This window comes from Streptomyces sp. CNT372 (genome assembly GCF_000377145.1).
In genome coordinates this window covers 57103-113391 of record NZ_KB897787.1, presented here as the reverse complement: position 1 = coordinate 113391, position 56289 = coordinate 57103, and the positions used below count along the sequence as shown (strand labels likewise).

Sequence of the window (56289 nt, the reverse complement as noted above, 5' to 3'; positions counted from 1 at the left end):
GTGGATTCCCGACCCGACGAGGACCCGGTCACCCGCCACCCCCGGCCGGACTTCCCCGCACAGGAGCAGTCCCCGCCCGGCCGGACCGAGGCGATGGACCCCCGGCCGGACCACGGCGAGGACAGCTACACCGGCCACGGTCTGCTGGCCGACCGGGTGGCGGTGATCACCGGTGGCGATTCCGGCATCGGCCGCGCGGTCGCGCTCGCCTACGCCCGCGAGGGCGCCGACGTCGTCTTCACCCATCTGCCCGAGGAGGCTCAGGACGCGGCCGGGACCGCCCTCCTGGTGAAGGAGGCGGGGCGGCAGGCGGTGCCCGTGGAGTGCGACGTGCGCACGGAGGACGCCTGCCGGGCCCTCGTCCGTATCGCCGTGGACCGGTTCGGCCGGATCGACGTCCTGGTCAACAACGCCGCTTACCAGATGTCCCAGCCGGACGGTATCGAGGCGATCAGCACGGAGCAGTTCGACCGGGTGGTGCGCACCAATCTGTACGGCATGTTCTGGCTGTGCAAGGAGGCGCTGCCCCACATCCCGCGGGGCGGCAGCATCATCAACACGACCTCGGTGCAGGCGTACAAGCCCAGTCCGCACCTGCTGGACTACGCGATGACCAAGGGTGGGATCGTCACCTTCACCCAGGGACTGGCGCAGATGGTGGCCGAGCGGGGCGTCCGTGTGAACGCCGTCGCGCCGGGGCCGGTGTGGACGCCGCTGATCCCGGCGACGATGCCGGACACCACGGAGTTCGGCAAGCAGTCGCCGCTGGGGCGGGCCGCACAGCCGGCCGAACTGGCGCCCGCGTACGTGTTCCTGGCATCGGAGCAGGCGAGTTACGTCACCGCCGAGGTCGTCAACGTCACCGGCGGCACCCCCCTGCCCTGAGCCCGGGGCGAGGTGCCTCAGGCCGGACCGTCGCCGCCCGCCGGGGGGCGGATGGTGACGGAGGCAGGGGTCTCGGTGCCGTTGTGGTAGACCGCCCAGTTCTCCAGGGAGACGCGGCAGGCGTGGTCGAGGTGGCGCAGGCCGGTGAGGTCGAGTTCGACGGGGTGGTCCTGGGAGAGGCCCTCCAGGCGCTCCATGATGGAGGGGATGCGCAGGAAGGTCGCGTTGCCGCTGATGGTCACCACCAGTCTGCCGCCGGTGAGTTCGCGGACGTCGATGGAGATGTGGGAGGTCTCCCAGGCGGTCTTCACCACCGCCAGCAGGATGCCGATGATCACTCCCTCGAAGAGGTTGGTGACGACGACGGCGACGGCGGTGACGACGAGGATCGCGGCCTCGCCGCGCTGCTGGCGCCAGAGCGGGAGCAGTTCCCGCACCGGGACGAGCTTGCCGCCGGCGTGGACCAGGACGGCGGCGAGGGCGGCCAGCGGGACGATGCCGATGACCTGGGGCAGCAGCGCGGCGAAGAGCAGCAGCCACACGCCGTGGAGGACCCGGGAGAGCGAAGTGCGGGCGCCCGCCTGGACGTTGGCGGCGCTGCGGACGATGACGGCGGTCATGGGCAGCGCGCCGAGCGCCCCGCAGACCACGTTGCCGGTGCCCTGGGCGACCAGTTCCTTGTTGTAGTCGGTACGCGGCCCGTCGTGCATACGGTCCACCGCGGCGGCGCTGAACAGGCTCTCGGCGGAGGCGATCAGGGTGAAGGCGAGGATCGTGCCGATGAGGGCGACGTCGGCGAGGCGCGCCGCGTCCGGCAGTCCGGGCGGGTCGATCGCGTCCAGCAGGCCCTGCACCTCGACCCGGGCCAGGGGGAGGTCGAGCGCGACGGTGACGAGGGTGGCGGCGGCGACGGCCGCGAGCGGGCCGGGGACCACGCGCACCCGGGCGGGGAGCCGGGGCCAGAGGACGAGCAGGGCGATGGTGCCCGCGCCCACCAGGAAAGCGGTCGCGTTGGCCGGTTCCGTGAGGATCGTGTGGGCCAGTTCCGGCAGGCCGGTGAGCTTCGCGATGCCGCCGGAGGGCTGGCCGGTGTCGGCGAGGGCGTACAACTGGCCGAGGACCAGGACGAGTCCGATGCCCGCGAGCATGCCCTGGACCACGGCGACCGAGATGGCCCGGAACCAGCGCCCCAGTCCGAAGCCGCCGAGCAGGATCTGGAGGGCGCCGGAGACGAGGACGATCACACCGAGCGCGCCCAGGCCGAAATCGGTGACCGCGTCGTAGACGAGGACGGTGAGCCCGGCCGCCGGACCGCTGACCTGGAAGGTGCTGCCGGGCATCAGGCCGACGACGATACCGCCCACGATCCCGGTGACGAGGCCGAGTTCGGCGGGGACGCCGGAGGCGACGGCGATGCCGACGCACAGCGGGACGGCGACGAGGAAGACGACGAGGGAGGCCAGGAAGTCTCGTCCGAGATCCTGGCGGTTCTTCAGGAAAGCTGGCATCGGGCGGTGTTCTCCTCACCCTGCATTACCAGGCCGAACTGCCGGGAAAAAACGGGGAATCGGGGTGAACGCATGAATAGCGAACCCTGCGCATTTGACCCTAGCATTACCGTCTCTTTGGCGAATCGAAATACGCCCCCGATTCAGTGAACGGGCGCCGGGAATTGGGTTCCCGGGCCGAATGCGAACGCGGGCGTTCACCCGTTTCGCCCAGCGGTCCTCAGTCCACGGTGACGACCACCGAATGCCGGCCGCCGGCCCCGTCCGGGACCGTGCGGGTGCGCGTCGCGGTCTGGGTCTCCCCCGTGCCGTCGGTCGCCCGGACGGTGAGGGTATGGGTGCCGGGCACGGCCCGCCACGGGTAGGACCACTGCCGCCAGGTGTCGGCGGTGTGCTCGGCGGCCAGGTCGGCGGGCTGCCAGGGCCCGTCGTCGACGCGGACCTCCACCTTCCGGATGCCCCGGTGCTGGGCCCAGGCCACCCCGGCGACCATGACCGTGCCCGCGGCGGGCCGGGCGAAGGGCTTGGGCGTGTCGATCCGGGACTGCGTCTTGACGGGCGCGCGCCGGGCCCACTTGCGCTTCACCCAGTAGGGGTCGTAGGCGTCGAAGGTGGTGAGTTCGAGGTCCTCGATCCACTTGCAGGCGGAGACGTAGCCGTAGAGGCCGGGCACGACCATGCGGACGGGGAAGCCGTGGTCGAACGGCAGCGGTTCGCCGTTCATGCCGACGGCGAGCAGCGCGTCGCGTCCGTCCATGACGTCCTCGACGGGGGTGCCCAGGGTCATCCCGTCCACGGACCGGGCCACGAGCTGGTCCGCCGGGCCGCCCCGGGACGGCGGGCGCACCCCGGCCCGCTCCAGCAGCTCCGCCAGCCGGACGCCGATCCAGCGGGCGTTGCCGGCGTAGGGGCCGCCGACCTCGTTGGAGACGCAGGTGAGGGTGATGTCCCGTTCGATCAGCTCGCTGTCGAGGAGGTCCCGGTAGGTGAGGGTGAGCGGGGCGCGCACGCCCCGGCCGTGGATGCGCAGCCGCCAGCGGGTGGCGTCCACCTTGGGCACCACGAGGGCGGTGTCGACGCGGTAGAAGTCCTTGTTCGGGGTGACGAACGGGGTGAGGTCCCGGATCCGCAGGGCCGCTCCGGCGGGCACGGGGGCGGCGGGTGACGCGGGCCGGGGCAGGACGACGGCGGAACGGGAGGCGACGGCGTCCTGTCCCCGGGCGGAGGACACCACCCGGCCGAGGGCGCCCGCCCCGGCGGACGCGGCGGCGACGGCCCCCGCGGCGACGAGGAAGCCGCGGCGGTCCCAGCCGATCGGGCCGGGCGCGGGGGCGGGGTCCGCAGCGGGAACGGCGGGATCGGGGGCGGGGTCCGCGGCGGGAACGGCGGGGGCGGGGGCGGCGGCGTCCGCAGCGGGAACGGCGGGGGCGGCACCCGTGCCGGGAACGTCGTGGGTGGCGCCGGTGCGGGGTGCGTCGCCGCCGGGCACGTCCCCGTCGGCCGGCCCGGCCGGAGCGGCGGTCCGGTGCGCGGTGAGCCGGCCCGCGAGGACGTACAGCACGCCCGCCCCGGCCAGGGCCCCGGCGAGGGACGGCAGGGCGTCCGCCGCCCCCGTCGCGTCCGGCCGGCTCACCGCCGCGGCGGCTCCCACGATCCCGAACACCAGCACCCCGGCGACGGCGGTGCGGGGACGGCGGAGCGCCAGGACGCCCAGCGCCACGGCGAACAGGGCGAGCACGGCCACGATCCCCAGCCGGAGGACGAGCTTGTCGTCCTCGCCGAAGGTGCGGATCGCCCAGTCCTTCACCGGGGCCGGTGTCCGGTCGATCGCGCTCCCGCCGACGGCGGTCAGGGGCCCGGCCCCGGGCCGCAGGGCGGCCGCGGCCAGTTCGGCGAAGGCCAGCGCCGCGAACGCGGCGAGAAGCCCGCCGAGGGCGGCGAGGGCGGTACGGGCTGCGGTGGCTCGGTCGGTCGTCACACCCGGCATTCGGATCCGCCGCGCGTCCGGATTGGTTCCCTCCGGTCCCGGACCGGATCGCCCGCACCGCCCCGGGGGACAAGGCCCCCGACCCCGTCGCCCGCCCTCCGGGGGACAAGGCCCCGGACCCCGTCGCCCGCCCCCGGACGGCCGCCCGGCGCGCGCGGTCGGGGCGGGGCTCGGGGAGGATCGGCGGGTGACCGCCGTGTACCGGCGGTCGGGCCCGACACGGCGAGGGGACCGCATGACGCTTCCGCAGCCGGCCGACATCGCCTCCGTGAAGGCGCTCATCCAGCGCGAGACGCGGGCTCTGCGCGCGGAGGTGACGGCGCGGGGTGCCCCGTCCGCCCCGCCCGCCCCCGCCGTACGGGCACCCGAGGACACCGCCGTCTGCGGCTGCGGGCTGGGCCTCGGCCCGGCGCACGACTGTGCCGGGGCGGGCGGGGACCACGACCCGTGGGCCTGCCTGTGCGCGACCCTGCCCGCGGTGCCGGTGTCCGCGGCCCTGCTCGCCCCGGTCCGCGACGCGGAGGGCCGCGTCACCGACTTCGTGATCCGGGCCGGCAACCATGTGCGCTGCGCCGACTGGCTCCCCTCACCCGACGAACAGGTCGGGCAGCGGCTCGGCGAGGCGCGCCCGGGGCTGGCGGCGGGCGGCCTGCTCGACGCGCTGCGCGGGGTGCTGGAGACCGGACGGGTGGTGAAGGGCCTGGTGGTGGACTGCACGGAGACCTGGGACGGCCGGCTGCGGCGCGTCCAGCTCGTCCACTACGCGGCGTCCTGCGGCGATCAGGTCCTGACGACCTGGCACACCGCGCGCGGCCAGACGGAACTGCTGACCATCGACGCCCAGCACCTGGCCTCGATGGGGTGGGCCCGCTGGGACCTGCTGTCGGGCGGGGTCGCCTGGTCGGAGGGCATGCACCGGATCTTCCGGGCCGAGCCGGAGCTGCCGTGGACGCTGCCGGAGCTGTGCGACGCGCTGGTGCCCGCGGACGCCGGGCCGTTCGGCGAGTTCCTGGTCTCGGTCCTCGCCGGTGAGGAGCCGGCCTGGACCCGGGTGCGGTTCACCGTCCACGGGGAGGTGCGCACGGTGGACCTGCTGGGGCGGCCGGTCACCGGTACGGACGGCCGCTCGTGGGCGGTGCAGATGGTGGCCCACGACCTCACGCCGCAGATCCGCGGCCGGCGGCGTCTCGCCGACAAGCAGAGCGAGGCGGACCGGCTGCGCCGGCAGGCGGCGGCCGAGCAGCGCGTGGCCTCGGTGCTGCGGGAGGCCCTGCTGCCGACGTACTCGGAGGGGCTGGCCGGTCTCGGGATCACGGCGGCGGCCGCGTACCTGCCGGCCGAGCCGGAGGCGGCCGTGGGCGGCGACTGGTTCAAGTGCCGTCCCCTGGCGGACGACCGGGCGCTGATCGCGATGGGCGACGCGACCGGGCACGGCCTGGACGCGGTGGCGCGGATGGCGCAGCAGCGGTACGCGGTCGCGGGCCTGGCGCAGACCGGGGCGGACGCGGGCGCGGTCACGACCTGGCTGAACGAGCTGGTCGGCGGCGAGGCAGGCGCGCCGTCGAGCGGCACGGTGGCGATCGCGTTCGTCGGGCGGGACCGGGTCCTGCACTGGGCGAGCGCGGGGCATCCGGCGCCGCTGGTGCTGCGGGACGGCACCCCGTTCCCGCTGCCGACGGACCACCGCGGGCCGATGCTGGGGGCGCTGCCGGGGCACCCGTACGCGACCGCCGAGTTCCCGATGCTGCCCGGCGACGTGCTGCTGCTCTACACGGACGGTGTGGTGGAGCGGCGCGGGCAGGACATCGAGGACGGGATCGCCACGCTGGCGCGGTCGCTCGCCGCGTGCCGGGAGCTCACGCCCCGGGGCATCGTCGACCGGCTGGCGGAGGAGTACGTGCGGGGGACGCACGACGACGACGCGTGCCTGCTGGCCGTGCGGTTCGACTGAGCCGCACGCGCGGCCGGGGCCGTTTCCGGTCCGCCGCGGCGTGCGTGCGGGCGTGCGGGCGGATCAGACGGGACGGGCGGGGCGGCGTCAGACGGGACGGGGCGGCGGGGTCTCGCCCGGCCCGTCCGAGCGCGCGGGACCGGGGCCGGGCGAGTCGTCCGCCGACGGTCCGTCCCGGCGGATCGGCCACAGGTGCGCCGTCTCCCCCGGGGCCAGCTGGTCGACGACGTCGGCGAGCGCGGCGCAGGCGTCCTCGATACGCCGGCGCACCTCGATCTGCTCGGTGACCAGGGCGGCGAGCAGCAGCGCGGTGAGGGCCGCCGCCCCGTTGAGCGCTTGGAGGACGACCATGACCTCCAGCAGGGAGCGCCCGGCGAACGGTCCCGCTCCCGAGGTCGCGGCGGTGATCGCGAGCACCGAGACGACCAGGGTGCACGGCGCCGCCCCGCGCAGCTGGAACCGCAGGGCGGACCAGACCAGCACCGGGAAGACCAGGAACAGCAGGGACGACTCGGTGCGGGTCACCACCCAGCCGACGGCGACGGTGGTGACCGCGAGCAGGCCCGCCTCCGTCCACCAGAACCGCCGCATGTCGACGGGCGGCCGCACCCGGCGCAGCGCCAGCAGCAGGAGCGGCGTCACCACGACCACGCCCATCGCGTCGCCCGCCCACCAGGCAGACCACACGGGCCAGAACTCCCCCGCCGGCAGCGATCCGGCGAGCACGAGGGTGACGGCCCCGACCGTGGCGCTGATCAGCATGCCCCCCAGGGCGCCGAGGAAGACGAGCGCGACACCGTCCCGGAGGCGGTCGAGTTCCGGCCGGAACCCGGCCCGCCGGAGCATCAGGCAGGCAGCCAGCGGGGCGAGGGTGTTTCCGGCGAGGATGCCGATGCCGGGAAGGCTGAACGAGGTGATCGTCACGAGGGTGACGAGGGCCCCCAGCACGATCCCCGGCCAGATCCGCAGGCCCATCCAGAGCAGGCAGCTCAGCGCCACACCGGTCGGTGGCCACAGGGGGGTGACCCTCGCGCCCTCCACGACCACCTGCTGGAGGAGGCCGATCCGGGCGCCGAGCCAGTAGGCGGCGGCGACGGCGAGAATCCGCAGCACCGCTGCGGCCGGTCGTCTCAGTTGCTCGCTGCGGATCACGCCAGTCATCACACAACGCGTACGGCTCCCCGCGTCCGAGACACGCGCAGGGGCGTGCCCGGTGCGTCAGCCCGGCACCGGGCGGCCGCACGGCGGGCCGCCGGGGGAACCGCCGCCGTGCGGGTCGTGCAGGACGACGAGGACGGCGGCGTCGTCCGTGTGGTCGGTGAGCCCGGCGACGCCCATCACCCGCGCGGCCAGCTCCCCCGCGGGCAGGTCCGCGCGCACGGCGTCCCGCACGAGCCGGGCCACGGCTTCGAGCCCCGCGTCGATGTCGAACGAGGGCCCCTCCACCACGCCGTCGGTGACGAGGACGAACGCACCGCCCGCGTCCAGCCTTCGCCGGGCCACGGGGTAGACCTCACCGGCCATGATCCCCAACGGCACCCCGGTCTCGTCCTCGACCACCTCGTACGCGCCGTCCGCGCCGGCCCAGACGGCGGGCACATGCCCGGCCCGGGCGCTCTCCAGCACCCCGGTCGCGGGGTCGTAGCGCAGGAAGCTGCAGGTCGCGAAGAGACCCTGGTCGACGGAGAGGAGCAGGTCGTTGGCGCGGCGCAGGATCTCGCCGGGGTCGACGGTGGCGGTGGCGACGGCGCGCAGCCCGAGCCGGATCTGCCCCATGAACGCGGCCGCCTCGACGTCGTGACCCTGGACGTCGCCGATGGACAGGCCGAGCGAGCCGTCGGGAAGGACGAAGCCGTCGTACCAGTCGCCGCCGATGTCCAGGCCGTTGCGGGCGGGCGTGTAGCGGGCGGCGACCCGCAGACCGGGGACGGCCGGAAGGCGGCTGGGAAGCATGGAGCGCTGGAGGGCCTCGGCGAGTTCGACGCGGGCCTTCTGGCTCTCGGCGGTCTTGCGCGCCCGGTCGGTGAGCAGTCCGAGAGCGGTGAGCAGATCGTCCGCGGTCGCCGACCGCGGGGGGCGACGCCGGGTCATGACCCTCTCCGCGGCACCTTTGACTCCTCCTGTGCCCAGCCCTTCCGCGCCGCGCGTCGGAACCGGCCCGGCTGGGCCCGCACGGCCCGCGAACAGTATATTTCGGGCGGCCTGATCCTGCCCGGGAGCGGGAACGGGCGGATCGCGCGGGTCACCGGAGCCCTCCGTCCGCCGGGGCGGCGCCCGGACCGGTGCCCGCTGTGGCGGCCGGGCGGCGGGTGCGGCGGCCCAGCGGCGCCAGAGCCACCGCGCAGCGGTCCGCGACCGGCCGGACGCGCCCGGCCGCCTCCCGCAGGGTGGCGGCGGAGCGCACCACGGGGGCCCGTCCCAGCACGGCGTGCCGGCGGCAGCCGGGCAGCCGCGGGGTGCGCACGGCGGCCCGCTGCGCGCCGCCCGTCAGGAAGGCGTTGACCGGCGTCATCGGGTCCGCGCCGACGCTCCGGGCGAGCAGCACCCCCGCGGCGAGCGGCAGCAGCACCCCGGCCAGGGCGGTGCCGGTGGCGGCGACGTGGCGGACGCGGAGCCGGCGGTCGCCGGTGGAGTCGGAGGTCATGAACCGATTCCAGCAGCGGCGGCGGGTCGGGAGATCGGCCGGCGTACTCAGATCCCCGGGCCCGGGTACTCAGGCGCCCGGAGCGAGGCAGGGCCGCCGGTCCCGCCCGGCGCGTGCCGGTGCGCACCGCCGTACGGGACCGGACCGGGTGTTCGACCGATGCGGCGCGGACCGCGGCGAAAAGGTGCGGTCCCGCGCTGCGCGAAGGTGCGGTCCCGCCCTGCGCGGCGGGGATACTGGTCGGTCCGGGATCAACTCACCAGTTCCGAGGGGCTGATGCATGGTGGACGAGGTACGGGGACGCGGCGTGGCCGGGGGCGCGGCCGGGCGGCACGCGGTCGTCGTCGGGGGGAGTCTGGCGGGTCTGCTGGCGGCCCATGTGCTCGCCGGACACGCGGACCGGGTCACGGTGGTGGAGCGGGACCGGTATCCGGACGGGCCCGGGTCGCGGGCCGGTGTCCCCCAGGGCCGGCACGCCCATGTCCTGCTGGAGGGCGGCCAGATCGCCCTCGACACGCTGCTGCCCGGTTTCACCGCCGAGTTGAGGGCGGCGGGCGCGCCCCGGCTCGCCGTGCCGACGGACATGGTGCAGTGGCAGAGCGGGCGCTGGTTCCGGCGCACCGCGGCCACCTCGCACTTCTTCAGCGGTTCCCGCGCCCAGTTGGAGCACCTGGTGCGCACCCGGGTGCTGGCGAACCCGGTCGTGGAGTCGGTGACCGGCACGGAGGCGGTCGGTCTGCTCGGCGACGCGCGGCGGGTACGGGGCGTCCTTCTGCGCGAACGCGGCGGTGACGGCGGCGAACCGCGCGCCCTCGCCGCGGACCTGGTGGTCGACGCGACGGGCCGCGGCTCCCGGGCCCCGCAGTGGCTGACGGCCCTCGGGGCGGAGCCGCCGGAGGAGGAGACCATCGACACCGGTCTCGCGTACGCCTCGAGGATCTACCGGAACAAGAGCGACCACCTGGGCACCCACGCGCACGGCTACTACGTGTTCCCGAGCCCGGAGCAGGTCTACGCGGGCGGGGTGCTGCCCCTGGAGGACGGCCGCCATCTGGTGATCCTCTCGGGGCTGCGGGGCGACGAACCTCCCACGGAGGAGGAGGCGTTCACCGCGTACGCGCTGCGCTTCCCGCACCCGTTCATCCACGACTGGATGCGCGAGGCGGTGCCGGAGACCCCGCCGTACGGCTTCCGGCGGACGTCGAACGTGCGGCGGCGCTACGACCGGGCGGGCCGCCGTCCGGCCGGGTTCCTGGCCACCGGTGACGCGCTGTGCGCGTTCAACCCGATCTACGGGCAGGGGATGGCGGTCGCGGCGCTGAGCGCGGTCGCGCTGCGCGAGGCGCTGACGGACCCGCGCCGGAAGCCGACCACCCTGCGGGTGCAGCGGGCGCTGTGCGCGGCGTCCAAGCAGGCGTGGGACATCTCCGCGGGCGCGGACCGGAGGATGCCGGGGGCCACGGGCAGCGCGGTGTCCGCCCGTCCTCTGGACCGCGCGGCGAGCTGGTACGTGGACCGGGTGCAGCAGCGCTACCACGGCGACCCGGTGGTGGGCCGGGCGTTCCGGTCGGTGCTGACCCTCACCGCGCCGGTGGGGGCGCTGTTCGCGCCGGAGGTGGCGCGGGCGGTGCTCTTCGGGCCGGTCCGGCCCACGCCGGACGGGCCGCCGATGTCGAGCGAGGTGCCCGCGGGCTGACCGTGCCCCGCCGGGTCCCGGGCCCGGGTCCAGGCGGGGCACGGACGCGGTCAGGAGGAGGCCGGGGTGTCCGGGGGCGGGGTGTCAGGGGCCGGGGTGTCCGGGGCCGGGGACGAGGGCGCGGCGGAGGGGCCGGAGCAGACGAGGGAGACCGTGATCACCGTCTCCTCGGCCGGACCCGGCGCCGGGCCCTCAAGGGAGGTCATGGCGACCCAGTTGCCGCGCTTCGCGCTGAGCACACCCTCCCCCTGGTCGGGCCCGGTCCCCCACCCGTGGTCGGCGCGCACCCGATCGAAGGCGGCCCGCAGCGCCCGGTCGGCCGTCCGCGCCGCGTGCCGGCCCGTGAGCCGCTCGTAGCAGCCGGGCAGCCCGTCGCGCGGCGCCCGCTCGACGGGGACGCCCTCGGCCGCCGGCGCGGCGGTCAGTTCCGTCACCACGGTGTCCGCGGGGACGGCCGCGGGCCTCGGCGGGAGCGGGCCCTTGTCGTCGAGGAGCAGCGCCCCGCAGCCGGTGGCGGTCAGCAACACCGCCAGCACCACCGCCGGTGCCACCGCCGGCGTCAGAGCCGTGAGCAGTGTCCTGCCGCCCGTACGTCCCCCGCCTCGTATCAGCATGCTCTTCCCGCTCCCCGCCCGCCCGTTCACGACGGACGAGTCTCGCACGCGGCCGGGACGGTCTGCCCGTGGGGGCGCAGGGCGGATATCGTGTGCGGTCCGTCCCTGCCCGGCCCGACCCCGCCCCTCGGAACCGCCCCGGGAGGCGACGGGAGACCCGCCCGTGAACCACCAGGACCAGCCGTCCTCCCCCGAACTCCTGTCCTTTCCGCCCGGCACGAGCTTCGCCGACGGGCTCCAGCAGGCCGTCCGGCGGAGTGGGCTGTCCCTGGACCGGGTGCGCCACCGGCTCGCCGTCCACGGCGTCCGGGTCAGCCTGACGACCCTCAGCTACTGGCAGCGCGGCCGCAGCGAACCGGAACGCGCCCGCTCGCTGCGGGCCGTGGAGGTGCTGGAGACGGTCCTCGCCGTGCGGCCCGGGGCACTGCGCTCGCTGATCGGCCCCTACCGGCCGCGCGGCCGGACCGCCCCGCCCGCCCACGACGTCAGCGCCTCGCACCGGGTCTTCGGTGAGGACTCCCTGGTGGAGCGGGTGCTCGGGCCCCGGTTCGCCGCGCTGAACGAGTCCGTGAGCACGCTGAGCATCCGCGAGACGGTGACCCTGGACGAGCGCCGGCGGCTCGTCTCCCTCGCCATCCAGCAGGTGATGCGCGCCTCCCGGGCCGGGGCCGACCACTTCACCACGGTCCACACCTTCGACGGCGCCGGGGCGCGCGGGGTGCGGGTCGCCGTCCGCTGCGGGCTCCTCGCGGAGCTGGAGTTCCGGCCCGAGATGGACTCGGTCGCCATCGAGATCGGCTTCGGCCGGCGGCTCGCGCGCAACGAGACCGTCGTCATCGACTACACCGTCCAGGTCGAGGCGGGGGACGGCACCGACGACCACTACGAGCGCCGGACCCGGGTGCCGCTGCGGGACTACCTCCTCCAGGTCTACTTCGACCCGAGGGCCCTGCCCGTGGTGGGCCACCGCTACTACCTGGAGCGGCACGGCGCGCCGGCCGCGTACCGGCACCGCATCGCGCTGGACGCCTCGCACACCGTGCACTCGGCGCCCGGGCGCGCCCCCGCCGGCATCCACGGGATCTCCTGGGAGTGGCCGGAGCCGGGTTTCCCGCCCCCGGACGTCCGGCCGGGGGCCGGGGCGGCCGGACCGGGCTCCGGGCCGGGGTTTCCACAGTGAACGGCAACTCTGTGGAAATCCGGGCCCTCCGAATTCCTTGATCGGATGGGGTGTTTGAGCCACAGTTCCCCACACGGCGGCCACGGACACCGGCCGCCGCCGGGCACACGGCCGTCCGGGAACGGCCCGCACCAGGTCGCTCCCGCAACCCCCCACGTACGGCCGTGTGCCCCTTGGGCTCCCGGAGCGCGCGCCGTCCGCGGGGGCGTGCCGACCGTGGACGGCCGGGTTCCGCGTGGAGTGCGCGGATTCAGGGGCCCGGACGCCGGTGGCCGCCCGCCGGGGCGCGCGGCTCCGGGGCCCGCGGCCGCGCTGCGGCGTCCTCGCGGATCATGGCGGCGGTCCGCTGCGGCAGCAGGAGCGGGGCCATGTGGTACGCGCCGGTCAGCAGGCGGAAGCCGCCGTGCGGCAGGGCCTCGGCGATCAGGCGCATCGCGTCGGGGGTGGCGACGCGGTCGTGCTCGGCGGCGACGGCGGTGGCCGGTACCGGCAGGGCGCGCAGTCCGTCGAGGGCGTCGAAGTCCGCGATCATGCGCAGCGTGGCGGCCCACACCGCCGGGTCGGCGTCCCGGACGCACGCGGTGGCGTAGCGGACGGGCGGGAGGTCCGCTGCCACGGCCTCCGGCGGGAACCAGCGGGCCACCGCGGAGACCCGGACCGCCGGGCCGGAGTCCGCCAGGAGGCGGGCCGCCTCGCGGAAGGCGGGGTAGGGCGTGGCGCGGGTGCAGAGCAGGGTGAGCCGGCGCACCCGCCCGGGGAACGCCAGGGCGAACCGCTGCGCCACCTCACCGCCGAAGGAATGGCCGACGACGTGGGCGCGGTCCACGCCGAGGCGGTCCAGGAGGGCGGCGAGGTCGTCGGCGTAGTCCGCGACGGAGACCGCGGGCGGTGCGCCCGCGGCGGTGCCGTGGCCCCGGAGGTCGTAGGCGATCACCCGGGCGCCCCCGGCCAGGTACGGGATCAGGGCGTCCCGGGAGTGGCGGTCGAGCGGGGAGCCGTGCAGCAGGACGCACGGCGGGCCCGTCCCCTCGTCCCGTACGGTCGTCAGGTGGCCGTCGCCAAGACGGATCCGGTGCACGTCCATGGCATCCACTCCGCTGGTCGGCCGGCATCCCGAGGTGGTCCGGGAGCCGTGTCCCTCCTCATCATCCGCCCGGGACGGGGCGGCGCGCATGCTCCGGGCGGGGCCGGGGGCCGCTCGCCCCGGGGGCCGGGGGCATCGACTTCCCGTCGTCCCTCCGTGTCCCGAAAGCGACGTCCGGTGCCGGGATCGTGCGACCCGGGTCGCCTCGCGGGTACCTGCCCGCCCCACGGCTCGCGCCCGTCCCGGCGGGCTCCCGCGACACGCCGCGCGCTTCGGACACCGCGGTGGCGGGACGGGCGGCTCGATCACGCCCGTCGGCGGGAGCGGGGGGTGACCCGCGGCCGGGTCCCGGCGTTGGGCAGACCGGCCGTGGCAGCGGCCGGCCGCAGGGCCGGGCGGGCGCGGCCGGTTCCTCGCAAGGAGGTCCGTGTGAGCACCGACGACCCCCTCTCCCCCGCAGACACCGGCGCGGGCACCGGTGACCCCGCCGTCGCCCCCGAACCCGTCGTCCCCCGTCCGGCGGCCGCGGCCGCCACCCCGGCCGAACCCGTCTTCACCGCCGACTTCACCTCGCCCGCCCAGTGGGTCGCGGGCCGGTCCTGGGCCTATCCCCAGGGCGGTCCCCGCAACCGGGGCGACAACAAACTGGACCATCTCACCGACGACCCCGCCTACACCCGCCGAGGTTCCTTCCGTGCCGTCCGCCGCCCGGACGGCTACTGGAACGCGGGCCTGCTGACCACCGAGGGCAGCCAGGAGGGCTTCATGGTCCGCGCCGGGGACGTGCTGGAGACCCGGGTCCGGCTCCCCGGGGCGATGGGCGCCTGGCCCGCCGTCTGGACCTGGCTCGACGGCGGCAACGAGATCGACGTCTTCGAGTACCACCCGGACAACCCCGATCTGCTGGAGCTGACCAACCATGTGCGCCGCACCCAGCGGTATGTGCGGCGGCCGGACGTCGCGCACGGCGCGTGGGTGGATCTGCGCTGCGAGTTCGGCGCCTCCTCGGTGGTCTGGTCGGTCAACGGCGACCGGGTGTTCGCGGACCGGCGCGGGGTCGGCCGCCGCTGGCGGGCGTATCTGATCGTCAACCTGTCGGTGTGCGCGGGCCGTTACCACCCCGCGCCGGACCCGGACGTCAGCGAGATGGAGTATGCGGTGGAGTACCTGCGGGTGCTGCGCCGCTGACGGCCGCGCCGCCCGGTGCGGCTGCCGTGGCGGGCCGGACGGCCGGGCCCGCCACGGCACGGTCCCCGGCGCGGCGCGCACCGCGCAGGGCGGAGGGGCTGGTGCCGAACCAGCGGGCCACGGCCCGCCGCAGGGTGCGCGCGTCGCTGAAGCCGAGCAGGCCGGCGATCCGCTGGAGCGGCAGGTCGCTGGTGGTGATCAGCTCCTCGGCACGGACCAGGCGCACCGAGTCGACCAGCGCCTCGTAGCTGGTGCCGTGCCCGGCGAGGCGGCGGCGCAGGGTGCGTTCGCTCATGCCCCGGGCGAGGGCCTGGTGGGCGAGCGGGGGCACCCGGGGCAGGCTCCGGGCGACCGACACCTCCAGTCCCTCGACCAGGTCCTGGTGCTCCCGGCCCCGGTCCCCGGCCGCGTCCAGGAGCTGGACGGTCTGGGCGAGGGCGTAGGGGTCGGCGGTGGGCACCGGGCGGGCGAGCCAGGCGTCCGCGAACTCCATCCGGTCGTCGGGCGCGCCGAAGAGGACCGGGCAGCGGAACCACTCCTCGTACGCGGACCCGTGCGCGGGGCGCGGATGCCGTACGGCGACGGCGCGCGGCGCGAACTGCGCGTCCAGGGCGTCCCGTACGAGGGCGACGATGCTGCCGAAGGCCTCCTCCAGGAGGAAGGCGTGGAGGACGGAGTCGGTGTAGCGGGCGGCGGCCAGGATCGCGGTGCCGCCCCGGACGGACTCGATGCGGTAGTCCAGCATGGAGCCGGAGACGCCGTGGTGGCGCACCCCGAGGGCGAGGGCGTCGCCGAGGGTCGGGCTGGCGAGCAGGCCGAAGCCGACGAGCCCCCAGGCGGTGACCCGCTGGCGGCGGCCCACGGCGAGGCCGAGTGCCGGGTCGCCGACGAGTCCGACGGCCTCCCGGATGACGGAGCTGCCCTGCCGGTAGGAGACCCGGCCGCCCACCGAGCTGAGCACGGCCGGGCTGAGCCCGGCGCGCCGCAGGGCGGGCCCGAGGTCGTGGCCGCGTTCGGCCGCGACCAGGGTGAGGTAGCGCAGGAGGTGCGGGGTGAGGGTGGCCGAGCCGTACCGGGGGTCGGCGAGGCGGGGTGCCTCGGGGGTCGGGCGGGCCATGGGTGTCACCTCCGGGGCGCCACTGTAGGGGGGCCGGCGGCCCCCGGGACAGGCCCGGGTGGCCGGTGACGTCCCGTTACTGGCCGGTCGGGTCCTCCTCCGGGGGCCGGTCCCGCGCCTACCGTCGGTGGCACCCGTTGCTCCACTGCGTCCCGAGGGAGATGGCATGCGGTCCCCCACCCCACGCGCGCGAGCGCTCTGCCTGGTCCTCGCCGGCACGCTCGGCGCCGTGACCCTGGCCGCCGTCCCCGCGGCCCGCCCCGCCGAGGCGTCCCCGGCGCCCGCCGCCGTGTCCGACCGGTCCGCCGACGGCACCGAGTACCTGGTCGGCCGCGGTATCGCCGATGTGACCGGTGAGGCCGCCGAGGTCGGCATGATGGGCTACTCCAGCTTCGACCAGAAGGCGACCGGCATCCACCAGCGGCAGCGCTCCCGGGCGTTCGTGGTCGCCGACCGGGCGTCCGGCGAACGCGTCGCCTACGTCAACGCCGATCTGGGCATGGTGTTCCAGTCCGTCCAGCAGGGTGTGCTCGCCGAGCTGAGGAAGCGTTACGGCTCCCTCTACACCGAGCGGAACGTGCTGCTCGCGGCGACGCACACCCATGCCGGTTCCGGCGGCCACTCGCACCACCTCGCCTACAACCTGGCCTCCCTCGGCTTCCAGAAGGACACCTACCGCGCGGTCGTGGACGGCATCGTGGAGTCGGTGGCCGAGGCCCACGAGGACCTTCGGCCGGGCACGATCACGCTGGGCCGGGGCGAGTTGACGAACGCCGGCGTCAACCGCTCCCGGACCGCCTTCGACCGCAACCCGGCCGCCGACCGGGCGGCCTTCCCCGGCGGGATCGACCCGTCGATGACCGTGCTGCGCTTCCGGCAGGGCGGCGAGGACGTGGGCGCGATCAGCTGGTTCGCCACCCACAACACCTCGCTGACCAACGGGAACACGTTGCTCAGCCCGGACAACAAGGGCTACGCCTCCTACGAGTGGGAGCACGGCCACGAGGGCGTGCGCCATCTCGACGGGGCCAAGGGCTTCGTCGCGGCCTTCGCCAACACCAACGCCGGTGACATCTCGCCCAATCTGAACCTCAGGCCGGGTTCGGGCCCGACCGAGGACGAGTTCGAGAACACCCGGATCATCGGTGACCGGCAGTTCCGACGGGCGAAGGAGATCTACGACCGGGCCGCGGAGCCGGTGAGCGGGAGCGTCGGTTCCCGGATGCGCTTCGTCGACATGGAGAACGTCACGGTCGCCGGGACCTACACCACCGACGGCAGGGAGCAGCGGACCTGCCCGGCCATGGTCGGCGCCGCCACCCTCGCGGGCAGTGTGGAGGACGGTCCGGCGCTGCCCGGGTTCACGGAGGGCATGAACAGCCCGGTGGCGAAGCTGCTGGAGCCGTTCGGCGTCGAGCCGCCCGCCTGGCTGGTGGGCTGCCAGTACCCGAAGGCGAACCTGGTGCCGACTGGTCTGGTGAACGCGGCGGTGCCCGCGACCCCCCGGATCCTGCCGCTCCAGATCGTGCGGATCGGCCAGCTCCATCTGGTGGCCGGGCCGGCGGAGTACACGGTCGTCGCCGGTCTGCGGATCCGCCGCACGGTCGCCCGGGAGCTGGGCGTGCCGCTGGAGAACGTGGTGATGCAGGGGTACGCCAACGCCTACAGCCAGTACGTGACCACGCCCGAGGAGTACGACCTCCAGCAGTACGAGGGCGGATCGACCCTGTACGGCCGCAACACGCTCCCCGCGCAGCAGCAGGAGTTCGCCGCGCTGGCGAAGTCGCTGCGGACGGGCACCCAGGTGGCACGCGGGCCGCTCCCGCCGGACCACTCGGGGCGGCAGCTCTCCCTCCAGACGGGTGTGGTGATGGACAACCCGCCCGCGGGGAAGCGCTTCGGGGACGTGCTGCGCGCGCCGTCGGCCTCCTACGCACCGGGGGCGACGGTGACGGCGGAGTTCGCCACCGGGCACCCGAAGAACAACCTGCGCCGGGGCGGCACCTTCCTGGAGGTCCAGCGGCAGGTGGACGGGAGGTGGGTCCGGGAGCTGGACGACGGCGACTGGGACACCACCTACCGGTGGGTGCGGCTGAACGGTCTGACGGGAACCTCGAAGGCGGTCGTCACCTGGCGGGTCGCGCCGGGCACCCCGGCCGGGACGTACCGGATCGTCCATCACGGGGACGCGAGGAGCCTCTTCGGCGGGGTGTCCGCGTTCAGCGGGGCGACGGCCGCGTTCACGGTCGGCTGACGCGCGCCCGACCGGCCCCGGGTGCGCCGCCCTGGCGGCGGTGCGGACGGGGCCGGGCGGGCCCTGGGCAGGGCCGGACGGGCCGATTAGGCTGGAGGCATGACCGAACGCAAACCCCCGGGCGTCAGCTTCGAGTCGTTCGTGGACAAGCAGATCCGCGAGGCGTCCGAACGCGGCGAGTTCCGGGACCTGCCGGGGTTCGGGAAACCGCTGCCGGACGCTGACGCGCCGTACGACGAGCTGTGGTGGGTCAAGGGCAAGATGCACCGCGAGGGCCTGGCCGTGCTGCCGCCCTCGCTGGCCCTGCGCAAGGAGGCGGAGGACGCGCTGGAGGCGGCCTCGCGGGCGCCCTCGGAGGCGGCGGTGCGGCGGATCGTCGGCGAGATCAACGACCGGATCGCCGCGGCCCTGCTGCGCCCGCCGCCCGGTCCCCCGCTGGGGCTGCGCCCGTACGACGCGGACGCGGTGGTGGCGGACTGGCGGCGCGGGCGGGAGGGGGACGCCGGGCGCTGAGCCGCCCGAGGCGCGCTGCCCGGATGCTCAGCCGGGCTCCGTGGCGAGCCACTGGGCGACGGCACGGGAGATGGGCTGCCCGGTCTCCAGTTCCACGAAGCCGAACTGCCCGCCCTGGTTGCACTCCAGGAACCACCAGGTGCCGGTGGTCTCCTCCTCCGCGAAGTCGAAGGCCCCGTAGGCGAGTCGGGCACGGCGCAGATAGCGCTGAACGGCGCGGGCGACGGGGGCGGGCGTCTCGACCGGCTTCCACTGGTGCCCGGTGTCGCCGAAGCGCCCGTCGACCTGGCCCGCCTCGGCGACCTTGCGCGCGGCGAAGTAGGTGTCCCCGACGGCCGTGAGCCGGATGTCGGCCCGCTTGGCGATGTACCGCTGGAGGAGGGTGGGGGCGGCGGCCACCCCGGAGAAGTCGGCGTCCGGGGGGACGAGGGAGGTCGGCAGGGCCATGGGCGGGTCGCCGGGCGACTTCCCGGAGACGGACTTCACCACGACGTGCCGGTACTGCTCGGCGAAGCGCCGGGCCATCGCCGGATAGGTGGTGACCAGGGTGGCGGGCACGGGGAAGCCGCTGCCGTGGGCAATGCGCATCTGCCACGGCTTGCGGCGGGCCCGGGCCGCGGCGCTGGGGTGGTTCATCCAGCGGGCGTCGGTGGAGTCGAGCATGCCGTAGAGGGCGTGGGCGCTCTCCTCGGCGAGCCAGGCGGAGGGCTCGGCGGCGTGCGCGGCGGCCTCGCCGGGCCTGCGGACCCAGACGGAGCGGACGGCGTCGACGCTGGCCACCCGGCCGCCGGTGGAGAGGTAGCCGCGGAACTCGCCGCGGACGTACTCGGCGGAGAGCGAGACGTCACCGGGCAGGTCGGCGGGGTCGAACCGGACCAGGGGGGCGCCCAGTTCGTGCAGTTCCGCCACCACGAGGTCCGCGGTGACGTCCTCCGCGCTCGTCAGGACGAGGACGGTCACCGCGCCGGGTCCGTCCGGTCGCGGCGCGGTGCGGGCGCACGGCGGAGGGCGGAGGACGGGGGCGCGGTGCGGTGCGGGCCCGGCCGGACAGAGCCGGGCGGGCATGCCGTGCGGTGCGGGCGCACGGAGAGCGCCGGGCCGTTCGGGCCGCCCGTGCGAGGGGGCGCCGGTCGGCCCGGTCGGGCGGTCGCGGGGGTGGCGAGGGTCATGGGGGCGTGCCGTGCGGGTTCAGTCGTCGAAGTGGGTCGCGGAGCCCGCCTTGGACGTCGTCGTGCCGGCGGCGGCCATCAGCGCGCGGTCCGAGATGGCGGGCCGGCCGTCGGACAGGACGTTCAGCTGGAGCGTCGCGTCGTAGGAGTAGGAGACCAGGGCCGGGGCCGGGTCCGCGGGCTGTGCGTAGTTCCAGGCGAACGGTTTCATCTGCTGCTTCCTCCCCTGCCCGCGCACCAGCCCGGGCTCCTCATGTGACAGTTCGTGGCGAAAGTGCCACTTCCTCAACACATAGAGTGACACTGTGGAGGTCTTTCACCGAAAGACCTCCGGATCCGAACATCTGCACCGGCGGCGACACGCCCCGCCGGTGGCATCCAGACAGACGCATCAGGAGTCTCAGGAGTTTCAAGTTTTGGCCAAGACGTGACGCAGGCGACACGACAGAAGCCTCAAGGAGCGGCAAAAGCCCCGCCGCCCGGAGTTCCGCCCTGCACCACTCCATGAACGGCGGGACCCTGAGGGGGTGTCAACCCGCTTGCTCCGAACCGCCGTTCGATGGCGCGAAAGCGACGTGCTCGACCGATACCCGTGCGGCGCGGTGGCCCGCCGGTGGTCCGGCGCGGTGGTCCGGCGCGGTGGTCCGCACGCACCTTCGCGGCCGCTCCGGGGTCTCCTGGGGCGCGCCCCGGGGGGAAGCGTTCGCGCCTCGTGTGACATCGCGCGCCGGAGCGCGAGGGCGGGCACGATCGGGAGTGGCGCGGGGGCACCACCGGGGGACGAGGGAGCGGAGGAGCTCGATGGACACCACCGCACTGCTGGCTGACGCCTTCGAGCGGGTGCGCGAGGCCGTGCACGAGGCGGTCGAAGGGCTGTCGGAGGCGGAGCTCGCGGCCCGCCCGGAGGAGGGCGCGAACACCGTCGCCTGGCTGGTCTGGCACCTGGCCCGCGTCCAGGACGACCACCTCGCGGACGCGGCCGGCCGGGAGCAGGTGTGGACCTCCGAGGGCTGGGCCGGCCGGTTCGGGCTGCCCTTCCCGGACACGGCGACCGGCTACGGCCACTCCGCCGGGGACGTGGCGGCGGTGCGCGCCCCGGCGTCCGCACTCCTCGGCTACGCGGACGCCGTCCACGCCCGCACCCTCGACCACGTCCGGACCCTGGACGCCGGGGACCTGGACCGGGTCGTGGACCAGGGCTGGGACCCGCCGGTCACCCTCGGCGTGCGGCTGGTCAGCGTTCTCGCGGACGACCTCCAGCACGCCGGCCAGGCCGCCTACGTCCGGGGGCTGCTCGAACGGCGGGGGTGACCGGGAGGGACCGGCCGGCGCCGCTCGGGTGACCGGGAGGGACCGGTCGGCACCGCTCGGGTGACTGCCCGGACACGTCCGGTCAGCGCCCGGGGAGCCGGGGCCGCTCTCGCTGGTCGCCGCCGCCGGTCGGTGGCACGCTGAGAGCTGAGAGCTGGCTGTCCGCCGCCCGACGACTCCGGGAGGGCCGATGGGACGGGACGTCCCGGCGCTGGTGTTCACCCGTGACGACCGCCGCCGCTACCGAGACAAGATGCAGTCCTGCCTGGACACCTTCGCGCAGATGCTGCGCGGGGCCCGGTTCGAGTTCGAACGGCCGCAGGTCGGGCTGGAGATCGAGCTGAACCTCGTCGACGAGAACGCCCAGCCGGCGATGCGGAGCACCGAGGCGCTGGACGCCATCGCCGACCCCGCCTGGGACACCGAGCTGGGCCGGTTCAACCTGGAGGTCAACATCCTGCCCCGGCGGCTCACCGCGGGCGGCCCGGACGCCTGGGAGCAGGAGATCCGCGCCGCCCTCAACCACGCCGAGGACCGGGCCTCCGCTATCGGGGCGCACCTCGCCATGGTCGGGATCCTGCCGACCCTGCGCCGTGACCACGTGAGCGCCGAGGCGCTGTCGGAGAACCCCCGCTACCGGCTGCTCAACGAGCAGGTCTTCGCGGCGCGCGGCGAGGACCTGCGGATCGAGCTGGACGGCGTCGAGCGGCTGCGCACCTACGCGGACACCATCACCCCGGAGGCGGCCTGCACCAGTACGCAGTTCCATCTCCAGGTCGCGCCGGAGCAGTTCGCGGCGTACTGGAACGCGGCGCAGGCGATCGCCGGGGTGCAGGTGGCGCTCGCGGCGAACTCACCGTTCCTGTTCGGCAAGGAGCTGTGGCGCGAGACCCGTATCCCGCTCTTCGAGCAGGCCACGGACACCCGCCCGGAGGAGATCAAGGTGCAGGGCGTGCGGCCCCGGGTGTGGTTCGGGGAGCGCTGGATCAACAGCGTCTTCGACCTGTTCGAGGAGAACGTGCGCTACTTCCCTGCGCTGCTGCCGCTCTGCGACGAGGAGGACCCCAAGGAGACCCTGGACGGCGGGGACGTGCCCGCCCTTGGTGAACTGACCCTGCACAACGGCACGATCTACCGCTGGAACCGGCCGGTCTACGCGGTCGACCACGGCAAGCCGCATCTGCGGATCGAGAACCGCGTGCTGCCGGCGGGCCCGACGGTGGCCGACATCCTGGCCAACGGGGCGTTCTACTACGGTCTGACGCGGGCCCTGGTCGACGAGGAGCGGCCGGTGTGGTCCCGGATGTCGTTCCAGGCCGCCGAGGACAATCTGCACTCGGCGGCCCGGCACGGCATCGACGCGAAGCTGTACTGGCCGGGGATGGGCGAGGTGCCGGTCGCCGAGCTGGTGCTGCGGCGGCTGCTGCCGCTGGCGCACCGGGGGCTTGAGGCCACGGGCATGGACACGGCGTGGCGGGAGCCGCTGCTCGGGGTGATCGAGCAGCGCTGTGTGACGGGGCGGAACGGGGCGGTGTGGCAGGCGGAGATGTTCCACCGCATCGACCGGGGCAACCGGGTCGACCACCACGAGGCGCTGCGGCAGATGACCGGGCAGTACCTGGAGTACATGCACCTCAACGCGCCGGTGCACACCTGGCCGGTGGACTGACGCGGGCGCGGTCGGGCGGACGCGGGCCGGGCCGCCGCCGTGGTGTACGGCGGCGGCCCGGTGCGGTGCCGGCGGGCGTCACATCCGGACGTCCTTGCAGTACTTCACATAGCCGGTGGCGGCGACGTAGCGGGCCGGGACCCACACCTTGCGGCTGTCGCGCGCCAGGTACCAGAGGTCGTTCCCCGCGATGTCCTGGGCGCGGACCTTGCACACCAGGCCGACCTGGGCGTTGTAGCGCAGGCTGCCCTTCACGGAGGAGTCGGTGCTCGGGTAGGCGCGCAGGTTCAGCCCGCTGCGCGCGGTCACCGTGCCGTACGGCTTCGCCGGGGCGGCGGCCGCTGCGGTGGACGGCGCGGCCGCGGCCGGGGCGGCGGCCTGGGCGGGCGCGGCCGCCGTCAGGGCGGCGACGGCGAACGCGGCGGCGGCCACGCGCACGGCGGCGCCGCGGGCGGGACGGCGGGTACGGATGGCGGTCATGGGCATCGGCTGACTCCACTCGCTGGACACGGCCCCCCCTGGTCGGGCCCGACCCTAGGGCCCGGCGGGCCCGTGATCGCGCAGAAATGCCCGCGTCCGCGGCGCGTTCGCCCCGAGGGGCCAATGCGGCGGGGGTGGTGCGGGAGCACGGACACCGGCCCCGCGGCCCGGGGAGCGCGGGGCTCCCCGGGCCGCGGGGCCGGTCGTCCTGCCGGGGCCGTGGCGGTGGCGGCACGCCGGTCAGGGGCTGGGGTGGATGTCCCCGGCGCCCATCGCGGACTCCTGGTCGGACTGCGCCCGGAGCCGCTCGGCCTTGTCCTTGAGGCGCTTCTTCTCCTTGGGGTCGCTGCTGCGGTCGGCGGCCTCGCCGAGTTCCTTGGCCTTCTCGCGCATCTGCCGCACCCGGCCGCGGGATTCCTCGTATCCGTCCACGTTCTCTCCTCCACTCTCCGCTGTCCGCTGTCCGCTGTCCGCTCTCCGTTTTCCGCTCTCCGCGTCCTCGGGCGTGTCGAGAGCACTCCGCCCAGCGAAACAGGGCCGGTGCGCGGTCGCATCTCGAAGCGGGACGGCCGCCTGGAGCGCGCCCGGTCCGCGCGGGGCCTTGCCGGGCCGTCCCGGGGCGCGCTTCACTCGGTCGATCAACCGGCCTCGACCACCCGGCCCGCGTCCCGTGTCCGCCTCGTCCTCGTCACCGAACCGAACCGAAGGGTCGCCCATGACTCCTCCGCCGCCGTCCGCCCGCCCGCACCGGCCCCGGACGGTTCTGGCGATGTCCCCGGAGGCCGCGTCCGCCGTGCTGGGGCCGGGCGCGCTCGCCGCGCTCGGCGAGGTGTGCGACCTCGCGCCCTCGCCGGTGCTGGACGACTTCGCCACCGACCGGGCGCGCGAGCTGCTCGGCGGCGCCGAACTCCTGGTGACCGGCTGGGGCTGCCCCCTGCTCGACGCGGCGGCGCTGGCGGCGGCGCCCCTGCTGCGGGCCGTGGTGCACACGGCCGGCTCCGTGCGGGGGCATGTCACCGAGGCGTGCTGGGAACGCGGCATCGAGGTGTCGTCGGCGGCCTCGGCGAACGCGCTGCCGGTGGCCGAGTACACGGTGGGCATGATCCTGCTGACCGGGAAGCGGGTCCTGGAGCAGGCGCGGGGGTACCGGGCGGGCGGCTCCCGGGCAAACCGGCTGCGGGTCCCGGCGCACGTCGGCAACTACCGCCGCACGGTGGGCATCCTGTCGGCGTCGACGACCGGCCGGCGGGTGATCGAGCTGCTGCGCCCGTACGACCTGACGGTCCTGCTGCACGACCCGTTCGTGACACAGGCGGAGGCGCGGGCGCTGGGGGTGGAGGCGGTCGGTCTCGGGGAGCTGTTCGCGCGCAGCGACACGGTGAGCGTGCACACCCCGCTGCTGCCGGAGACGCGGGGTCTGGTGAGCCGGGAGCTGCTGGGGTCGATGCGGCAGGACGCGGTCCTGGTGAACACGGCCCGTGGCGCGGTCGTGGACCAGGACGCCCTGGTCGAGGCGCTCGGGGAGGGCCGCGTCCGGGCGGTCCTCGACGTCACCGAGCCGGACGTCCTGCCGCCGGACCACCCGCTCTGGTCCTGCGACGGCGCGCTGATCACCCCGCATGTGGCGGGCTCCCAGGGCAACGAGTGGCAGCGCCTGGCCGACCTCGCGGTGTCGGAGGCCGCCCGCTGGGCCTCGGGCGCGGGCTTCGCCCACGGGGTGCCGCGCGACCGGGCGGCCTTCCTGGCGTAGGGGCGCGCCCGCGCCCGGCTCGGGGGTTGGCCCGGCGGGCCGGGCCGACCCCCGAGCCGGCCGGGCACAGCCGGTGCCGGCACGGCTCGCCCTGCCAGCCGGGGCCGAGCCGTGCCGGGCCGGGCCGGGCCGGTGGGCCCGGGCCCCGGTGGGGCCGTCACACCGCGGCCAGGGCCGCCCTCGCGGCCTCCGTCGCCGCCTCGCGGTCCGGGCCGACGAGGCCGATGCGGGTGCGGCGGTCGAGGACGTCGGAGACGTCGAGGGCGCCCTCGTGGCGGACGGCCCAGAGGAGTTCGGCGCCCGTGACCGGGTGGCCGGGGGCCACCGGGCGGGACAGGTCGGGGGAGGTGGCGGCGAGGGCGTGGACCGCCGGGGCCTCCGCGCCGTAGCGACGGACCAGGCGGCGCGGGACGCCGAGGGCGGCGAGGGCCGCCGGGCGGGCCGCGCCGACGAGCGGGAGGGCCGCGGTGCGGCAGGGCCCCGCCGTCAGCCCGCCCGCGGCGAGCGCCGCGTCCACCGCGTCCTGGGCCATCCGCCGGTAGGTGGTGAGCTTGCCGCCGACGACGGTGACCACCCCGCCGGGCGAGGTCAGGACCGCGTGGCGGCGGGAGATGTCCGCCGTGCGGCCGGGCCCGTCGCCGGTGTCCAGCAGCGGCCGGAGCCCCGCGAAGGCGCCGACCACGTCCGCGCGGCCCAGGGAGACGTCCAGCGCGGAGCCGAGGACGTCCAGCAGGAAGCCGATATCGGTCTCGGGGACCTCGGGAACGTCCGGCACCTCCCCGTCCACGGGCTCGTCGGTCAGGCCGACGTAGATGCGCCCGTCGCCCTGCGGCAGGACCAGGACGAAACGGTTCCGTTCGCCGGGGATCGGGATGTGGAGTCCGGCGGACAGCTCGCCCAGGGCGTCGGCGCGCAGCACCAGGTGGGTGCCCCGGGAGGGGCGCAGCCGGATGTCGTCGACCAGGCCGCCGGCCCACACCCCGGCCGCGTTGACCACCGTCCGGGCCCGGATGCGCAGCTCCTCGCCGGTGAGTTCGTCGCGGACGAGCGCGCCGTCGCCGGTGAACGAGAGGGCCCGGGACCGGGTCAGGATCCGGGCCCCGTGCGCGGCGGCGGTGCGGGCGATCGCGGTCACCAGGCGGGCGTCGTCGGTGAGCTGCCCGTCCCAGGAGAGGAGGCCGCCGCGCAGCCCGGCCGGGCGCAGGGCGGGGGCCAGGTGCCGGGTCTCGACCGCGGAAAGGGTGCGCGGCGCGGGGAGGGTGGCGCGGGAGGTGCGGGCGGCGGCGCGCAGCAGGTCCCCGGCGCGGAACCCGGTCCTGGCGAGGGATGCCTGCGCGCGGCCGACCAGCGGGGTCAGCGGGAGGACGAAGGGCTGGGCCCGGACCAGATGGGGCGCGGTGCGCTCCATGAGGACGCCGCGTTCCACCGCGCTCTCGTGGGCGACGTCGAGCTGCCCGGTGGCGAGGTAGCGCAGGCCGCCGTGGATGAGCTTGGAGCTCCAGCGGGAGGTGCCGAAGGCGAGGTCGTGGGCGTCGATCGCGGCGACGCGCAGCCCTCGGGCGGCCGCGTCCAGGGCGGCGCCCGCCCCGGTGGCGCCGAGGCCGACGACGAGGACGTCCACCTCGGCCCCGTCCGCCAGGGCGGCGAGTTCCCGGGCGCGGCGGGCGGCGTTCAGGGAGGAGGCGACGGGGGCGGCGGGGGTGGTCACGGGGCGAGGGTCCTCTCCAGGAGGGTGCGCAGCTCGTCGAGGAACGCGGCGTCGGTCAGCGCGGGGTCGTCCTCGTCGGTCATGGTGCGCAGGGACATGGCGAAGGACTGCACGACCAGGAGCAGGGACCGGGCCTGGAGGTCGGTGTGCACACGGCGGACGGAGCCGTCCGCGTGCCCCTCCGCGAGGCCGGCGGAGATCAGCCCGAGGAGGGCGTCCTGGCTGGTGCCGCGCCGGTCGAGCAGGTACGGCAGGAGCAGTTCGGGGTCGACGTCGAGGATCTTGTGGAAGAGCGGGTGGGCGCGGAACGCCTCGACGCCGCCGACCAGTCCGTCGACGATCCGTTCCCGGGTGAGGGCGCCGGGGACGGTGTCCGGCATGGCGGCGACCGCGATCTCGATCCACTCCCGGGTCATCAGGTCGCCGACGAGGGTGCGCACATCGGGCCAGCGCCGGTAGAGCGTCATCCGGGAGACCCCGGCGCGGCGGGCGACGTCGGTGAGGGTCGTGCGCCGTACGCCGACGGCGAGGACGCAGTCGCGTGCGGCGTCGAGCACGGCGTCTGCGTCCGACTGGTTGTGACGAATGGGCGTCATCTGTCACAGTGTAATGCCAGTGCGGGCCGCGCGGCAGTGCACCCCCGGGGGCGGACTCCGGGCAGGCCTCGCGAAACCCCCGCGCTCCCGCGGATCCCCGCACACCCCGACGGTGAGGACAGGTACGACGTGGACATGTTGTGGAGCGGCTGGGGCGACCCGGCCAAGGCGGCCCCCCTGCCGGAGACCGTGACCGGACTGCTGCGCGAACTGCTGGGTGTCACCCCCCGCGAGAGCGGCCCCGCCGGGCTGGACGGCATCGACGCGCCCCCCTCACCCCTCGGTGACGAGGCCCGCGCCGCCCTGGCGAAGGCCGCCGGCGGTCCGGAGCACGTCCGCACCGACGCCGAGAGCCGCATCCGCCACACCCGCGGCAAGTCCACCCCCGACCTGCTGCGCATCCGCGCGGGCGAGGTGGACGACATTCCGGCCGCCGTGGTGCTGCCCGGCGGCCACGACGAGGTGCTGGCGGTCCTCACCGCCTGCGCCGCGCACGGCCTGGCCGCGGTGCCCTTCGGCGGCGGCACCTCCGTCGTCGGCGGACTCGCGCCGCGCACCGAGCGCCCCTTCGTCGCCCTCGACCTGCGCCGGCTCGACCGGCTGGTCTCGGTGGACGAGGTCTCCCGCACCGCCGTCCTGGAGCCCGGCCTGCGCGGCCCCGCCTGCGAGGCCCTGCTCAACGAGCGCGGCTGGACCCTCGGCCACTTCCCGCAGTCCTTCGAGTGGGCCTCCGTCGGCGGCTTCGCCGCGGCCCGCTCCAGCGGCCAGGCCTCGGCCGGCTACGGCCGCTTCGACGAGATGGTCCTCGCCCTCACCCTCGCCACCCCCGAGGGCACCCTGGAGACCGGCCGCGCCCCCCGCTCCGCCGCCGGGCCCGACCTGCGGCAGCTCGTCCTCGGCTCCGAGGGCGCCTTCGGTGTGATCACCGCCGTCACCGTGCGCATCCGCCCGCTGCCGGAACGCCGGATCTACGAGGGCTGGCGCTTCCCCTCCTTCGAGGCCGGGACCACCGCCCTGCGCCGCCTCGCCCAGGACGGGCCGCGCCCCACCGTGCTGCGCCTCTCCGACGAGACCGAGACCTTCGTCGGCCTCGCCCAGCCCGACGCCATCGGCGGCACCGACATCCCCCAGCCGGCCGGCTGCCTCGCCCTGACCGGCTACGAGGGCACCGGGGCCGACACGGAGGACCGCCGCGCCAAGGCCCGCGAGATCCTGCTCGCCTGCGGCGGCGAACCCCTCGGCGCCGAGCCCGGCGAACGCTGGGAGCACGGCCGCTACCACGCCCCCTACCTGCGGGACGCCCTGCTGGACGCGGGCGCCTTCGCCGAGACCCTGGAGACCGCCGCCTTCTGGTCCGCCCTCCCCGGCCTGTACGCGGCCGTCGGCGACACCCTCACCACCCAGCTCACCGGGGCCGGCACACCGCCGCTGGTGATGTGCCACATCTCGCACGTCTACGAGAACGGCGCCTCCCTGTACTTCACGGTCGTCTCCGCCCAGGGCGAGGACGCCGTCGCCCACTGGGAGAAGGCGAAGCGGGCCGCGAACGACGCGATCGTCGCCGCCGGGGGCACCATCAGCCACCACCACGGCGTGGGCACCGACCACCGCGACTGGTACGCGAGGGAGATCGGCCCGCTGGGGGTCCGTATGCTCCAGGCCGTCAAGGCGGAGACCGATCCCGCCGGGGTGCTCAGCCCCGGAGTCCTCGTCCCCGTCCGTTGACCCGCGGCCCCGAGACCCCCCGCACCGCCGACCCCCTGCCGCCCGGAGGCGCACCCATGCGACAGTTCACCGCCGTCGTCAACCCCGCCGCGGGCAGTTCCAGCGGCACGGCGGCCCTGCTCCCGCTCGCCCGGCTCCTGCGGGAGGCCGGGGCCGGGCTGGAGACCCGCTACAGCCGCAGCCTGGCGCACGCCCGCGAACTCGCCCGGGAGGCGGGGGAGCGCGGGGACGCCGTCCTCGCGGTCGGCGGCGACGGGATGGCCGGCTGCGTCGGCGGCGCCCTCAGCGGCACCGGCGCGGTCTTCGGGCTGGTGCCCGCGGGCCGGGGCAACGACTTCGCCCGCGCCCTCGCTCTGCCCACCGAACCGGACGCCCTCGCCCGGGTGCTGCTCGACGGCAAGGCCCGCCCGGTGGACACCATCGAGGTCGACTCGGCGGCCCACGGGCGCAAGTCGGTCCTCGGCAGCGTCTACGCGGGCGTCGACGCGGTCGCCAACCGGCACGCCAACGAATCCCGGGTGCTGCGGGGTGCGGCCTCCTACTACGCGGGCGGGCTGCGCGCGGTCGCCGCCTGGCGGCCCGCGTCCTACCGGATCACCGTCGACGGCGTCCTCCACGAGCGGCGCGGCTACACGGTGGTGGCGGCCAACTCGGGCTACTACGGCTTCGGCAGGCAGATCGCCCCCGGCGCCCGGCTCGACGACGGCACCCTCGACGTGGTCGTCGTCCACCACGCCCCGAAGCGGCTGTTCTTCGCGATGATGAACGAGCTCAAGACCGGTGCGCACATACGCCGCCCGCAGGTGGAGGTCCTGCGCGGCAAGGAGATCCGGATCGAGGCGGAGCGCCCCCTTCCGTACGGCGCGGACGGCGAGGTGGACGGGCAACTCCCGGTCACCGTCCGGGTCCAGCCCGGAGCGCTCCGCGTTCTCGGCTGAACCGGCACGACAAATCCCCGTCCCGCCGGTAGCGATCAAGCGGGAAGGGTGTGACGTTGGATGCATGAGCTGGGCATCCTGGACCACACCCGGTGTGTACTCCGGACACGGCGGCGTCCTGACCGAGGAGGTCGGGGTCGTGACCGGGGACCTCACCGTGCACACCACCTGGGTCGACGGCGAGGCGTCCGTCACTGTGCAGTACACCGGCGCGGCCGACTGGTTCACCGTGTCCGGCAGCCCGGCGCCGTGCCCCAGCGAGCGGGCGAGCCGGGACCTGCACGACGCGGTCATCGAGGCGGTCCGCGGCCCCACGACGGCAAAGGTCCCGCCGCTGGGGGCTGATCTTCCCTAGGGCTCGGTTCGCCTCCGGGCGCTTTCAGCGGGTCCCGGCGGCCGGCCGTGCCCGGACCCTCGTCCCCGGGTCCTGCGCGCGGGCTACCGTGGGCGCGTTCACGACGTGGCGGACCGGTGCCGCGTACGCCCCGGAGGAAGCCTGTGCTCGTTGCCCGTTCCGTCGCCCTGTTCGCCGTCGCCGCGCTCTTCGAGATCGGGGGCGCCTGGCTGGTGTGGCAGGGGCTGCGCGAGCACCGGGGCTGGGTCTGGATCGGCGCCGGGGTGATCGCGCTGGGCCTGTACGGGGTCGTCGCCACCTTCCAGAGCGACGACAACTTCGGCCGTGTCCTGGCCGCTTACGGCGGCGTCTTCGTGGCCGGGTCCATCGCCTGGGGCATGGTCGCCGACGGCTACCGGCCGGACCGCTTCGACGTGATCGGCGCGCTGATCTGCCTCGCCGGCATGGCGGTCATCATGTACGCGCCCCGCTCCCACTGACGCACGCGCACACGCTGACGTACCCGCACACGCTGACGTACCCGCATCCTCACCCGCGCGGGGCCGGGACGGCGACGGACTCCCCCACGGCCCGCCCCCGCCCCGGCCCCTGTCCGGTGCGCGGTCAGTACAGCTTGGCGACCGCGAGGGCGGTGGTCAGCCTGAAGTCCTGGAGCGGGGCGCCGTCCAGGTCGCCCAACTGCCCCCACTCGACGACCGTCACGGCCCGCCCGTCGCGCCCCACGGAGAACAGCGCGACATCCGTCGAACCGGCCTCCGGGTACGAGGTGTCGATGCTGTAGACGTTCGCCCCGTCCTCCACCCCGATGCGGCCGTGGTGGAGCCCCTCCCCCTCCAGGCCCGGGTCCTGCGCCTTCATCCGGTCCAGGCAGGTCTCGACCGCGAGGCGGAGCTTGCGGACGAGTTGCGCGGCCTTCGCCTCGGTCGGCGCGACGGTGATCGTCTGGCGGGCGTTGGTGTCCAGTTCGGTCCGGTAGTCGCGGTAGCGCGTGCCGGCGGCCGGTGTGGCCTCGGCGGTGCACCAGGACCGCTCGTCGGGCGCGCCCTTGCGGATCTTGTCCGCGGTCCAGGGGGTGGCGGCGGCCGGAAGCTGACCGGGTGTCAGGAAGCGCGGCGCGGGGGCGGCGGAGGCGGGCGAGAAGGAGACGGCGGTCAGGGCGAGGACCGCCGCGGTCACGGCGGCGGCGCGGATGCGGTTCATGGCTGGTGTTCCCCGTTGTCGGTCGTGGTTGTCGGTCGTGGCGGCACGGCGATCCGTCCGGACCCCGTGCTGTCGTCCACCAGCGTCGGCGCCGCCGGGCCGCCCGGCAAGGACCCACCCGCCGGATGACGCGGTGGAACCGTTTCACCCCCTGTGACGTGGGCTTTCTGCGAGGGGTGAAACGCGCTCCGGAACGGGCGCGGGAAGGGAGCGGTATGGCGGACGACACGGCGGGCGACGTGGAGGGCACGGCGCGCTGCGTGGAGGGCACGGACCCCGCGGAGGCGGGCGCGGCGGGGCGGGCCTTCGCCGCACGGCTGGACGCGCTCCGCGCCGGATCGGGGCGCAGCTACGGCTCGTTGGCCCGCCGGGTGGGCGTCGGCGCGGCGACCCTGCACCGCTACTGCACCGGCCGGACGGTGCCGATGGAGTTCGCCCCGGTGGAGCGGCTCGCCCGGTTCTGCGGGTGCGCGGGCGCGGAGATCGTGGAGCTGCACCGGCTGTGGCTGATGGCGGACGAGGACCGGCGCCGTCGGATGGAACCGGGCACCGGCCGGGCGCGGACAGCCGCGGCGGGCGGGTCGCCTGACGGGGCGTCCGACGGGTCGCCGGCCGGGGACGCCGGTGCGGGCGCGGCGGCGGCCGAGGCCTCCAGCACGGGTGCGGTGGCCGACGACGGCCCGTCGGTCAAGAGCCCCGGCACGGGTGCGGCGGCCAACGGCCCGTCGGTCAAGAGCGCCGGCACCGGTGCGGCGGCCAACGGCCCCGGCACGGATGCGGCAGCCGACGGCGGCCCGTCGGTCAAGAACGCCGGCACGGTCGCGACAGCCGACGGCGGCCCATCGGTCAAGAGCGCCGGCACCGGTGCGGCGGCCAACGGCCCCGGCACGGACGCGGCAGCCGGCGGCCCCGGCACGGGTGCGGCGGCCGACGGCTTGGGGGCGGATGCGGCAGCCGACGGCTTGGGGGCGGGTCCCGACAAGGTGTCAGAAGCCTTCCGTCCGCAGCCCGGTGGAGCCGCCGCGGCCGGAGCCGGCGGCGAAGCCCCGGTCGCGCTCCTCACCGGGCCGCCGCCGCCCGCCGCCACGGCCCGTCCCGCCCTCCGCCGCCGGGGCGGCGGTCGCGTCCGCGGGCTGCGGAAGCCGGTCGCGCTGGCGCTCGCCGTGGCGGCCGTGCCCGCCGCGCTCGGTCTGGTGGCCGGGGCGCGGCACCTCGCGTCGGGCCAGGGCGGGGACACGGCCCCCCGCCCGGGGGCACCCGCCCCGGCCGGTGCCCCCGCACCGCCCTCCGGGCCCGCGCCGTCGGCGTCCCCCTCCCCCGGCACGCGGACCGTGCCACCCGCGGCGGACGGCGAGCGCCGGACCCCGGGCAAGGGCGGCACGGCGGGCACCGCGGATGCCGGGGCGGCGGCCGGGTCCGCCTCCGCGGGGCCGGGCACCGGCCCCGCCGTGCCCCTGACCTGGACCGCCGACGACCATGTCTGGCAGAACGGCTGCGACCACGCGTACCTCCTCGGCCGCTCCCCCGGGACCGTTCCGCCGCCGCCCGTCGCGGCGGACGCGGCGTCCTGGGCGGGGGCGCTCGGCGCGGTGCACGGCGGCCGGACCATGGTCCGCGTCACCCTCCAGGGGAAGGGCACCCAGGCGGTGGTGGTGGAGGGCGTGGACGTACGCGTCGTCCAGCGGCAGGGCCCGCGTCCGCTCGGTGAGTACCGCATGAGCGCGGGCTGCGGCGGGGCGCTCACGCCCCGGCTCTTCGACGTCGACCTCGACCGGCGACGGCCCGTCGCCCGCCCCCGCGCGGGCAGCGACTCCGGGGTGCCGCTGCCCGCCGTGTCCTTCCCGTACGCGGTCTCCGCCACGGAGCCCGAGTCGCTGCTCGTCAGCGCGCGCACGGCCGGCTGCGACTGCTCCTGGTATCTGGAAGTGCGCTGGAGCAGCGGCGGACGCGGCGGCACGGTGCGTGTCGACGACGGCGGGCGCCCGTTCCGGACCAGCGGGACGGGCGGCGGGACCGCGTACGACTACGACTACGCCCGCCGCGCCTGGGTCGCGGACACCCCCGGCCGGGCCGGCGGATCGCCGGAGCCGGACGGCGCGGACGGCCCGCGTGGCGGGAACGGCACGGGCTCCGCGCGTGACGGGAACGGCGCGGACGGCACGGGCGGCGTCCCCGACGGGGGCTGAGGCGGTCGGCCCGCGCCCCACCCGGATTTTTGCCGAACCGGCAAGGTTCTTTGCCGCCCGCCGCACTCCTCGCGCAGTATCGCGGTGACGACGACAGCGGTGGCGGTACACAGCGGTACCGCGGTACGGAGGAGGTACGAGCCATGACCAGTCGGCCGGTGCACCAGGAGACGGAACCGCCCGGGGACGAGCGCGTCGACGTGGCGGTCCTCGGCGGCGGCGCGGCGGGCCTGGCCGGGGCGCTCTGCCTCGCCCGCGCCCGGCGCTCGGTGCTGGTGATCGACGCGGGGCGGCCGCGCAACTCCCCCGCGGACCACGTGCACGCCTTCCTGACGCGCGACGGCACCCCGCCCGCCCAGCTCCTGCGCATCGCCCGCGCCGAGGTCGAGGGCTACGGCGGCCGGATCCGCGAGGGCCGGGTGGAGTCGGCGGAGCGTACCGCCGACGGCGCCTTCCGCCTGGGGCTCGCGGACGGCTCGGCGGTCACCGCGTCCCGGCTGCTGGTGGCCACCGGGCTGGTGGACGAACTCCCCGACGTGCCGGGGCTGGACGCGCTCTGGGGCCGGGACGTGCTGCACTGCCCCTTCTGCCACGGCTGGGAGGTGCGCGACCGTGCGGTCGGCGTCCTCGCCACCGGGCCGCTCGCCGTGCACCAGGCGCTCCTGTGGCGCCAGTGGTCCGCGGACGTGACCCTCTTCCTGCACGAGGGCCCGGAGCCCGGTGAGGAGGAGTACGAGCAGCTCGCCGCGCGCGGCGTCGCCGTGGTGGACGGCCGGGTGACGGGCGTGGCGGCCGAGGACGGGCGGCTGACGGGCGTCCGGCTCGCGGACGGCACTGCCGTCGCCCGCGAAGTCCTCGTCGTCGCACCCCGGTTCACCGCCCGCACGGAGGTCCTCGGCGGTCTCGGGCTGGTGCCCGCGGACGTGGTGGTGAACGGGGCCGTGATCGGCAGCCGGATCGAGACGGACCCGAAGGGGGCGACCCGGGTGCCGGGCGTGTGGGCGGCGGGCAATGTCACCGAGGTGACGGAGCAGGTGGTGGGCTCCGCCGCCGCCGGGAACCGGGCGGGCGGCGCGATCGTCGCCGACCTGGTCGCCGAGGAGACCCGCCGGGCCGTCGCCCTGCGCCGCGCCAAGGCACCCGCGGGCCGGGGCGGGGACGAGCGGTCGGTGCTCGGCTACGACGGGCCCGAGAGCTGGGACGCCCGCTACCGGGAGAGGGACCGTGTCTGGAGCGGCGAGCCCAATGTCGCGCTGGTCGCCGAGGCATCGGGGCTGACGCCCGGGCGGGCTCTGGACCTGGGCTGCGGCGAGGGCGCGGACAGCGTCTGGCTGGCCCGCCGGGGCTGGCGGGTGACGGGCGTCGACATCTCCCGGGTGGCGCTGGAGCGGGCCGCCGCGCACGCCCGGGAGGCCGGTGCCGGGGACGCGGTGGACTGGCAGTGGCACGACCTCGCCGTGACGTTCCCGGACGGCTCCTACGATCTGGTCTCCGCCCACTACCTGTACTCGATGGGCGAGCTCCCGCGCGAGGAGATCCTGCGGCGGGCCGCCGGGGCGGTGGCGCCCGGCGGTGTGCTGCTCGTCGTCGGGCACGCCGACGCGGGCACCTGGGAGGAGGCCGCCCACCACGGGATGCACTTCCCGACCCCGGCCGAGGTGCACTCGGCCCTCGGGCTCCCGGACGGCGAGTGGCGCGTCGAGCGCAGCGAGGAGTTCGAGCGTCCCCAGAAGGGCCCGGACGGCACCCCCGGGCTGCGCCGGGACAACGTCCTGCGGCTGCGCCGCCTCGCCCCCTGATCCTGGCAGCGAGCGGGCGGGGCCGGGCGCACCGGACGTGGCCGCTCGGCCCGGTGCACCGGGTGGTACCGGACCGGACCCGCCCGGTCCGGTGTCACCCCACCGCGAACACCGCGGCCGTCGCCGCGCCCAGCGCCGCCCCGGCCGCGGTCTGCGCGACCGTGTGGTAGCCCAGCGCCACCCGCGACCAGCACACGGCCACCGCGAGCGGCGCCGCGCAGAGCCACCAGGGTGTGTGCACGGCGGCGAGCTGGGCGACCATCGCCGCGCAGACCGCCGAGTCGACGCTGATCTTCCAGGCGGTGTTCACGGCGAGCAGGACCACGGTCATCGCCCACAGCGCGGCCATCGACAGGACGATCCCGCGCGGCGCGCCGCCGGCCAGCATCAGGGCCGAGCCCGCGGCGAGCGAGCCGAGGATGACCAGGAAAATCGGGCCGCGCTGGGTGCGGTCGACCACGTGCCGGTCGCCCCAGGTGCCGCGCCGCCGCTCCCGCTCGATGTAGGCGGCGGGCACCAGGCCCGCGCAGAGGGCGCCCACGAGCCCCCAGGGTGCGCCCGTCCAGTCGCCCCCGGCCGCCGCGAGGCCGATGGCGAGCATGCCGGTGACCAGGACGTTCCGGGGCTGGAGGGCGTCCGTCAGCCGGCGGGCGGCGCCCGTGTTCGATCGCGTTCCGCTGCCGGCCACGGCTCCCCCGGTGATCCTGGTTCCGTCTCTGTTCCGCTGAGCGCGCGGAGGTCCCGCCGCCGCGTCAAGATCGTAGGAGGGGACCTCGCGGTCCCCGCGCCCGGGACCCCGTTCCGGCGGGAGCTCCCCCAGTGGACACGGGCACAGACACCGGCGGAGGACACCGGAAAGGGAAAGGCCATGGCCGACGACGACACTGCACGGGACGACCAGGGGCGCGGCGACGACGTGTACCAGCCCGAGCACTCCGATGTGCAGAACCGTCCGAGCGATGACCTCGATCTGGAGAACGTCCTCGACGAGCGCAGCCTGGACGACATCATGGAGGAGGGCTACTCGCCGCTCGACCGTCCCCTGGTCGTGGGCCGGCACGGCACCACCGGCGAGGAGCTGCAGCGCGGCGAGACCCTGGAGCAGCGCCTCGCCCAGGAGCTGCCGGAGAAGGCCGCCCCCGACGGGGACGGCATCGGGGACCTGGCGGGCGGCGACGGCGAACTCCTCGACGGGGCCGCGGGGAAGGACCGGGCGGGCCGCCTGGCTGCGGTGGACGACATCGCGCCGCGCCGGCACAACGACGTCGTCGCGCGGGACGTCGGGATCGACGGTGGGGCCGCCTCGGCGGAGGAGGCGGCGATGCACGTCATCGACGAGGACGAGAACGCCGGACCCTGAGACACCGGACTCCGCACACGCCGGGACCCTGAGCACGCCGGGTCCCGGGCGCCCCGGACCCTGAGACGCCGGACTCCGGGCACGCCGGACCCGGGCGCCCCGGCCGGCACGCACCCCCCGCCCCGCGCCGAGTCCGCCGGAGCGAGTTGCGCGATTGCCGGGTGCAGGGGCCGCGGGCTTGGCATGCTGGGTGATCCAGGCAGCCGGACACCGGAAACGGCAGCTCGGCGGCGGTCCCCGCCGTTCGCCCACCGTGTGCCGGAGGTGTACAAAGAGCTTATGGCCGGACGCTACGGCCGCCCGCGCTCGGTTCTGCGCATGAGAACTGTCGCAGGCCAGGTCTTTCTCCTGCAGGTGGCGATCGTGGTGTTGCTCGTCGCCGCCGGTATGGCCGCACTGGTCCTCCAGTCGCGCGCCGGCAGCGAGCGCGAGGCGCTCAACCGGTCGGTCGCCGTCGCCGAGACCTTCGCCAACTCCCCCGGCATGGAGGCCGCGCTCAAGAGCCCGGACCCGTCCGCCGTCCTCCAGCCCAAGGCCGAGGAGGCCCGCGAACGCTCCGGGGTCGACTTCGTCGTCGTGCTGAACACCGACGGCATCCGCTACACCCACCCCATCCCCGACCGCATCGGGAAACGGTTCGTCGGCGACATCGCGCCCGCGCTGGCGGGCGAGGCGGTCACCGAGAAGATCACCGGGACGATCGGGCCCCTGGTGCAGGCGACGGTCCCGGTGCGCGGTGCGGACGGCTCGGTCGTCGGTCTGGTGTCGGCGGGCATCACCCTGGACAAGGTCAGCGGGGTGGCCGAGGACCAGTTCCCGCTGCTCTTCGGGGCCGCGGGGGCGGTCCTGTTGCTCACCACGGGCGGCACCGCGCTGGTCACCCGCCGGCTGCGGCGCCAGACCCACGGCCTGGGGCCGGTCGAGATGACCCGCATGTACGAGCACCACGACGCCGTGCTGCACGCCGTCCGGGAGGGCGTGATCATCGTCGGCGGCGACGGCCGGATCCTGCTGGCGAACGACGAGGCCCGCCGGCTGCTGCAGCTGCCGCCCGACCTGGACGGCCGCCCGCCCGGCGAGCTCGGCCTGGACCCGCAGATCTCCCGGCTGCTCTCCTCCGGCCGGAACGCGACCGACGAGGTGATCCCGGTCGGCGACCGGCTGCTCGCCGTCAACCAGCGCACCACCGACCAGGCGGGCGGCCCGCCCGGAACGGTCGCCACCCTGCGCGACACCACCGAACTGTCCGCGCTGAGCGGCCGGGCGGACGTGGCCCGGGGCCGGCTGACCCTGCTGTACGACGCGGGCACGGAGATCGGCACCACCCTCGACGTGGTGCGCACCTGCGAGGAGCTGGCCGCGTTCGGGGCCGCCCGGTTCGCGGACTCCACCTCCGTGGACCTGGTCGAGACGGTGCTGCGGGGCGAGGAGCCGACCGCGACCGGCGCGGACACCGATATGCGCCGGGTGGCCATCGGCGGCCCGGACGACACCGCCCTCTACCCCGTCGGCCACGCGATCCGCTTCGTCCGCTCCACGCCTCTGGGCACCGGGCTGGCGAAGGGCGAGGCCGTGCTGGAGGCGGACCTCACCACTCTCGGGGGCTGGCAGCGCCAGGACGAGGGGCGGGCCGCGCGGCTGGTGGAGAGCGGGATGCACTCGATGATCGCCGTACCGATGCGGGCGCGGGGGGTCATCCTCGGGGTCGCGATGTTCTGGCGGTCGCGGACGGCGGAGCCGTTCGAGGAGGAAGACCTCTCCGTCGCCGAGGAGCTGGTCGCCCGGGCCGCGGTGAGTGTCGACAACGCCCGCCGCTACTCGCGGGAACACACCATGGCGGTGACCCTCCAGCAGAGTCTGCTGCCGCGGGTGCTGCCCGAGCAGACGGGCCTGGACGTGGCCTACCGCTACCGGCCGGCGCAGGCGGGCCTCGGCGGTCTGGGCGGGGTGGGCGGAGACTGGTTCGACATCATCCCGCTGCCCGGGGCGCGCGTGGCCCTGGTGGTCGGCGATGTGGTGGGGCACGGACTGCACGCGGCCGCCACCATGGGCCGGCTCCGCACGGCCGTGCACAACTTCTCCAGCCTCGACCTTCCGCCGGACGAACTCCTGTGGCATCTCGACGAGTTGGTGGCCCGGATCGACCAGGACGAGACAGACGGTCCGGGCGAGGCGGGGGTCACCGGCGCCACCTGCGTCTACGCCATCTACGACCCGGTGTCCGGCCGGTGCAGCATCGCGCGCGCCGGGCACCTCCAGCCGGTGGTGCTGCACCCGGACGGCCGGGCCGAGTTCGCGGACGTGCCGGGCGGTCCGCCGCTCGGGCTGGGCGGTCTGCCGTTCGAGACGCTGCATCTCACCCTCCCCGAGGGCAGCCGGCTGGTCCTCTACACGGACGGGCTGGTCGAGGACCGCGAGCGGGAGATCGACGAGGGCCTGGAGCTGCTGCGCCACACCCTGGAGGAGTGCGCCCAGGGCAGCCCGGAGGAGATCTGCGAACACGTCCTCGCCGGGCTGGTGCCGGAGCGTCCGAGGGACGACGTCGCCCTGCTGGTGGGCAGCACCAAGGTCCTCCCGGCGGACCGCACCGCCCTGTGGGAGGTCCCGGCGGACCCGGCGGCGGTCCGGCGGATCCGCTCCGCGGTGACGGAGAAGCTGGGCGAATGGGGCCTGGACGAACTGGCGTTCAGCACCGAGCTGATCCTCAGCGAGCTGGTCACCAACGCGATCCGCTACGCGGAGGGCCCCATCCTGGTCCGGCTGATCCGCGACCGCGCCCTGATCTGCGAGGTCTCCGACCACAGCAGCACCTCCCCGCACCTGCGGCAGGCGGCGGGCACGGACGAAGGGGGCCGGGGCCTGTTCCTGGTGGCGCAGTACGCGGACCGCTGGGGCACCCGGTACACGGCCAACGGCAAGGTCATCTGGGCGGAACAGCCGCTCACCGGCCAAGGCGGCCCCGCCGTCCTCGATCTGGGGACCGCCCTCGAAGGGCTCTGAACCAGGAGGCCCTGAACCGGGAGGCCCTGAACCGCGGGAGGCTCTGAGCCGGGGGCTGTTCAGCCCTTGGCGGCGACGTAGTACACGTTCAGCGGGTCGCCCTCGACGGAGCGGATGTCCACCTGCCCGAAGCCGGCCTCGCCGAGCATCCGCCGGGCGGTCTGGCGCCCCCAGACCGTGCCGAGGCCGGCGCCGCCGGTGCCGAGGGAGGTGGTCATGCAGTAGAAGACCGAGAAGCCGAACAGGGCGGGCCCGAAGGGGTGTCCGATGTTCTCCTCGAGGTTGCTGGAGGCGTCCATGTCGCCCATCAGGAAGGTGCCGTCCGGCGTCAGGGCTCCGGCGATGGCGTCCAGGGTCCGGGCCGGCTCGGCCAGGTCGTGGATCACGTCGAAAGCGGTGACCAGGTCGTGGGCGCCGGAGAGTTCCGTGGCGTCGCCGACCGTGTAGTGGACGTTGGTCACACCGCGCCGGGCGGCCTCGGCCCGGGCGGCGTCGATGCCCTCCTCGGACCGGTCGACGCCGTGGAAGGTGCTGGCGGGGAACGCCTCGGCGAGGACCAGCGGGGCGCGGCCGTGGCCGGTGCCCACGTCGAGCGCGGAGATTCCCGAGCGCAACCGTTCGGTGAGGCCGGGGACCAGGGGCACGATGGTGTCGACCAGGGCCTCGTCGTAGACCCGGGCGGTCTCGGCGGCCTGGAGGGCCTGGAAGCGGGGGTAGGCGGAGTACGGGACGCCGCCGCCCTCCCGGAAGCAGCGCACCACCCGCTGTTCGACCTCGCCGAGGAGGGCGACGTAGGGCATCAGGGCGGCCAGGTTCTCGGTGCCGGCGGCCGAGGTGAGCGAGGCCGCGTGCTCGGGCGGCAGCCGGTAGCGGCGTCCGGCGGGCTCGTACGTCACGATGCCGCCGACGACCGTCCCGCCGAGCCACTCGCGCACATAGCGTTCGTCGAGCCCGGCGCGGGTCGCGATCTCCTCGCTGGTGGCCGGCGGGAGCCCGTCCATGGCGTCGAAGAGGCCGGTCTGGTGGCCGACGCTGACGAGCAGGGCGAGCACGCCCTTGTTGAGGAGGTCGACCACCTCGCCGGCGAACTCCTCCACCCGGGCGGGGTCCGGGGCGGTTGCGGTCTCCCCGCCGGCCTGGTCCAGAACGGGGTCCTGGGCGGTGCCGGTCTCCTGCGTTCCTGTGCTCGACATGACCGCTCCTTCCACCGGGCGTGACCGCGCGCCGGCGGGACCGGCCCGCTCACCACCAGCCTACGCCCGCTCCGGCGGCCGGACCCGCCCGCCGGGGACGGTCAGAAGGGGCCGGCCGCCGGGGTGTCCGCGGGCGGGAGGTCCACGGACGGGATGTCCACGGGCGGTATGTCCAGGCGCAGTTCCGGCCGGTCCCAGAGGACGGCCGGCGGGCGGGCGGGAACGGTCCCGGTGCGGCGGGCGCCGACGCTGCGGTAGAAACCCTCGGCGGGCGGGTGGGAGACGATCCGGACGGCGTCCAGACCGGCCGCGCGGGCCCGTTCGACGAGATGGCCGACGAGGAGCCGGCCGACGCCCAGGCCCTGGGCCGCGTCCGCGACGAACATCAGGTCCAGTTCGGGCGCGGCGGGCGGGTCCAGGACAAGGGCGTAGAAGCCGAGCGGGCGGTCGTCCGTGCCCGCGGCGAGGTGCACCTCGTGCCGGTCGATGTAGTCGCCGCCCACGGTGTAGCCGGCGACCATCGGCGCGTACGGGCCCTCGTAGGCGCGGGAGGCGCGCACCAGGGCGGTCAGGCGGCGGGCGTCGGCGGGGGTCGCCCGGCGGACGGTGACGGTCTCGCGGCGCGGGCGGCGGCCGCCCCCGCCGGGGACGCGGGCGGTGAGGGACGGGGTCATCCCCCGAGGGTATGCCGCGCCGGGCACGGGGTCCGGCGCGGCCCCGGTCTCAGGCGGCGCGCCAGTAGCCGAGCGCGTTGACCCGGTCCTTGGGGAAGGCCAGCTCCTTGCGGACGTAGGCCGCGAGCGCGCGGGTGGTGGCGGTGTCGCAGGCTATCCAGACGTAGGTGTCGGAGCGGCCGTCGACCAGGCCGGGGAGGGCCGAGCGGACCTCGGAGACGAGGTGCGCGCCGTCCTCCCGGCGGGGCACCCGGCGGACCTCGTGGAGCGCGGAGTCGGTGCGCATGGGCAGCTCGGCGTCCGAGTCATGGCTGGTCTCGAACCAGATGGTGGCCGGGACCGCGGGGTGGGCGTCGAGCAGGGAGTTGATCGCGGGGAGGGAGGCCGGGTCGCCGACGACGAAGAGGTGGGACGGAGCCGGGTCGGGTGTGCTGAAGCCGGTGCCCTGGAGGGTCGCCTCCACCGTGTCGCCGGGCTTCGCGGTGCGCGCCCAGTCACTGGCGCAGCCCTCGTGGAGGGCGAACTCCATGCTGAAGGTGCCCGCCTCCGGGTCGGCGTCGACCAGGGTGTAGGCGCGCTGGTGGGGCTTGCCCGCGTTCTCGAACCAGATGCGGACCCACATGGTGGGGTGCACACCGGTCTGTGCGAGCATGCCGCCGTCGGTGAAGTGGATCCGGCGGAAGTGCTCGGTGACCTGCTCGGCCCCGGTCACGGTGAATGTGAAGTCCTTGCCGCGGAACAGTTTGAGGACGACGCCCTCCCAGCCGTGACCCACCGCTACTCCCCTCCCTCGGCCAGAATTCACCTGGCCGGAATTGTTTCTCGAACGACTGTGTCCTAAGTTAGGTCAGCCTAACCTAAAGATTCGGGAAACAGTGTGAACAGAGCGATCTTCCGGGACCCCTGGGGCATCCCGCACCTCCGGGCCGGCAGCCCGGACGAACTGGCTTTCCTCCAGGGGTACAACGCCGCCTTCGACCGGGCCTGGCAGCTGGAGGTCGACCGGCACCGGGCGCAGGGTACCTCGGCCGCCTTCCTCGGTGAGACGGCCGTGGTCTGGGACCGCTTCGCGCGGATGTCGCTGATCGCCGACACGGCCCGCCGCTGCCACGCGGCGCTGGACGAGGAGACCGCCCGCTGGATGGGCCGGTACACCGACGGCGTCAACACGGGCCTCGCGGCGGGGGCCGCGCGGTCCCCGGAGTTCGCCCGCACCGGTCTCGCGCCCGGCCGCTGGGAGCCCTGGACGCCCGTGGCCGTGTGGATCGCGACACACATCCTGTTCGCCGGCTTCCCGACCAAGCTGTGGCGGGAGGAGGTCGTCCGCGCGCTGGGCGAGGACCACGTCGGACTGTTCGCCACCGACGGGCCCGGCACCTGCGGCAGCAACGGCTGGCTGGTCGCCGCCCCGCGCACCGCGACGGGCGGGGCCCTGATCGCCGGCGACCCGCACCGCTTCATCGAGGACCCGGGCATCTACCAGCAGATCCGCCTGGCCTGCCCGGAGTTCGACGTGGTCGGCATCGCCGTGCCCGGTATCCCGGGGATCGCGCACTTCGGCCACACCGGCTCGGTCGCCTGGGGCATCACCAACGCGATGGCGGACTACCAGGACCTCTACCGGGAGCGCCTGCGAAGACGCGGCCCGCTCGTGGAGGCGTACGGCCCCGACGGATGGCGCCCGGCCCAGGTCCGCACCGAGACGGTCGAGGTGGCCGGCGGGCGGAGCGTCGAGGTGGAGGTCGTGGAGACCGAACGCGGCCCGCTGATCGCCGGAGGTCCCGGCGCGGGCGAGGGCATCAGCCTGCGCTGCCCCGTGCGGGCCGGGGCCGGCATCGGCTTCGACGCGCTGCTGCCGCTGCTGCGGGCGCGTACCGTCGCGGACGTGGACCGGGCCGCGGACCGCTGGGTGGAGCCCGTCAACGTCGTCCAGGCCGCCGACACCGAGGGCGGGCTGCTGCACCGGGTGGCCGGCCGGGTGCCGCGCCGCCGCGCCGAGAACCGGCTGCGCGTGGTGCCCGCCTGGGACGAGCGGTACCACTGGGACGGGACGTACGAGCCGCTGCCGCGCGAGGACGTGGACGGGGTGGCCGTGATGGCAAACCAGCGTGGCATATCCGCGCCGCTGGGCGTCGAGTTCGCGCCCCGCCACCGGGCCGCGCGCATCCGGGAGCTGCTGGACGGACAGGAGCGGTGGACCGGCGCGGAGATGACCCGTGTCCACACCGACACCTTCCTCGGGTCCGCCGCCCCGCTGCTGGACCTGCTCGCCGGCCTGACCGGTCTGAGCGAAGGCGCCGAGGCGCTGCGCGGCCGGCTGCTGGCCTGGAACCGGCGCATGGACGCCGGCAGCGCCGGCGCCGCCCTGTTCGCCGCCCTGCGCTCCAAGGTGGTGCTGGTCCTCGCCGCCCGGCCCGCCCTCGCCCGGCTGACGGCCGCGCCCGCCGACCTCCCCGAGGTGTTCCACCCGTGGCTGGCACCGGTGCCCCGGATCGCCTACGCCCTGGAGCAGCTGCTCTCTCCCGGCGCCCTGCCCGGACTGGACGCCCCCGGCGCGGTGCGCGCGGCGGTCGAGGAACTGGCCGCCGAGGGCGGGGAGCCGGGGGTCTGGGGCGACACCCACCGGCTGGTGCCGTGGCAGGCGCTGCCCGCCGGGGACGACGCCGAACGGCCCCCGCTCAGCGGCGACTTCGACTGCGTGCTGTCCACGTCCAGCGTGCCCGGCATCACCGATCTGAGCGCCCGCGGCCCGGCGACCCGCTACGTCTGGGACCTGGCCCGCCGCGAGGACAGCCTCTGGATCGTCCCGCTCGGCGCCTCCGGCGCGGCCGGCGACCCCCATCGACGCGACCAGCTGCCGCTGTGGCTGGCCGGTGAACTCGTCCCCGTGGTCTGCGACTGGGACGCCCTGACCGAGGAGAAGCACGATGTCTGAGACCGCCGCCCACCGCCGCGAGGCCGTGCACGAGTACCCCGTGGAGGGCTTCGGCACCGTCCGCGTCGTGCCGCTGGACCCCGCCGCCGACGCCGCTCTGGTGCACGGCTGGGTGACCCAGGAGCGGTCGCGGTTCTGGGGCATGCTCGACCACAGCGTCGAGGACGTGCGGGAGATCTACGCGTACGTCGACTCCCTGCCCAGTCACCACGCCTTCCTGGTGCACCTGGACGATGTGCCGGTCTGCCTCTTCCAGACCTATGAGCCGGACGCCGACCCGATCGGCGAGTGCTACGAGGTGCTGCCGGGCGACTTCGGCGTCCATCTGCTGCTGGCCCCCGCCGAGGGGGCTCCGCGCCCGGGGTTCACCGGTGCCCTGATGGGCGCCCTGCTCCCGTACTGCTTCCGGGACGAGAAGCATCTGCGCATCGTGGTCGAGCCGGACGCGCGCAACGAGAAGGCCGTGCGGCGCATGGTGCGCGCCGGGTTCGAGCTGGGGCCGGTCGTGGACAAGCCGGAGAAGCGGGCGCAGCTGGCCTTCTTCGGGCGGGAGACGTACGAGCGGGCGTTGCGGGGCGGGCGGGGTGCGGCGGGGCAGCCGGCCTGACCGCGTGTCACCCGGCGGGAGAAGGTGCCCGAACGGGCGGCCGAAACTCCCGCCGGGCCTGTGACATATGCCTTCGGCACCACCGGATCGAGTGTTGCCAAACGCCTTACGGCACCTCGGCGCCTGTGCGACAGTCGTAGCCGGTCCCTGTTCCCGCCCCGGCCGAGACCGCGCCTGTATCGGAGTACGACATGCCGCCCCATGTGTCCGCGGACCGCCCTCCCCACCCGCCCGAGCGCGGCGCGGTGGACGCGCTGATCACCCGTACCCGCCGGCTGCGCGGGGACGTCGACGCCGTGCGCCAGGACACCCTCGGCTCGGAGGACGACCCCCGGGGCCGCTGGCAGCGCGCGCTGTACGACCTGGCGGTGCATCAACTGGACGATCTGGGCAGCCATCTGGACCAGCTCCGGGAGGGACGGCCGGCCGCCCCGGCGGAGCCGCCCGGCACCGGCCGCACCGAGCCCCTGGCCCCCTACGAGGCGGACGCGGCGGCGCACCCCGGCTCGCTGCTCAGCCGGGTGGGCAGCGCGGAGTGGAACCTGCTCACCGACGAGGTGACCTGGTCCGACGAGCTGTACCGCATCCTCGGCCGTGACCCGTCCGCCGGGCCGATGTCCCTCGACGAGCTGCCCGCCCTCGTCTTCGCCGACGACCAGGCCCTGCTCACCGCGATGGTGACGGACTGCCTGGTCGACGGCCGGCCCATCGACGGGGAGTTCCGGATGGTCCGGCCGGACGGCCGGGTGCGGACCGTGCACATGATGGGCGAGCCCGTCCTCGACCCGGACGGCTCCACGGCCGCGATGTGGGCGGTGCTGCGCGACGTCAGCGAACTGCGCCGCACCGAACGGGCGGTCCGCGAGAGCCGGGACACCCTCCAGCGCCGGCAGCACGTGGAGCGCACCGAGCGCCGGCTCGCCGTGGAGATGCAGGAAGCCGTACTGCCGCCCTGGCGCGGCTCCCTCCGCTTCTCCGACCAGGGCCCCGCCTCGCTCGACGTCGCCGCCCACTACCTCCCCTCCTCGGACGGCGCCCTGATCGGCGGCGACTGGTACGACGCCCTCCAGCTCCCCGGCGGCGACTCCCTGCTGAGCACCGGCGACCTCACCGGTCACGGGGTGACCGCCACCTCCTCGATGGCGATGCTGCTGGGCGCGCTGCGCGGGATGGCGGTGGCCGGGCTGCGGCCCGGTCCGCTGATGGGCCACCTCAACCAGTTGCTCGACGCCGCCACCCAGCCCGCCCTGGGCAGCGCCCTGTGCTGCCGCTACGAGCCCGCGACGCGGCTGCTGCGCTGGGCGCAGGCCGGACACCCCGCCCCCGTGCTCTTCCGTGGGGGGACGGGACGCGAACTGGCCGCCCCGGGGGGCATCCTGCTCGGCGCGACCGGGGCCGCGGTGTTCGAGGAGGCCGAGGTCGTGCTGGAGCCCGGGGACGTACTGGTGCTGCACACGGGCGGGTTCGGGGGGGAGGCCACGAAAGGCGTGGCCGACCGCGACGACCGCGGAACCCGTGAGGACCGGCTGACGGCACTGGCAGCCCGGCTCACGGACACCCGGGACGCGCAGGACTGCGTCCGGGTGGTGGTGGAGGAGATGGGTCAGGGCGAGCGGGAGGGCGACGCCTGCGTGCTGGTCGCCAGGGTCACCGCGTAGGGACGGACGGGCGCGGGGATCACCGGGGGCGCGCCCATGGGCAGCAGTCCCGGGGCCGGGCACATGAACAGCCCGCCGGCGGCGGGGCCGGGGCGCCGTCACACGGGGGTGCTCCGGCGGTCGGGGCCCGGCTGCGACGGCAGGGCGACGGCGATCTCCTCGCGCAGGTCCTCGATCTTCGCGTATCCCGCGTACTGGCTGGTGAGCCGGTACATCTCGCGCAGCCGGTCCCAGGTGCGGTGCGAGGAGGTCTCCCCCATCGACACCAGGGCCAGGCGGGCGTAGCGGTCCGCCTGCTCGGGGTCGTCGGCGATGAAGCAGGCCGAGGCCAGCGAGATGTAGTCGAAGATCTTGGAGCGCTGCCGGCCGCCCTCGCGCAGCGCCAGGGCCTGCTTGGCGTGCCGCTGGGCGATGGCGGCGGCGGAGGGGTCGTGCTCGGCGAGGGTGCGGTAGGCCAGGGCCTGCATGCCGTGCAGGTCCGCCTCGTCGAACATCTGCATCCAACTGGGCGGCGGGACGTCGCCCTTGTCGGAGACGAACAGGTCCTCGGCCTCGCCGAGGGTGCGGCGCATCGCCTGCCCGCGGCCCATGGACGCCTGGGCCCATGCCTCGATGGTGTGCAGCATGGCCCGGGTGCGGGGCAGGGTCTGCTCCCCCGAGCCGGACCTGGCGAGCTTCATCAGGTCCAGTGCGTCGTCGGGCCGGCCGAGGTGCACCATCTGGCGGGCCGCGCGGGAGAGTGCCTCGCCCGCGCGGGGGCGGTCGCCGCCCTCGCGTGCGGCGTGCGCGGCGATCACGAAGTACTTCTGGGCGGTGGGCTCCAGGCCCACGTCGTGGGACATCCACCCGGCGAGGACCGCGAGGTTGGCGGCGACGCCCCAGAGGCGGCGCTGGAGATGGTCGGGGTGACGGTAGGCGAGCATGCCGCCCACCTCGTTGAGCTGGCCCACGACCGCCTTGCGCTGGAGGCCGCCGCCGCGGGCGGCGTCCCAGGCGCGGAACACCTCCACGGAGCGCTCCAGGGCGTCGATCTCCTGCGAGCCGATGGGGGCGGCCTCGTAGCGGTCGTACCCGGCGGGGTCGGCGTTCAGCAGGCCGGCGGAGCGGGCGGGGTCCTGGGAGAGTGCGGGGTCGGTCTTGAGCCAGTCGTGCATGGCGCTGCTGAGTGCTGAGCCCGCGGCGAGTGCCGCGCCCGCGCCCACCAGGCCGCGTCGGTTGAGCATGAGGTCCATTCCCGTGAATTCGGTGAGGACCGCCGCCGTACGGTCGGGCGCCCACGGCAGGCCGTCGGGGTTGTCCGCCCCCTGCACGTCCCGCCGCTTCCCTGCTCGTCCGCTCCGTGCGAACCCGAGGTCCTCGATGGTCACGACACGACCGAGCCGCTCGGTGAACAGCGCCGCCAGCACCTTGGGCACGGGATCGCGCGGGGACTCCCCCATGTCGATCCAGCGCCGTACGCGCGAGGTGTCGGTCGCCAGCTGCGGATGGCCCATGGCCGCCGCCTGCCGGTTCACGAGTCTCGCGAGTTCGCCCTTGGACCAGCCGGTCAGACCGAACAGGTCGCTGAGGCGGGTGTTGGGTACTCCGCTCACGTCAAGCCCCCAGGTTCTCGGCTGAGTTGACAGTAACGGCCTGTCACGGGCCTGGCGACTATTCGCCAGGGTTCGCCAGGGTGCGCCAGATGGTGTGCCACCCGCGACGGGGTGTCAGGTAGGAATGCGCCACCCCGCCCCGTCCGCCGGGGCACATTCCCCAGGGTGCTGCCTCTGGCATATGAGGCGGGGAGCGCGCGCAACTTGTCGGCGCACGAAGGGATCTGTCACGACCATGTACACAGCATCGTCCTCCGTGTCCGCCCCGCCCCGGCTCCAGCAGCGCACCGCCGCGCCGGCCGGCTCCGGACCGTTCCCCGTCCCCGCACAGGGCGGCCGGGCCCGACGGCCCGCCGCCGCGCCCGGCCGGCCGCTCAGCGGGAGGCTCGACCTGTCCGGACCCCAGGGCGCGCAACTGCGCAAGGCCGTCACCTCGGTCCACCGGATCTGCCCGGAGTTCCAGCCCGTGCAGGTCCTGCGGCGCAGCGGACGGTCCGTGCTGATCGTCGGGACGACCGGGCGCACCACGGCCGTGGCGAAGTGCTTACTGGACCACTCGCCGGCGTGGGCCGAGCGGCTGCGGCACGAAATAGCGTCCTACCGTGCGTTCGTCCGGCACCGGCCGCCGGTCCGGGTGCCGCGGCTGATCGCCGCCGACCCGGAGAACTGCACGCTCGTGATCGAGCGGATGGCGGGGCGCCCGGCGGCGCTGACCCGGCATCCGTTCGAGGCCCCGCCGCGCGCCGACGTGCTCGCCGCGCTGGGCGCCGTCGTCCGGCTGAACACCTGGCGTCCGCCGGCCGGGATGTTCGAGGCCCCGCTCGACTACGGTTCGCGGATCTCGCGCTACCACGAGCTGGGTCTGTTCACCGACCGTGACCTCGGGGACCTGCAGAAGCTGCTGCACGGTCTGGCGCAGGCGGGCGGACGGCAGGGGCTGGGGCAGTTCTGCCACGGCGACGCCCTGCTCTCCAACATCCTGCTGTCGCCGACCGGTCCGGTGCTGGTGGACTGGGAGCACGCGGGCTGGTACCTGCCGGGCTACGACCTCGCCACCCTGTGGTCGGTCCTCGGAGACGACCCCACGGCCCGGCGGGAGATCATCCGGCTGGCCCACCGTCAGGGCCACGCGGCCCGGGACGCGTTCCTGGTCAACCTGATGCTGGTGCTGACGCGGGAGATCCGTCACTACGAGACGGCCGTCCAGCGCACCATGCGGGAGGCGCCGCCGGTGACCGGTGGTCAGCCCGCCCCGGCGGGACCGGCGGCCGGGGAGGAGCAGCGGCTGCTGCTGCGCCGGCTGCACGACGACTGCGCACTGGCCCGCCGGGCGGTGCGCGCGGCGGTCGGCACCCGCTGACCGCCGGGCGCCACCCGGTGGCGTCGTGAGGAGAAGCGCGCTGCGCGTCCGGTGTGCGACGGCACACATCGGGCGCGCGGCGCGCTGTCGCGTTCCCGGAGCAGGCCGGACCTGGTCCGGCCGGGGCGGCGGGGGGATCCGGCCGGGGTGCCGGGGGGGGAGCCCGCGCCGTTGCCGTACCGCCTGGAGACGGGGCAGCGGTCCAGGGCCGGTGCGGGGCGAGTACCTGTACGCACCCACGTTCGACACATCCGTCCACCGGGTGGCGTGCGGGCGGGTGGACCAACACGAGCTCCCGTTCGGGCACCGGGTCGCGCTCGTGAGGGCCGCGGACGCACGGGTGACCGACGGCGGAGGGGCGTCCCGACGCCCCAGGAACCCTCGCGCGTCGCTCATATGACTATTCGCCCTGATGCGTGCGCCACTTGGGCGAAGGGTAGGGCTCCGCCGACCCGAAGGGGCCGCGCCACCGTGCGCGGCCGTCGTCGAAAGGCCCTGTACTCAGATGGCACAGCCGTTCACACTGCCGGACTTCTACGTCCCCCACCCGGCCAGGCTCAATCCGCACGTCGACGAGGCGCGGCGGCACACGACCGGGTGGGCCCGGCGGATGGGCATGCTGGAGGGGTCCGGCGTCTGGGAGGAGAGCGACCTCCAGTCGCACGACTACGCGCTGCTGTGCGCCTACACCCACCCCGACTGCGACGCCGAGGCCCTGAGCCTGGTCACCGACTGGTACGTGTGGGTCTTCTTCTTCGACGACCACTTCCTGGAGCTGTTCAAGCGCACCCGGGACCGGGCGGGCGGCAAGGCGTATCTGGACCGGCTCCCGGCGTTCATGCCGATGACGGACGGTCAGGCCCTGCCCGAACCGGAGAACCCGGTGGAGGCCGGTCTCGCGGACCTGTGGGCGCGCACCGTGCCGGCCATGTCCCCCGCCTGGCGCGCCCGGTTCGCGGTGGCGACGGAGAACCTGCTCAACGAGTCCCTGTGGGAGCTGTCCAACATCAACGAGGGCCGGATCGCCAATCCGGTGGAGTACATCGAGATGCGCCGCAAGGTGGGCGGCGCCCCCTGGTCGGCCGGTCTGGTGGAGTACGCGGCCGGGGCCGAGGTGCCGGAGCAGGTGGCCCGCTCCCGCCCCCTGCGGGTGCTGCGCGACACCTTCTCCGACGGCGTCCACCTGCGCAACGACCTCTTCTCCTACCAGCGCGAGGTGGAGGACGAGGGCGAGAACAGCAACGGTGTCCTGGTGCTGGAGCACTTCCTCGGCTGCACCACCCAGGAGGCGGCCGAGGCCGTGAACGACCTGCTGACCTCCCGGGTGCAGCAGTTCGAGAACACGGCCCTGACCGAGGTCCCCGCCCTCTGCGTGGAGAAGGGCCTGGGCCCGGCGGAGTGCGCCGCGGTCGCCGCGTACACGAAGGGGCTCCAGGACTGGCAGTCCGGCGGGCACGAGTGGCACATGCGCTCCAGCCGCTACATGAACGAGGGCCTGACCGACGGGGCGGCGGCGGGGGCGGGCGCGCCGGGCATGTCCGCGCTGGGCATGTCCGCGCTCGACATCCGGAACGTGTTCGGCCGGCCCGCGGCGGCTCGGCTGCGCACCCTGACCCACCGGCCCCGGCAGGTCGGACCGTCCCTGCTGCCCGACTTCGCGCTGCCCTTCCCGCTCTCCCTCAGCCCCCACCACGCGGACGCCCGGGCCGAGTCGGTCGCCTGGGCGGGGCGCATGGGCCTGCTGGACGACATCTGGGACGAACGCAAGTGCGCGGGCTACGACTTCGCCCTCTGCTCGGCCGGCCTGGACCCGGACGCCACAGTGGAGGAGCTGACGCTCAGCGCCGAGTGGCTGACCTGGGGCACCTACGGCGACGACTACTACCCGGTGGTCTACGGCCGGCCGCGCGACCTGCTGGGGGCGAAGGCCGCGACCGAGCGCCTCAAGGAGTGCATGCCCGTCGAGGACCCGGCGGCGGGTGCGGCCCTGGCGGTCTCCCCGATGGAGCGCAGCCTCGCCGACCTGTGGGCGCGCACGGCGGAGCCGATGCCGGAGGCGGCGCGCGCCGCCCTTCGGCGGACCGTGGAGCTGATGCTCGACAGCTGGCTGTGGGAGCTGCACAACCAGGCCCAGCACCGGGTCCCCGACCCGGTGGACTACATCGAGATGCGCCGGCTGACCTTCGGCTCGGACATGACGATGAGCCTGGCCCGCCTGCGTCACGGGAACGCGCTGCCGCCGGGGGTGCTGACGAGCGGCACGATCGAGAGCCTGGAGCACGCGGCGATGGACTACGCGTGCATCCTCAACGACCTGTTCTCCTACCAGAAGGAGATCGAGTACGAGGGGGAGGTCCACAACGCGGTGCTGGTGGTGCAGACCTTCTTCGACTGCGACTACCCGACGGCGGCGGCGATGACCGCCGATCTGATGGAGTCGCGGCTGCGGGAGTTCCTGCATGTCAAGGAGCACGAACTTCCGGTGCTCTGCGAGGACTTCGGCCTGGACGGCGCGGCCCGCGAGGCGCTGGGCGCGTATGTGCGGGAGCTGGAGGACTGGCTCGCGGGGATCCTCAACTGGCACCGGGGGACGCGCCGTTACCGTGAGGAGGATCTGCGGGGCGGGGTCACGCTGCCCTCCCGGCTGGGTGTGCCCTCGGGCCTCGGGACCTCGGCCTTCCGTCTGACGCTGCCCGCGCAGGCGACGGCGGCCGGGACGCACGCGGCCGGGGTGTAGCCGGTGCGCCGACGGGCCCCGCGCGGTGTGCGCGGGGCCCGTCGGCAGGGCGTCACGCCTGCTGGAACAGCTCCGCGGGCAGCGGCTTGAGCAGTGCGTAGAGGTCGTCGGTGATCGGCCGGTCCCAGCTCGCGATGGTCACCAGGACGTTGTCGCTGCGGTCGAACTGGACGCAGGAGATACGCGATTCGGAGAGCTTGATCCGCCGGACGATCAGCAGGTTGTCGCCCTGCATCACCGGGGTGTCCTCGACGCCGGTGACATGGACGGGCTCGTCGTTCTCCAGGGCGATCAGGAGCTGGGCGACCTCGAAGGGGATCTCCCCCTCCTCGACCTCGCGCGCCGGGGAGCCCTCGGGCAGATTGCCGATGATCATCGCGGGGCCGCGGCCGCCGAAGAGGTCGTACCGCAGGAACACGCCCTGGCAGGTGCCGTCGGGGGCGGGCAGCAGACCCGCGCCCAGGTTCCCGGGCCAGTCCCCCGGGTCCATGGCCAGGACATCGAAGTCCGGACCCGCGGGTGTGGCGGCGCTGCGGCGGCGGAGAAACGACATAACCGCCATGGTACGTGGCGGACGGGGCCCGGCCGAGCCGGGGCCGGACGGCTCCCGGAGCCGTGCCGCCGCCGGGTGAACGCCGGGGATCCGGGGCGCGTACCAGTGGGCGCGACCGGCTTCCCACGAGGAGCAGCGCCCCGCGGCGGTTCCCCGGCCGCGCCCGTACCCCACAGGTGAGGAACAGCCCATGAACGACAGCGTCAGCCCGGTCGGCCCGGTCCCGGTCGGCCCTTCGGTCCAGGCCCTTCCCGACGGGGAGGCGGAGGTCCGCCTCGTCGTCCGGCTGCCGTGGGAGGACGTGGCGGCGCTCGGCCGGGAGGCGGGCCGGCTGGCCGCCCGGCTGGAGCGGCCGGTCACTCTGGACGAGGCGGCGGGGCAGCGGCTGCGGGGGCGCGCGGCGATGCACGCGGCGGCGTCGTCCCCGGCGCCGGGCACCGCGCCGGACCGGGGCCAGCAGCTCCCGGGCACCGCGCCGGTCTCCTCCCTCACGGGCCGCGCCCCGGGCGAGCACGCCCGTCAGGCGATCGAACGCCCGGGCACGGCCACGGGGGCGGGCCAGCAGGCGACCCCGACCTCGGCCTGACGGCTGCGCGCCGGAACGGGCCCGGACGGGGGCCGTTCCGGCGCGGAGCGGGGTCCAGCCCCCGGCGCGGGCCCGGACCGCCCGGCTCCGCCGACCCCGGGCCGGCGTGGACAGGCGGCTCGGCGGGCGGGCACGGTCAGGTGAGGTCGAACTCCCCGTCACGCGCGTTGAGCACGAACGCGTGCCACTCGGCCGGGGTGAAGATCAGCGACGGGTTCTCCGGCCGCGAGGCGTTCCGCAGGGCGACGAACCCCTCGACGAAGGCGATCTGGACGTCACCCGCCCCCTGGCTGCCCGACCGCCAGTCGGCGGCGCTCAGGTCGAGCTCCGGCTTGTCCCAGCCGGACGGCATCTGCGCGGTGCTGGTGATGGTGCTGTCGGTCACGTCCTGCTCCTCCCGCAACGGCTCGTGGGCCAGCGTAGCGACGCCGGGGTGTGACGGACAGGGCACGGGACGTGTCCGGCACGGCGAGCGGACGCACGCCCTCCGCACGCCCTCTCCTCGTCGGCACCCGCGTGCGCCGCTCCGCCACGGCCGGGGATGGCCGGCCTGATGGGGCCCGATCCCTTGACGGACGCGCGCGCGGGTTGAGTAACTGATCCCCACGGCGGCGACCGAATGATCGGTCGCCCGCCCGTCGTGACACGCCGGAACGGGAGCGAGCGGATGACGGACCTGCGGGACGCGGCGGAACGGCTCGGGCGCGCGGAGTTGCAGGCCCTCCAACTGGAGCGGCTGCAAGCCACCCTGCGGCACGCCTACGAGAACGTCGCCTACTACCGTGCCGCCTTCGACACGGCGGGGCTGCGCCCGGAGGACTGCCGTACGCTCGCCGACCTGGCCCGGTTCCCGTTCACCGCCAAGTCGGATCTGCGGGACCACTACCCCTTCGGGATGTTCGCCGTCGACCGCTCGCGGGTGCGCCGCATCCACGCGTCCAGCGGGACCACCGGACAGCCGACGGTGGTCGGCTACACCGAGCGCGACCTCGGCACCTGGGCCGAGGTGGTGGCCCGCTCGCTGCGCGCCGCGGGCGCCCGGCCGGGCCACACCGTCCATGTCGCCTACGGCTACGGGCTGTTCACCGGCGGCCTCGGCGCGCACTACGGCGCCGAGCGGCTCGGCTGCACGGTCGTCCCCGCCTCCGGAGGCATGACCGCCCGCCAGGTGCGGCTGATCCAGGACTTCCGCCCCGAGATCATCATGGTCACGCCCTCGTACATGCTGACCCTGCTGGACGAGTTCGAGCGCCAGGGCGTCGACCCGCGCGGCACCTCCCTGCGGGTGGGTGTCTTCGGCGCGGAACCGTGGACGCAGGAGATGCGGCGGGAGATCGAGGAGCGTTTCGCGATCGACGCGGTCGACATCTACGGGCTTTCGGAGGTGATCGGGCCGGGGGTGGCGCAGGAGTTCGTCACCGCCAAGGACGGCCTTCTCGACGTGTGGGAGGACCATTTCCTCCCCGAGGTCGTCGACCCGCTGACCGGCGGGGTGCTGCCCGACGGCGAGGAGGGCGAGCTGGTGTTCACCTCGCTCACCAAGGAGGCCATGCCCGTCGTCCGCTACCGCACCCGGGACCTGACCCGGCTGGTGCCGGGCACGGAGCGGCCGTTCCGGCGGATGGAGAAGGTGACGGGCCGCAGCGACGACATGGTGATCCTGCGCGGGGTGAACCTCTTCCCGACGCAGATCGAGGAGTTCGTGCTCCGCACGCCCCACCTCGCGCCGCACTTCCAGCTGCGGCTGACCCGCGAGGGGCGGCTCGACGCACTGACCGTGCGCGCCGAGGCCCGCGCGGCGGCCACCCCGGACCAGCGCACCGAGGCGGCCCGGGCCCTGGCGGGCGCCGTCAAGGACGGAATCGGGGTCTCGGTGGCGGTGGAGATCGTGGACCCGGAGACCCTGGAACGCTCGGTCGGCAAGATCCGGCGGATCGTGGACCTGCGCGAGAGCTGAGACCACCGGGCCGCCGAACCCGGCCGGGCCGGGGTCAGGCCGTGCCGGGTCGGGGCCGGGGCGGGACGGTGGCCGGCCAGGTACCGGCCCCCGGCCCGGCTGCCGGGGGCCGCTACGCCTGGCCGGTCTCGAAGCGGCTGACCTTGCCGTCCGTGACCGTGAACGCCCAGCGGGTGCGCATCCCGCCCCAGGTGTCGTTGGTGTAGAGCGCGGTGAACGAGCGCCCGTCGGGGCCGGTCTCCTCGATCTCGATGCGCCCGTTGGAGGAGAACATCTCCTTGTCGGTCCAGGCTTCGAGGTCGCGCTCGGAACCGTCGTCCGACATCGTCGCGTTCTCCGTGAGCACGGCGTGGAACGCCTCGCGGTCGCCTGCGTTGACGGCGTCCACGAAAGCGGCGACGGCGGGGTCGGTGGGCTGAGCGGGCATGGGTCTCCTCCTTCGGAGCTGGACGCTCGTCCCCTCAGTATCGGCGCGGCGCGCGGCCCCGGCCTGTTGTACGGCGCCCGCGCCCTCCCGGTACCGGGTGACGGCCACGCCGCGAGCGCGCCGGGGCCGTCCGCCGCACGGGA

General features: G+C 75.2%; 48 protein-coding genes. 25 read left to right on the top strand and 23 right to left on the bottom strand.

What is annotated here, in order from left to right:
• Nucleotides 1-885 (top strand): glucose 1-dehydrogenase, encoded by an 885-nt coding sequence (locus tag C593_RS0123025; protein ID WP_018849685.1) that lies wholly within the window; start codon nt 1-3, stop codon nt 883-885.
• 17 nt (nt 886-902) lie between these two features.
• On the opposite strand, the gene C593_RS0123020 is transcribed toward C593_RS0123025, so the two are convergent.
• Nucleotides 903-2393, bottom strand: a complete 1491-nt coding sequence (locus C593_RS0123020) for a SulP family inorganic anion transporter (RefSeq protein WP_018849684.1) — start codon at nt 2391-2393, stop codon at nt 903-905.
• A 220-nt stretch (nt 2394-2613) separates the two neighbouring features.
• Entirely contained in the window at nt 2614-4380 is a 1767-nt protein-coding gene (locus C593_RS0123015; RefSeq protein WP_018849683.1) for a molybdopterin-dependent oxidoreductase, read from the bottom strand.
• Nucleotides 4381-4615: 235 nt separating this feature from the next.
• Between C593_RS0123015 and C593_RS0123010 the strand changes: the two genes are divergently transcribed.
• Entirely contained in the window at nt 4616-6331 is a 1716-nt protein-coding gene (locus tag C593_RS0123010) for a PP2C family protein-serine/threonine phosphatase (RefSeq protein ID WP_020610376.1), read from the top strand.
• Between the two features lie 87 nt (nt 6332-6418).
• On the opposite strand, the gene C593_RS30290 is transcribed toward C593_RS0123010, so the two are convergent.
• The 3 genes from C593_RS30290 to C593_RS33445 all read right to left on the bottom strand — a co-directional run bounded on the left by C593_RS30290 (nt 6419) and on the right by C593_RS33445 (nt 8975).
• Nucleotides 6419-7483, bottom strand: coding sequence for an MASE1 domain-containing protein (locus C593_RS30290; RefSeq protein WP_078521810.1), 1065 nt, complete (start codon nt 7481-7483; stop codon nt 6419-6421).
• Nucleotides 7484-7549: 66 nt separating this feature from the next.
• A complete protein-coding gene (locus C593_RS0123000) occupies nt 7550-8422 on the bottom strand; it encodes a PP2C family protein-serine/threonine phosphatase (protein WP_018849680.1) in 873 nt (290 codons plus the stop codon).
• 151 nt (nt 8423-8573) lie between these two features.
• Complete coding sequence (locus C593_RS33445; RefSeq protein WP_018849679.1) at nt 8574-8975, bottom strand: hypothetical protein; 402 nt, start codon at nt 8973-8975, stop codon at nt 8574-8576.
• 280 nt (nt 8976-9255) lie between these two features.
• On the opposite strand from C593_RS33445, the gene C593_RS0122990 reads away from it, so the two are divergent.
• Nucleotides 9256-10671: an FAD-dependent monooxygenase gene (locus tag C593_RS0122990; RefSeq protein WP_018849678.1), complete on the top strand. Its 1416-nt coding sequence runs from the start codon at nt 9256-9258 to the stop codon at nt 10669-10671.
• Between the two features lie 50 nt (nt 10672-10721).
• Here C593_RS0122990 and C593_RS30280 read toward each other — a convergent pair whose 3' ends face one another.
• Nucleotides 10722-11285, bottom strand: coding sequence for a hypothetical protein (locus C593_RS30280; RefSeq protein ID WP_078521808.1), 564 nt, complete (start codon nt 11283-11285; stop codon nt 10722-10724).
• Between the two features lie 163 nt (nt 11286-11448).
• On the opposite strand from C593_RS30280, the gene C593_RS30275 reads away from it, so the two are divergent.
• Nucleotides 11449-12465, top strand: a complete 1017-nt coding sequence (locus C593_RS30275; RefSeq protein WP_018849676.1) for a hypothetical protein — start codon at nt 11449-11451, stop codon at nt 12463-12465.
• A gap of 250 nt (nt 12466-12715) precedes the next feature.
• On the opposite strand, the gene C593_RS31070 is transcribed toward C593_RS30275, so the two are convergent.
• The gene (locus C593_RS31070) at nt 12716-13549 is read right to left on the bottom strand and encodes an alpha/beta hydrolase (protein WP_018849675.1); all 834 of its coding nucleotides are present in this window, start codon (nt 13547-13549) and stop codon (nt 12716-12718) included.
• A 429-nt stretch (nt 13550-13978) separates the two neighbouring features.
• Here C593_RS31070 and C593_RS0122970 point away from each other — a divergent pair, with 429 nt between their 5' ends.
• A complete protein-coding gene (locus C593_RS0122970; RefSeq protein WP_018849674.1) occupies nt 13979-14737 on the top strand; it encodes a LamG domain-containing protein in 759 nt (252 codons plus the stop codon).
• Here C593_RS0122970 and C593_RS0122965 read toward each other — a convergent pair.
• Complete coding sequence (locus C593_RS0122965) at nt 14688-15854, bottom strand: AraC family transcriptional regulator (RefSeq protein WP_018849673.1); 1167 nt, start codon at nt 15852-15854, stop codon at nt 14688-14690. The genes C593_RS0122970 and C593_RS0122965 overlap by 50 nt on opposite strands.
• 166 nt (nt 15855-16020) lie before the next feature.
• Between C593_RS0122965 and C593_RS0122960 the strand changes: the two genes are divergently transcribed.
• Complete coding sequence (locus C593_RS0122960; RefSeq protein WP_018849672.1) at nt 16021-18108, top strand: neutral/alkaline ceramidase; 2088 nt, start codon at nt 16021-16023, stop codon at nt 18106-18108.
• A gap of 99 nt (nt 18109-18207) precedes the next feature.
• Nucleotides 18208-18621 (top strand): DnaJ family domain-containing protein, encoded by a 414-nt coding sequence (locus tag C593_RS0122955; RefSeq protein ID WP_018849671.1) that lies wholly within the window; start codon nt 18208-18210, stop codon nt 18619-18621.
• A 27-nt stretch (nt 18622-18648) separates the two neighbouring features.
• On the opposite strand, the gene tgmB is transcribed toward C593_RS0122955, so the two are convergent.
• Together tgmB and tgmA are read right to left on the bottom strand one after the other, a co-directional pair.
• Nucleotides 18649-19581: an ATP-grasp ribosomal peptide maturase gene (gene tgmB / locus C593_RS0122950; RefSeq protein WP_018849670.1), complete on the bottom strand. Its 933-nt coding sequence runs from the start codon at nt 19579-19581 to the stop codon at nt 18649-18651.
• Nucleotides 19582-19809: 228 nt separating this feature from the next.
• Complete coding sequence (gene tgmA, locus C593_RS0122945) at nt 19810-20001, bottom strand: putative ATP-grasp-modified RiPP (RefSeq protein WP_018849669.1); 192 nt, start codon at nt 19999-20001, stop codon at nt 19810-19812.
• A gap of 590 nt (nt 20002-20591) precedes the next feature.
• Here tgmA and C593_RS0122940 point away from each other — a divergent pair.
• Nucleotides 20592-21101, top strand: a complete 510-nt coding sequence (locus tag C593_RS0122940) for a mycothiol transferase (RefSeq protein WP_018849668.1) — start codon at nt 20592-20594, stop codon at nt 21099-21101.
• 190 nt (nt 21102-21291) lie between these two features.
• A complete protein-coding gene (locus C593_RS0122935) occupies nt 21292-22770 on the top strand; it encodes a glutamate-cysteine ligase family protein (protein WP_018849667.1) in 1479 nt (492 codons plus the stop codon).
• Between the two features lie 78 nt (nt 22771-22848).
• Here C593_RS0122935 and C593_RS0122930 read toward each other — a convergent pair whose 3' ends face one another.
• Together C593_RS0122930 and C593_RS0122925 are read right to left on the bottom strand one after the other, a co-directional pair.
• Entirely contained in the window at nt 22849-23250 is a 402-nt protein-coding gene (locus C593_RS0122930; protein WP_486591171.1) for an SH3 domain-containing protein, read from the bottom strand.
• 240 nt (nt 23251-23490) lie between these two features.
• Nucleotides 23491-23682 carry a DUF6381 family protein gene (locus C593_RS0122925; RefSeq protein ID WP_018849665.1) on the bottom strand — a complete coding sequence of 64 codons (192 nt, stop codon included), beginning with the start codon at nt 23680-23682 and terminating at the stop codon, nt 23491-23493.
• Nucleotides 23683-24019: 337 nt separating this feature from the next.
• On the opposite strand from C593_RS0122925, the gene C593_RS0122920 reads away from it, so the two are divergent.
• Nucleotides 24020-25000: an NAD(P)-dependent oxidoreductase gene (locus C593_RS0122920; RefSeq protein ID WP_018849664.1), complete on the top strand. Its 981-nt coding sequence runs from the start codon at nt 24020-24022 to the stop codon at nt 24998-25000.
• 157 nt (nt 25001-25157) lie between these two features.
• Here the strand turns inward: C593_RS0122920 and C593_RS0122915 are convergent, their stop codons facing one another.
• Both C593_RS0122915 and C593_RS0122910 read right to left on the bottom strand, forming a co-directional pair.
• A complete protein-coding gene (locus tag C593_RS0122915) occupies nt 25158-26708 on the bottom strand; it encodes a glycerol-3-phosphate dehydrogenase/oxidase (protein WP_018849663.1) in 1551 nt (516 codons plus the stop codon).
• A complete protein-coding gene (locus C593_RS0122910) occupies nt 26705-27304 on the bottom strand; it encodes a TetR/AcrR family transcriptional regulator (protein WP_026277990.1) in 600 nt (199 codons plus the stop codon). Before C593_RS0122910 ends, C593_RS0122915 begins: the two co-directional genes overlap by 4 nt.
• A gap of 129 nt (nt 27305-27433) precedes the next feature.
• Between C593_RS0122910 and C593_RS0122905 the strand changes: the two genes are divergently transcribed.
• The 4 genes from C593_RS0122905 to C593_RS0122890 all read left to right on the top strand — a co-directional run bounded on the left by C593_RS0122905 (nt 27434) and on the right by C593_RS0122890 (nt 30801).
• Nucleotides 27434-29029 (top strand): FAD-binding oxidoreductase, encoded by a 1596-nt coding sequence (locus C593_RS0122905; RefSeq protein WP_018849661.1) that lies wholly within the window; start codon nt 27434-27436, stop codon nt 29027-29029.
• A 56-nt stretch (nt 29030-29085) separates the two neighbouring features.
• Nucleotides 29086-29967, top strand: coding sequence for a diacylglycerol/lipid kinase family protein (locus C593_RS0122900; RefSeq protein ID WP_018849660.1), 882 nt, complete (start codon nt 29086-29088; stop codon nt 29965-29967).
• A 64-nt stretch (nt 29968-30031) separates the two neighbouring features.
• A complete protein-coding gene (locus tag C593_RS0122895; protein ID WP_026277989.1) occupies nt 30032-30322 on the top strand; it encodes a hypothetical protein in 291 nt (96 codons plus the stop codon).
• Between the two features lie 143 nt (nt 30323-30465).
• On the top strand, nt 30466-30801 hold the full coding sequence (locus tag C593_RS0122890; RefSeq protein WP_018849658.1) for a YnfA family protein: 336 nt from the start codon (nt 30466-30468) through the stop codon (nt 30799-30801).
• 124 nt (nt 30802-30925) lie between these two features.
• On the opposite strand, the gene C593_RS0122885 is transcribed toward C593_RS0122890, so the two are convergent.
• Complete coding sequence (locus C593_RS0122885) at nt 30926-31522, bottom strand: hypothetical protein (protein WP_018849657.1); 597 nt, start codon at nt 31520-31522, stop codon at nt 30926-30928.
• A 215-nt stretch (nt 31523-31737) separates the two neighbouring features.
• Here C593_RS0122885 and C593_RS33910 point away from each other — a divergent pair, with 215 nt between their 5' ends.
• A complete protein-coding gene (locus C593_RS33910) occupies nt 31738-33708 on the top strand; it encodes a helix-turn-helix domain-containing protein (RefSeq protein WP_018849656.1) in 1971 nt (656 codons plus the stop codon).
• 143 nt (nt 33709-33851) lie between these two features.
• A complete protein-coding gene (locus tag C593_RS0122875) occupies nt 33852-35507 on the top strand; it encodes an FAD-dependent oxidoreductase (RefSeq protein WP_018849655.1) in 1656 nt (551 codons plus the stop codon).
• A 94-nt stretch (nt 35508-35601) separates the two neighbouring features.
• On the opposite strand, the gene C593_RS0122870 is transcribed toward C593_RS0122875, so the two are convergent.
• On the bottom strand, nt 35602-36195 hold the full coding sequence (locus C593_RS0122870) for a hypothetical protein (protein ID WP_018849654.1): 594 nt from the start codon (nt 36193-36195) through the stop codon (nt 35602-35604).
• Between the two features lie 180 nt (nt 36196-36375).
• On the opposite strand from C593_RS0122870, the gene C593_RS0122865 reads away from it, so the two are divergent.
• Nucleotides 36376-36867 carry a DUF5709 domain-containing protein gene (locus C593_RS0122865; RefSeq protein ID WP_018849653.1) on the top strand — a complete coding sequence of 164 codons (492 nt, stop codon included), beginning with the start codon at nt 36376-36378 and terminating at the stop codon, nt 36865-36867.
• A gap of 279 nt (nt 36868-37146) precedes the next feature.
• Nucleotides 37147-39867: a SpoIIE family protein phosphatase/ATP-binding protein gene (locus tag C593_RS0122860; protein ID WP_018849652.1), complete on the top strand. Its 2721-nt coding sequence runs from the start codon at nt 37147-37149 to the stop codon at nt 39865-39867.
• A gap of 59 nt (nt 39868-39926) precedes the next feature.
• Here the strand turns inward: C593_RS0122860 and C593_RS0122855 are convergent, their stop codons facing one another.
• The 3 genes from C593_RS0122855 to C593_RS0122845 form a co-directional block, all read right to left on the bottom strand.
• Nucleotides 39927-41060: a class I SAM-dependent methyltransferase gene (locus C593_RS0122855; protein WP_018849651.1), complete on the bottom strand. Its 1134-nt coding sequence runs from the start codon at nt 41058-41060 to the stop codon at nt 39927-39929.
• Nucleotides 41061-41161: 101 nt separating this feature from the next.
• A complete protein-coding gene (locus tag C593_RS0122850; RefSeq protein WP_018849650.1) occupies nt 41162-41734 on the bottom strand; it encodes a GNAT family N-acetyltransferase in 573 nt (190 codons plus the stop codon).
• A gap of 49 nt (nt 41735-41783) precedes the next feature.
• Nucleotides 41784-42509, bottom strand: coding sequence for a siderophore-interacting protein (locus C593_RS0122845; protein ID WP_018849649.1), 726 nt, complete (start codon nt 42507-42509; stop codon nt 41784-41786).
• 102 nt (nt 42510-42611) lie between these two features.
• Here C593_RS0122845 and C593_RS0122840 point away from each other — a divergent pair, with 102 nt between their 5' ends.
• From C593_RS0122840 to C593_RS0122830, 3 genes are all read left to right on the top strand, one after another.
• A complete protein-coding gene (locus C593_RS0122840; RefSeq protein WP_018849648.1) occupies nt 42612-44669 on the top strand; it encodes a penicillin acylase family protein in 2058 nt (685 codons plus the stop codon).
• Entirely contained in the window at nt 44662-45276 is a 615-nt protein-coding gene (locus tag C593_RS0122835) for a GNAT family N-acetyltransferase (protein ID WP_018849647.1), read from the top strand. Before C593_RS0122840 ends, C593_RS0122835 begins: the two co-directional genes overlap by 8 nt.
• 191 nt (nt 45277-45467) lie before the next feature.
• Nucleotides 45468-46934, top strand: coding sequence for a SpoIIE family protein phosphatase (locus C593_RS0122830; RefSeq protein WP_018849646.1), 1467 nt, complete (start codon nt 45468-45470; stop codon nt 46932-46934).
• Nucleotides 46935-47032: 98 nt separating this feature from the next.
• Here the strand turns inward: C593_RS0122830 and C593_RS0122825 are convergent, their stop codons facing one another.
• Complete coding sequence (locus C593_RS0122825) at nt 47033-48526, bottom strand: DNA-binding protein NsdB (protein ID WP_018849645.1); 1494 nt, start codon at nt 48524-48526, stop codon at nt 47033-47035.
• A gap of 235 nt (nt 48527-48761) precedes the next feature.
• Here C593_RS0122825 and C593_RS0122820 point away from each other — a divergent pair, with 235 nt between their 5' ends.
• Together C593_RS0122820 and C593_RS0122815 are read left to right on the top strand one after the other, a co-directional pair.
• Nucleotides 48762-49886 carry an aminoglycoside phosphotransferase family protein gene (locus C593_RS0122820; protein ID WP_026277986.1) on the top strand — a complete coding sequence of 375 codons (1125 nt, stop codon included), beginning with the start codon at nt 48762-48764 and terminating at the stop codon, nt 49884-49886.
• 505 nt (nt 49887-50391) lie between these two features.
• Nucleotides 50392-52623, top strand: coding sequence for a terpene synthase family protein (locus C593_RS0122815; RefSeq protein WP_018849643.1), 2232 nt, complete (start codon nt 50392-50394; stop codon nt 52621-52623).
• A gap of 52 nt (nt 52624-52675) precedes the next feature.
• On the opposite strand, the gene C593_RS0122810 is transcribed toward C593_RS0122815, so the two are convergent.
• A complete protein-coding gene (locus C593_RS0122810; RefSeq protein WP_018849642.1) occupies nt 52676-53176 on the bottom strand; it encodes a hypothetical protein in 501 nt (166 codons plus the stop codon).
• A 190-nt stretch (nt 53177-53366) separates the two neighbouring features.
• On the opposite strand from C593_RS0122810, the gene C593_RS0122805 reads away from it, so the two are divergent.
• Complete coding sequence (locus C593_RS0122805) at nt 53367-53762, top strand: hypothetical protein (protein WP_018849641.1); 396 nt, start codon at nt 53367-53369, stop codon at nt 53760-53762.
• 136 nt (nt 53763-53898) lie between these two features.
• On the opposite strand, the gene C593_RS0122800 is transcribed toward C593_RS0122805, so the two are convergent.
• Nucleotides 53899-54114 carry a DUF397 domain-containing protein gene (locus C593_RS0122800; RefSeq protein WP_037746813.1) on the bottom strand — a complete coding sequence of 72 codons (216 nt, stop codon included), beginning with the start codon at nt 54112-54114 and terminating at the stop codon, nt 53899-53901.
• 315 nt (nt 54115-54429) lie between these two features.
• On the opposite strand from C593_RS0122800, the gene paaK reads away from it, so the two are divergent.
• Nucleotides 54430-55719, top strand: coding sequence for a phenylacetate--CoA ligase PaaK (paaK, locus tag C593_RS0122795; RefSeq protein ID WP_018849639.1), 1290 nt, complete (start codon nt 54430-54432; stop codon nt 55717-55719).
• A 112-nt stretch (nt 55720-55831) separates the two neighbouring features.
• On the opposite strand, the gene C593_RS0122790 is transcribed toward paaK, so the two are convergent.
• On the bottom strand, nt 55832-56146 hold the full coding sequence (locus tag C593_RS0122790; protein ID WP_018849638.1) for a nuclear transport factor 2 family protein: 315 nt from the start codon (nt 56144-56146) through the stop codon (nt 55832-55834).
• Nucleotides 56147-56289: the final 143 nt, after the last annotated feature.

What these genes read in the sequence shown, in the direction of transcription:
- C593_RS33910 (WP_018849656.1), top strand. Translation starts at nt 31,738, where the DNA reads ATGGCGGACGACACGGCGGGCGACGTGGAGGGCACGGCGCGCTGCGTG.
- C593_RS30280 (WP_078521808.1), bottom strand. Translation starts at nt 11,285, where the DNA reads ATGCTGATACGAGGCGGGGGACGTACGGGCGGCAGGACACTGCTCACG.
- C593_RS0122850 (WP_018849650.1), bottom strand. Translation starts at nt 41,734, where the DNA reads ATGACCCCGTCCCTCACCGCCCGCGTCCCCGGCGGGGGCGGCCGCCGC.
- C593_RS0122930 (WP_486591171.1), bottom strand. Translation starts at nt 23,250, where the DNA reads ATGACCGCCATCCGTACCCGCCGTCCCGCCCGCGGCGCCGCCGTGCGC.
- C593_RS0123010 (WP_020610376.1), top strand. Translation starts at nt 4,616, where the DNA reads ATGACGCTTCCGCAGCCGGCCGACATCGCCTCCGTGAAGGCGCTCATC.
- C593_RS0122955 (WP_018849671.1), top strand. Translation starts at nt 18,208, where the DNA reads ATGACCGAACGCAAACCCCCGGGCGTCAGCTTCGAGTCGTTCGTGGAC.
- C593_RS0122990 (WP_018849678.1), top strand. Translation starts at nt 9,256, where the DNA reads ATGGTGGACGAGGTACGGGGACGCGGCGTGGCCGGGGGCGCGGCCGGG.
- C593_RS31070 (WP_018849675.1), bottom strand. Translation starts at nt 13,549, where the DNA reads ATGGACGTGCACCGGATCCGTCTTGGCGACGGCCACCTGACGACCGTA.
- C593_RS0122935 (WP_018849667.1), top strand. Translation starts at nt 21,292, where the DNA reads ATGGGACGGGACGTCCCGGCGCTGGTGTTCACCCGTGACGACCGCCGC.
- C593_RS33445 (WP_018849679.1), bottom strand. Translation starts at nt 8,975, where the DNA reads ATGACCTCCGACTCCACCGGCGACCGCCGGCTCCGCGTCCGCCACGTC.
- C593_RS0122790 (WP_018849638.1), bottom strand. Translation starts at nt 56,146, where the DNA reads ATGCCCGCTCAGCCCACCGACCCCGCCGTCGCCGCTTTCGTGGACGCC.
- C593_RS0122920 (WP_018849664.1), top strand. Translation starts at nt 24,020, where the DNA reads ATGTCCCCGGAGGCCGCGTCCGCCGTGCTGGGGCCGGGCGCGCTCGCC.
- C593_RS0122815 (WP_018849643.1), top strand. Translation starts at nt 50,392, where the DNA reads ATGGCACAGCCGTTCACACTGCCGGACTTCTACGTCCCCCACCCGGCC.
- C593_RS0122810 (WP_018849642.1), bottom strand. Translation starts at nt 53,176, where the DNA reads ATGTCGTTTCTCCGCCGCCGCAGCGCCGCCACACCCGCGGGTCCGGAC.
- C593_RS0122835 (WP_018849647.1), top strand. Translation starts at nt 44,662, where the DNA reads ATGTCTGAGACCGCCGCCCACCGCCGCGAGGCCGTGCACGAGTACCCC.
- C593_RS0122800 (WP_037746813.1), bottom strand. Translation starts at nt 54,114, where the DNA reads ATGCCGTCCGGCTGGGACAAGCCGGAGCTCGACCTGAGCGCCGCCGAC.
- C593_RS0122910 (WP_026277990.1), bottom strand. Translation starts at nt 27,304, where the DNA reads ATGACGCCCATTCGTCACAACCAGTCGGACGCAGACGCCGTGCTCGAC.
- C593_RS0122820 (WP_026277986.1), top strand. Translation starts at nt 48,762, where the DNA reads ATGTACACAGCATCGTCCTCCGTGTCCGCCCCGCCCCGGCTCCAGCAG.
- C593_RS0122830 (WP_018849646.1), top strand. Translation starts at nt 45,468, where the DNA reads ATGCCGCCCCATGTGTCCGCGGACCGCCCTCCCCACCCGCCCGAGCGC.
- C593_RS0123020 (WP_018849684.1), bottom strand. Translation starts at nt 2,393, where the DNA reads ATGCCAGCTTTCCTGAAGAACCGCCAGGATCTCGGACGAGACTTCCTG.
- C593_RS0122895 (WP_026277989.1), top strand. Translation starts at nt 30,032, where the DNA reads ATGAGCTGGGCATCCTGGACCACACCCGGTGTGTACTCCGGACACGGC.
- C593_RS0122940 (WP_018849668.1), top strand. Translation starts at nt 20,592, where the DNA reads ATGGACACCACCGCACTGCTGGCTGACGCCTTCGAGCGGGTGCGCGAG.
- C593_RS0122885 (WP_018849657.1), bottom strand. Translation starts at nt 31,522, where the DNA reads ATGAACCGCATCCGCGCCGCCGCCGTGACCGCGGCGGTCCTCGCCCTG.
- C593_RS0122860 (WP_018849652.1), top strand. Translation starts at nt 37,147, where the DNA reads ATGGCCGGACGCTACGGCCGCCCGCGCTCGGTTCTGCGCATGAGAACT.
- paaK (WP_018849639.1), top strand. Translation starts at nt 54,430, where the DNA reads ATGACGGACCTGCGGGACGCGGCGGAACGGCTCGGGCGCGCGGAGTTG.
- C593_RS0123000 (WP_018849680.1), bottom strand. Translation starts at nt 8,422, where the DNA reads ATGACCCGGCGTCGCCCCCCGCGGTCGGCGACCGCGGACGATCTGCTC.
- C593_RS0122865 (WP_018849653.1), top strand. Translation starts at nt 36,376, where the DNA reads ATGGCCGACGACGACACTGCACGGGACGACCAGGGGCGCGGCGACGAC.
- C593_RS0122875 (WP_018849655.1), top strand. Translation starts at nt 33,852, where the DNA reads ATGACCAGTCGGCCGGTGCACCAGGAGACGGAACCGCCCGGGGACGAG.
- C593_RS0122855 (WP_018849651.1), bottom strand. Translation starts at nt 41,060, where the DNA reads ATGTCGAGCACAGGAACGCAGGAGACCGGCACCGCCCAGGACCCCGTT.
- C593_RS0122960 (WP_018849672.1), top strand. Translation starts at nt 16,021, where the DNA reads ATGCGGTCCCCCACCCCACGCGCGCGAGCGCTCTGCCTGGTCCTCGCC.
- C593_RS0122805 (WP_018849641.1), top strand. Translation starts at nt 53,367, where the DNA reads ATGAACGACAGCGTCAGCCCGGTCGGCCCGGTCCCGGTCGGCCCTTCG.
- C593_RS0123015 (WP_018849683.1), bottom strand. Translation starts at nt 4,380, where the DNA reads ATGCCGGGTGTGACGACCGACCGAGCCACCGCAGCCCGTACCGCCCTC.
- tgmA (WP_018849669.1), bottom strand. Translation starts at nt 20,001, where the DNA reads ATGAAACCGTTCGCCTGGAACTACGCACAGCCCGCGGACCCGGCCCCG.
- C593_RS0122900 (WP_018849660.1), top strand. Translation starts at nt 29,086, where the DNA reads ATGCGACAGTTCACCGCCGTCGTCAACCCCGCCGCGGGCAGTTCCAGC.
- C593_RS0122965 (WP_018849673.1), bottom strand. Translation starts at nt 15,854, where the DNA reads ATGGCCCGCCCGACCCCCGAGGCACCCCGCCTCGCCGACCCCCGGTAC.